General features: G+C 44.1%; 47 protein-coding genes, 1 tRNA gene, 2 pseudogenes and 1 riboswitch (1 of these 51 only partly in view). Of the genes and pseudogenes, 27 read left to right on the plus strand and 23 right to left on the minus strand.

Annotated features, from left to right (window positions below; all coding sequences use genetic code 11):
• The 4 genes from ACZ5O6_RS00810 to ACZ5O6_RS00825 all read left to right on the plus strand — a co-directional run.
• A protein-coding gene (locus tag ACZ5O6_RS00810; protein ID WP_447092010.1) for a chemotaxis protein CheW crosses the window boundary here: on the plus strand, window positions 1–116 show its 3' end. It extends 388 nt beyond the left edge of the window; 116 of the gene's 504 nt are visible here — the last part of the coding sequence; the start codon falls outside the window, past its left edge; the stop codon is at window positions 114–116.
• A 249-nt stretch (window positions 117–365) separates the two neighbouring features.
• Window positions 366–773: a COG4315 family predicted lipoprotein gene (locus tag ACZ5O6_RS00815; protein ID WP_447092009.1), complete on the plus strand. Its 408-nt coding sequence runs from the start codon at window positions 366–368 to the stop codon at window positions 771–773.
• A gap of 122 nt (window positions 774–895) precedes the next feature.
• Window positions 896–1,435 (plus strand): RNA polymerase sigma factor, encoded by a 540-nt coding sequence (locus ACZ5O6_RS00820; protein ID WP_447092008.1) that lies wholly within the window; start codon window positions 896–898, stop codon window positions 1,433–1,435.
• Entirely contained in the window at window positions 1,420–2,205 is a 786-nt protein-coding gene (locus ACZ5O6_RS00825) for a hypothetical protein (RefSeq protein WP_447092007.1), read from the plus strand. The genes ACZ5O6_RS00820 and ACZ5O6_RS00825 overlap by 16 nt, the downstream gene beginning before the upstream one ends.
• On the opposite strand, the gene ACZ5O6_RS00830 is transcribed toward ACZ5O6_RS00825, so the two are convergent.
• Together ACZ5O6_RS00830 and ACZ5O6_RS00835 are read right to left on the minus strand one after the other, a co-directional pair.
• Window positions 2,202–2,528 (minus strand): DUF3301 domain-containing protein, encoded by a 327-nt coding sequence (locus tag ACZ5O6_RS00830; RefSeq protein ID WP_447092006.1) that lies wholly within the window; start codon window positions 2,526–2,528, stop codon window positions 2,202–2,204. The genes ACZ5O6_RS00825 and ACZ5O6_RS00830 overlap by 4 nt on opposite strands.
• A gap of 4 nt (window positions 2,529–2,532) precedes the next feature.
• Window positions 2,533–3,612: a nucleoid-associated protein gene (locus ACZ5O6_RS00835; protein ID WP_447092005.1), complete on the minus strand. Its 1,080-nt coding sequence runs from the start codon at window positions 3,610–3,612 to the stop codon at window positions 2,533–2,535.
• Window positions 3,613–3,856: 244 nt separating this feature from the next.
• Here ACZ5O6_RS00835 and ACZ5O6_RS00840 point away from each other — a divergent pair, with 244 nt between their 5' ends.
• On the plus strand, window positions 3,857–5,062 hold the full coding sequence (locus ACZ5O6_RS00840; protein WP_447092004.1) for a YjgN family protein: 1,206 nt from the start codon (window positions 3,857–3,859) through the stop codon (window positions 5,060–5,062).
• Window positions 5,063–5,119: 57 nt separating this feature from the next.
• On the plus strand, window positions 5,120–6,277 hold the full coding sequence (locus tag ACZ5O6_RS00845; protein ID WP_447092003.1) for a M48 family metallopeptidase: 1,158 nt from the start codon (window positions 5,120–5,122) through the stop codon (window positions 6,275–6,277).
• 9 nt (window positions 6,278–6,286) lie between these two features.
• On the opposite strand, the gene djlA is transcribed toward ACZ5O6_RS00845, so the two are convergent.
• Window positions 6,287–7,072, minus strand: coding sequence for a co-chaperone DjlA (djlA, locus tag ACZ5O6_RS00850; protein ID WP_447092002.1), 786 nt, complete (start codon window positions 7,070–7,072; stop codon window positions 6,287–6,289).
• Window positions 7,073–7,309: 237 nt separating this feature from the next.
• On the opposite strand from djlA, the gene ACZ5O6_RS00855 reads away from it, so the two are divergent.
• Window positions 7,310–7,747: a CBS domain-containing protein gene (locus ACZ5O6_RS00855; protein ID WP_447092001.1), complete on the plus strand. Its 438-nt coding sequence runs from the start codon at window positions 7,310–7,312 to the stop codon at window positions 7,745–7,747.
• Between the two features lie 87 nt (window positions 7,748–7,834).
• Window positions 7,835–8,653 (plus strand): CvfB family protein, encoded by an 819-nt coding sequence (locus tag ACZ5O6_RS00860; RefSeq protein ID WP_447092000.1) that lies wholly within the window; start codon window positions 7,835–7,837, stop codon window positions 8,651–8,653.
• A gap of 63 nt (window positions 8,654–8,716) precedes the next feature.
• Here the strand turns inward: ACZ5O6_RS00860 and ACZ5O6_RS00865 are convergent, their stop codons facing one another.
• Window positions 8,717–9,535 carry an exodeoxyribonuclease III gene (locus tag ACZ5O6_RS00865; RefSeq protein WP_447091999.1) on the minus strand — a complete coding sequence of 273 codons (819 nt, stop codon included), beginning with the start codon at window positions 9,533–9,535 and terminating at the stop codon, window positions 8,717–8,719.
• A 284-nt stretch (window positions 9,536–9,819) separates the two neighbouring features.
• Between ACZ5O6_RS00865 and ACZ5O6_RS00870 the strand changes: the two genes are divergently transcribed.
• Window positions 9,820–10,797, plus strand: coding sequence for a DMT family transporter (locus ACZ5O6_RS00870; RefSeq protein WP_447091998.1), 978 nt, complete (start codon window positions 9,820–9,822; stop codon window positions 10,795–10,797).
• Window positions 10,798–10,892: 95 nt separating this feature from the next.
• Here the strand turns inward: ACZ5O6_RS00870 and ACZ5O6_RS00875 are convergent, their stop codons facing one another.
• Entirely contained in the window at window positions 10,893–11,570 is a 678-nt protein-coding gene (locus ACZ5O6_RS00875; protein ID WP_447091997.1) for an energy-coupling factor ABC transporter permease, read from the minus strand.
• Window positions 11,571–11,608: 38 nt separating this feature from the next.
• A riboswitch (cobalamin riboswitch) is annotated at window positions 11,609–11,756 on the minus strand.
• A gap of 566 nt (window positions 11,757–12,322) precedes the next feature.
• Between ACZ5O6_RS00875 and ACZ5O6_RS00880 the strand changes: the two genes are divergently transcribed.
• Window positions 12,323–19,381: a putative Ig domain-containing protein gene (locus ACZ5O6_RS00880; RefSeq protein ID WP_447091996.1), complete on the plus strand. Its 7,059-nt coding sequence runs from the start codon at window positions 12,323–12,325 to the stop codon at window positions 19,379–19,381.
• Window positions 19,382–19,715: 334 nt separating this feature from the next.
• On the opposite strand, the gene ACZ5O6_RS00885 is transcribed toward ACZ5O6_RS00880, so the two are convergent.
• From ACZ5O6_RS00885 to mutY, 3 genes are all read right to left on the minus strand, one after another.
• A tRNA-Phe gene (locus ACZ5O6_RS00885) sits at window positions 19,716–19,791 on the minus strand.
• 138 nt (window positions 19,792–19,929) lie between these two features.
• Entirely contained in the window at window positions 19,930–20,202 is a 273-nt protein-coding gene (locus tag ACZ5O6_RS00890) for an oxidative damage protection protein (protein WP_447091995.1), read from the minus strand.
• Window positions 20,203–20,322: 120 nt separating this feature from the next.
• Window positions 20,323–21,405 carry an A/G-specific adenine glycosylase gene (gene mutY / locus ACZ5O6_RS00895; protein ID WP_447091994.1) on the minus strand — a complete coding sequence of 361 codons (1,083 nt, stop codon included), beginning with the start codon at window positions 21,403–21,405 and terminating at the stop codon, window positions 20,323–20,325.
• A gap of 228 nt (window positions 21,406–21,633) precedes the next feature.
• On the opposite strand from mutY, the gene ACZ5O6_RS00900 reads away from it, so the two are divergent.
• The 10 genes from ACZ5O6_RS00900 (at window position 21,634) to tatC (ending at window position 30,547) form a co-directional block, all read left to right on the plus strand.
• A complete protein-coding gene (locus ACZ5O6_RS00900; RefSeq protein ID WP_447091993.1) occupies window positions 21,634–23,058 on the plus strand; it encodes a DUF4856 domain-containing protein in 1,425 nt (474 codons plus the stop codon).
• A 76-nt stretch (window positions 23,059–23,134) separates the two neighbouring features.
• Entirely contained in the window at window positions 23,135–24,181 is a 1,047-nt protein-coding gene (locus ACZ5O6_RS00905) for a sterol desaturase family protein (protein ID WP_447091992.1), read from the plus strand.
• The gene (locus ACZ5O6_RS00910; protein ID WP_447091991.1) at window positions 24,178–25,236 is read left to right on the plus strand and encodes a Fe(3+) ABC transporter substrate-binding protein; all 1,059 of its coding nucleotides are present in this window, start codon (window positions 24,178–24,180) and stop codon (window positions 25,234–25,236) included. Before ACZ5O6_RS00905 ends, ACZ5O6_RS00910 begins: the two co-directional genes overlap by 4 nt.
• A gap of 214 nt (window positions 25,237–25,450) precedes the next feature.
• Window positions 25,451–27,112: an ABC transporter permease gene (locus ACZ5O6_RS00915; RefSeq protein ID WP_464283523.1), complete on the plus strand. Its 1,662-nt coding sequence runs from the start codon at window positions 25,451–25,453 to the stop codon at window positions 27,110–27,112.
• A gap of 27 nt (window positions 27,113–27,139) precedes the next feature.
• Window positions 27,140–28,216, plus strand: coding sequence for an ABC transporter ATP-binding protein (locus tag ACZ5O6_RS00920; protein WP_447091989.1), 1,077 nt, complete (start codon window positions 27,140–27,142; stop codon window positions 28,214–28,216).
• A gap of 28 nt (window positions 28,217–28,244) precedes the next feature.
• Entirely contained in the window at window positions 28,245–28,685 is a 441-nt protein-coding gene (gene dtd / locus ACZ5O6_RS00925; protein WP_447091988.1) for a D-aminoacyl-tRNA deacylase, read from the plus strand.
• A 157-nt stretch (window positions 28,686–28,842) separates the two neighbouring features.
• Window positions 28,843–29,196, plus strand: coding sequence for a phosphoribosyl-ATP diphosphatase (locus tag ACZ5O6_RS00930; RefSeq protein ID WP_447091987.1), 354 nt, complete (start codon window positions 28,843–28,845; stop codon window positions 29,194–29,196).
• Between the two features lie 39 nt (window positions 29,197–29,235).
• On the plus strand, window positions 29,236–29,463 hold the full coding sequence (gene tatA / locus ACZ5O6_RS00935; protein ID WP_447091986.1) for a Sec-independent protein translocase subunit TatA: 228 nt from the start codon (window positions 29,236–29,238) through the stop codon (window positions 29,461–29,463).
• 6 nt (window positions 29,464–29,469) lie between these two features.
• The gene (gene tatB / locus ACZ5O6_RS00940) at window positions 29,470–29,811 is read left to right on the plus strand and encodes a Sec-independent protein translocase protein TatB (RefSeq protein ID WP_447091985.1); all 342 of its coding nucleotides are present in this window, start codon (window positions 29,470–29,472) and stop codon (window positions 29,809–29,811) included.
• Between the two features lie 7 nt (window positions 29,812–29,818).
• Window positions 29,819–30,547: a twin-arginine translocase subunit TatC gene (gene tatC / locus ACZ5O6_RS00945; RefSeq protein ID WP_447091984.1), complete on the plus strand. Its 729-nt coding sequence runs from the start codon at window positions 29,819–29,821 to the stop codon at window positions 30,545–30,547.
• 30 nt (window positions 30,548–30,577) lie between these two features.
• Here tatC and ACZ5O6_RS00950 read toward each other — a convergent pair.
• The 11 genes and pseudogenes from ACZ5O6_RS00950 to ACZ5O6_RS01000 all read right to left on the minus strand — a co-directional run.
• Window positions 30,578–31,570: pseudogene (locus ACZ5O6_RS00950) on the minus strand (methyl-accepting chemotaxis protein); the annotation flags it as partial.
• A gap of 718 nt (window positions 31,571–32,288) precedes the next feature.
• Window positions 32,289–32,729, minus strand: a complete 441-nt coding sequence (locus ACZ5O6_RS00955) for a BLUF domain-containing protein (protein WP_447091982.1) — start codon at window positions 32,727–32,729, stop codon at window positions 32,289–32,291.
• A gap of 166 nt (window positions 32,730–32,895) precedes the next feature.
• The gene (locus ACZ5O6_RS00960; protein ID WP_447091981.1) at window positions 32,896–33,366 is read right to left on the minus strand and encodes a methyltransferase family protein; all 471 of its coding nucleotides are present in this window, start codon (window positions 33,364–33,366) and stop codon (window positions 32,896–32,898) included.
• A gap of 19 nt (window positions 33,367–33,385) precedes the next feature.
• The gene (ubiB, locus tag ACZ5O6_RS00965; protein WP_447091980.1) at window positions 33,386–35,005 is read right to left on the minus strand and encodes a ubiquinone biosynthesis regulatory protein kinase UbiB; all 1,620 of its coding nucleotides are present in this window, start codon (window positions 35,003–35,005) and stop codon (window positions 33,386–33,388) included.
• Window positions 35,002–35,631 carry a ubiquinone biosynthesis accessory factor UbiJ gene (locus ACZ5O6_RS00970; protein ID WP_447091979.1) on the minus strand — a complete coding sequence of 210 codons (630 nt, stop codon included), beginning with the start codon at window positions 35,629–35,631 and terminating at the stop codon, window positions 35,002–35,004. The genes ubiB and ACZ5O6_RS00970 overlap by 4 nt, the downstream gene beginning before the upstream one ends.
• Window positions 35,632–35,636: 5 nt before the next feature.
• Entirely contained in the window at window positions 35,637–36,386 is a 750-nt protein-coding gene (ubiE, locus tag ACZ5O6_RS00975; RefSeq protein WP_447091978.1) for a bifunctional demethylmenaquinone methyltransferase/2-methoxy-6-polyprenyl-1,4-benzoquinol methylase UbiE, read from the minus strand.
• Between the two features lie 20 nt (window positions 36,387–36,406).
• Window positions 36,407–36,775: a diacylglycerol kinase gene (locus ACZ5O6_RS00980; RefSeq protein WP_447091977.1), complete on the minus strand. Its 369-nt coding sequence runs from the start codon at window positions 36,773–36,775 to the stop codon at window positions 36,407–36,409.
• A gap of 169 nt (window positions 36,776–36,944) precedes the next feature.
• Complete coding sequence (locus ACZ5O6_RS00985; protein WP_447091976.1) at window positions 36,945–37,328, minus strand: gamma-butyrobetaine hydroxylase family protein; 384 nt, start codon at window positions 37,326–37,328, stop codon at window positions 36,945–36,947.
• Between the two features lie 433 nt (window positions 37,329–37,761).
• Complete coding sequence (gene hslU / locus ACZ5O6_RS00990; RefSeq protein WP_447091975.1) at window positions 37,762–39,099, minus strand: ATP-dependent protease ATPase subunit HslU; 1,338 nt, start codon at window positions 39,097–39,099, stop codon at window positions 37,762–37,764.
• Between the two features lie 2 nt (window positions 39,100–39,101).
• The gene (gene hslV / locus ACZ5O6_RS00995; RefSeq protein ID WP_447091974.1) at window positions 39,102–39,641 is read right to left on the minus strand and encodes an ATP-dependent protease subunit HslV; all 540 of its coding nucleotides are present in this window, start codon (window positions 39,639–39,641) and stop codon (window positions 39,102–39,104) included.
• Window positions 39,642–40,009: 368 nt separating this feature from the next.
• Window positions 40,010–40,444 (minus strand): hypothetical protein, encoded by a 435-nt coding sequence (locus ACZ5O6_RS01000; protein WP_447091973.1) that lies wholly within the window; start codon window positions 40,442–40,444, stop codon window positions 40,010–40,012.
• A 200-nt stretch (window positions 40,445–40,644) separates the two neighbouring features.
• Here ACZ5O6_RS01000 and ACZ5O6_RS01005 point away from each other — a divergent pair, with 200 nt between their 5' ends.
• Window positions 40,645–41,916, plus strand: coding sequence for an O-acetylhomoserine aminocarboxypropyltransferase/cysteine synthase family protein (locus tag ACZ5O6_RS01005; protein ID WP_447091972.1), 1,272 nt, complete (start codon window positions 40,645–40,647; stop codon window positions 41,914–41,916).
• A gap of 100 nt (window positions 41,917–42,016) precedes the next feature.
• Here ACZ5O6_RS01005 and ACZ5O6_RS01010 read toward each other — a convergent pair whose 3' ends face one another.
• Together ACZ5O6_RS01010 and argE are read right to left on the minus strand one after the other, a co-directional pair.
• The gene (locus tag ACZ5O6_RS01010) at window positions 42,017–42,289 is read right to left on the minus strand and encodes a DUF5665 domain-containing protein (RefSeq protein ID WP_447091971.1); all 273 of its coding nucleotides are present in this window, start codon (window positions 42,287–42,289) and stop codon (window positions 42,017–42,019) included.
• Window positions 42,290–42,301: 12 nt separating this feature from the next.
• Window positions 42,302–43,468 (minus strand): acetylornithine deacetylase, encoded by a 1,167-nt coding sequence (gene argE / locus ACZ5O6_RS01015; RefSeq protein WP_447091970.1) that lies wholly within the window; start codon window positions 43,466–43,468, stop codon window positions 42,302–42,304.
• A 186-nt stretch (window positions 43,469–43,654) separates the two neighbouring features.
• Between argE and tfpB the strand changes: the two genes are divergently transcribed.
• The 3 genes from tfpB to ACZ5O6_RS01030 all read left to right on the plus strand — a co-directional run bounded on the left by tfpB (window position 43,655) and on the right by ACZ5O6_RS01030 (window position 53,350).
• On the plus strand, window positions 43,655–45,430 hold the full coding sequence (tfpB, locus tag ACZ5O6_RS01020) for a type IV pilus assembly ATPase TfpB (protein ID WP_447092037.1): 1,776 nt from the start codon (window positions 43,655–43,657) through the stop codon (window positions 45,428–45,430).
• A gap of 265 nt (window positions 45,431–45,695) precedes the next feature.
• A complete protein-coding gene (locus tag ACZ5O6_RS01025) occupies window positions 45,696–46,178 on the plus strand; it encodes a hypothetical protein (RefSeq protein ID WP_447091969.1) in 483 nt (160 codons plus the stop codon).
• A gap of 230 nt (window positions 46,179–46,408) precedes the next feature.
• A complete protein-coding gene (locus tag ACZ5O6_RS01030; RefSeq protein WP_447091968.1) occupies window positions 46,409–53,350 on the plus strand; it encodes an RHS repeat-associated core domain-containing protein in 6,942 nt (2,313 codons plus the stop codon).
• Between the two features lie 561 nt (window positions 53,351–53,911).
• On the opposite strand, the gene ACZ5O6_RS01035 is transcribed toward ACZ5O6_RS01030, so the two are convergent.
• The gene (locus ACZ5O6_RS01035) at window positions 53,912–54,886 is read right to left on the minus strand and encodes a transposase (protein ID WP_447091967.1); all 975 of its coding nucleotides are present in this window, start codon (window positions 54,884–54,886) and stop codon (window positions 53,912–53,914) included.
• 66 nt (window positions 54,887–54,952) lie between these two features.
• On the opposite strand from ACZ5O6_RS01035, the gene ACZ5O6_RS01040 reads away from it, so the two are divergent.
• The 3 genes from ACZ5O6_RS01040 to ACZ5O6_RS01050 all read left to right on the plus strand — a co-directional run bounded on the left by ACZ5O6_RS01040 (window position 54,953) and on the right by ACZ5O6_RS01050 (window position 57,250).
• Window positions 54,953–55,993, plus strand: coding sequence for an RHS repeat domain-containing protein (locus ACZ5O6_RS01040; protein ID WP_447091966.1), 1,041 nt, complete (start codon window positions 54,953–54,955; stop codon window positions 55,991–55,993).
• Window positions 55,994–56,088: 95 nt separating this feature from the next.
• Window positions 56,089–56,775, plus strand: coding sequence for a hypothetical protein (locus ACZ5O6_RS01045; RefSeq protein ID WP_447091965.1), 687 nt, complete (start codon window positions 56,089–56,091; stop codon window positions 56,773–56,775).
• 106 nt (window positions 56,776–56,881) lie between these two features.
• Window positions 56,882–57,250: a hypothetical protein gene (locus tag ACZ5O6_RS01050; RefSeq protein WP_464283524.1), complete on the plus strand. Its 369-nt coding sequence runs from the start codon at window positions 56,882–56,884 to the stop codon at window positions 57,248–57,250.
• Between the two features lie 135 nt (window positions 57,251–57,385).
• Here ACZ5O6_RS01050 and ACZ5O6_RS01055 read toward each other — a convergent pair.
• A pseudogene (locus ACZ5O6_RS01055) lies at window positions 57,386–57,592 on the minus strand (transposase); the annotation flags it as partial.
• Between the last annotated feature and the right edge of the window lie 79 nt (window positions 57,593–57,671).

The following is a 57,671-nucleotide window of genomic DNA, read 5'->3' on the forward strand; positions in this document are numbered from 1 at the left end:
TCCAGAGCTCTACATTGGCTTTTGATCAAATGAATGTATTGGTCAATGATGAGTTAGTCTCTATTCCTGATGTGAGTAAAATTGAGCAGGCTTTAATTGATCTGCTGCACGAATAAAAAATTTAATATCTTGCATCCAAATCGATATCTTCATGCGTCTTAGTTAATAGTTATCTAAAACATACGGTAGTACACCTGAACGTTTTACTAATAACTACTCAGGAGCCTCTGATTAACCTCGAATGACTTCTGCGTGAGTCTACCATTCGTTTAGGCAAGGCAGACGTCTTGATCTCGGTAACGCCTAACAGCCAGAAGTTATCCGAGGTTAATTAGAGGCTCCTTAACATCATTATGGAGAAAATCATGAAAATATTATTTGCTACACTTGCGTTACTGGCTACTTTTACTGTTTCTGCTGCTCATCACGGTGAGGCGCTAACTAACAAGAAAGGCATGACCTTATATACCTTTGATAAGGATCAAAACGGTCAGTCTATTTGCTATGATGGTTGTGCGGCTAAATGGCCACCTTATATCGCATCAGCAAATGCAAAGGTGGTCGCTCCTTGGGGGCTGGTCGAGCGTAACGATGGGAAAATGCAGTGGACGTATGGTGGTCAGCCGCTCTATTTGTGGGTTGGCGATCAGAAGCAAGGTGATGTGACCGGTGACGGTGTTGGTGGTGTATGGCATATCGCTAAAAAATCGCATAAAAAAGCTGTGAAAAAAGCTCCGGTTAAACATTCAAGCACGGGTTATGGCGGTTATTAAGTGCGTAATGGCTTTAGGATATGGACACTGCCATGTGCCCATATCCTTTTGTGGCTAATATCAATAAATGGCAAATAGCCATAAGGTATATCAATAACGATGAGATCTAAGGGCAGTCTTTTATGTTAGACGAACAATGGTTCGCTGACACCGATGCATTGTTGTTCCGCATTCAGCGGCAAGACAGTCTCGCCCTAAAAACCTTATATGAGTTATCTGCAAAAAAAGTCGCTGCGCTGATTGTCTCTATTGTAAAAGATAGTCACGAAACGGAAGATGTTCTTCAAGAAGTGTTTGTGAGCATCTGGAAAAATGCCCAAAAATATTCCGGTAAGGGAAGCGCTTGGGGGTGGATATGTGTGCTTGCACGACATCGTGCTATCGATCGCCTTCGCCATTTATCTATTCGTCAGCACGAGTCAACAGATGCGAGCCCTGAGTTGCTTGATCAATTAAGCGAGGCGACCAACGCTATTGACGCCCACTGGATAGGTCAATGTTTGTCAACATTGCCGACAACAACTCAGAAAGCTATCTTGTTAAGCTACATTAATGGTTACAGTCATTCGGAACTCAGTCAGCAATTGTCGACTCCATTAGGTACAGTTAAGGCATGGATTCGTCGTGGTTTGCAGGAGTTGAAACTATGTCTACACCACTAAGATATCGACAGCCTGAAATATGTGATCATCTCGCCGGTCAGTATGTTGCTGGGCTGGTCACACCGCGTGTGCGGATACGAATAGAGCAATTAGCTGGCGTGACGCCGGAACTATCCAGAGCGATTGCACGCTGGTCAGACGCATTTGTTGAACTCCAGCAACCACTCAATGAATCACTAAAAAACAATCAAAAACTCGGCGTAATAGATTTTGATACCGTATGGCATAGCGTTAATAATAACGTCGAAGCAAAAAGTAGCGAAAAGAATCCGGTAAATTTATTGAAGAATGTAAAAAGTGCATTAACTACTTGGAAACTAATCGCTAGCGGTAGCGCATTAGCCTCTATTTTTATGGTCGGATTTTTATTGTTATCTTCACCACAGGTAACTTCCCCCGTAATGATAAATGCGAGTTACCTTGCTACCATGCAAATACATGGTTCTCAAAAAGAGACAACGCAGTTTGTTATTAGCGCATACGCAAAACAAGAAACATCACCTTCTCGTTTAGCTATTCAATGGGTTAACGGAAATGTTGAAACCGAACATTCCACACTTCATTTATGGGCGGAAGATCGAGAGAGTGGAGAATTAACCTATATTGGCCTGCAAGAATTAAGTAATCATTCAGTAGCGTTAAGCAAGCCTGAATGGCTTGCTATCTCAAACAGTCGACGCTTATTAATGACTAAAACTAAAAGTGTATCCAATGAAGATAACATCGTTTTTTCAGGTTTGTGTTTGTCATTGGCACAATGGCAGAGTTAATGTTTGCCTGCTGTTACTTTAAATGGCGCCAGTTCAATACTTTCAATATATCGCCCCTGCATTCTTATGGTTCCTTTATAGCGATAATCACCCACTGAAGAAAATTCAAATTGGTAGGTTCGCTGTAGAGCGATGAAAGAGCGCTTCGATTTTATAATACGTATTTTTCGCAATACTACGGTTTGGTCAAGTAGTTGAACGTCTTCTTTTTGGCAGCGATGCTTAGCTGCTTTATTCGCGCTTATGCTGATATTGTTATGTTGCCATATTAGCCAAATAATGAGTCCAATAATGCTAGTGGCGATTAACTGATAAATATCCAACGTATTAGTGCTCTTCTTGGGACAGTTTCACCAATCGCGCTTTTAGTCGAGCCGGTATGTCTTTAATGGTTAGGCTGTCAGTGCTGGGGTCATAGACGATACTATCGCCTAAACAGCTAGAGGCAAAGCTCATACTGAGCTGGTGGTTGCGACCGCTTAAACGTACAAATTGTCGTAACTTATTGGCATCCGGTATTAACTCGGGTTTTGCAGAAGGTTGTTGGCTGGAGACGAACTGAGAAAATTCAGGCAGTGAAATATCCGTATGTGAAGTGTTTGATGATTCAGTCGCGCCGACCTTTTCTATATGCTGTGGCGGGTTTTCTTTAAGTTGTGTCGAAAGCTCATCAATAACCACGGGCTTGCCCATCTTATTTTGTTCAAGGCAGTATTCAACGACTTGCTTATTGGTTTGGTGGGCAATGTCATCAGGTAATGTGTCAGTATAATTGGATACCGTCGCTAAAAAGGTATCTGTTTCTGCGCCAATATCAATTTTTTCTGCAAAGCCGATGAACTGAACAAACAGGTCAGATATGTCTTTTTCACCTCGCCACCGTAGTAATGTTAAAGAGGTTTCCGAGCGGTGTATATCATCGCTCTGCCAGTCGCTTATATTAATAGTTGCGGCTAAGCGCAAACCTTGAATGTCGAGATAGCGAGAGGTATCGATAGTGAGCTCGCCATTTATATATTGTCCTGTGGCATGCTGTACAAAAAAGATATGTAAGTGCTCTGTTGTGGCAAGTTTTTCATGAGCAAAAACTAAAAAACCCTCTAAAGGAATGACTGTGTCATCTAGCAAGGTTTTAAAATGCTGCATGGCCTTTTCTGTGAAGCGTTCTATGGGTATTGTGGAGCGGTGGTACTCTTGTAGCCAGCTTGATAATGGGTGTGCTGCCATATCAGTAGAAAATTGACCGTATTCTTTTCCTAACCGCTTAATCATGGTGAGTTTCAATTCGCGAAAGCACTCGTCGGTATAGCCGTTGTTGTCCCACGGTGTATCGCGTATATCCATCGACGAGAGTTGATCAGGGTTGTCGCGTGTTATCCGATGCGCAATGATATGAGAGAGTGCCATAAATCAACCTAGCTAAGCTAAAAGAGTGTGATAAGTGTCTAGTGGTTCGCCATAATATATAAAGTGTGAGCTAGGTGCATTTGAAAATTGCAATACTCGCTAATTGAGCGTTAGGGGATGGTATTGTTCTGCCATTTGGTTTTTGTGCTTTATGACACATGCACTTGCATTTTTAACGGGTTTGCCAAATACTAGATGATTAGTTTTACGCCAAAAATAATATTAAAAGAGGGAGATAATAATAATGAAACCATTAAGTTTTAACGGTAGCGGAAGTGAGTATTTTAAAATCTGGATTGTTAATATTTTACTCGTCATTGTGACTTTGGGGTTATATTACCCTTGGGCTAAAGTCCGTAATTACCGATATTTCTATGGAAATAGTTCCCTAAATGATAGAAGTTTTGACTATCACGCCACGGGTAGACAGTTGTTTATTGGTTATCTTATTGCGATGGCTTTATTTCTAGTCTATATCATCGTAGAGCAGCTCGTGCCCCTTGGTGCGCCAGTATTATTGTTGGTGCTATTTTTAGCGATTCCTTGGATTATTTGGCGAAGCCTGATGTTTACTATGCGTATGACGAGTTTTAGTAATGTACGCTTTAGTTTTGCGGGTAAGCTGGGTACTGCTTATATCAACTTCTTTTTACTTCCTCTCTTATTCTTCATATGTATTTATGCGCTTCCTGTTGGGGCAGCGGTTTTATTGCCGATGTATCAGGCGGCTGGTGGTGAAGTACCTGCTTATGTGGGGATATTACTATTTGTAGCGGCGGTACTGAGTATTCCTTTGGCTTTTTACTTTTTCGCATTAATGCAGAAAAAAAATACGAGTTATCTGATCAATGGTTCCCGTTATGGGCAGGGGGAGTTCTCGACAGAACTGAAAACATGGTCGTTTGCCAAAATAGCACTCAAAACCTTCGGTCTAAATATTTTGGTGTTTTTTGTTGTTATGTTTCTAATAGGGTTGGCTGTTGCTGCTGTTGGCATGGGGTTTGAGAATCTAGCTCAGCTCGGTAGCATGGATAATCCAGAAGAGATTATGATGCAGCTATTTGCGAGTAGTGGGGTTGTTATTGCCATTATCCTCGGCTACATCACCATGATTGCTGCTTTTTTCTTCATAATGGCATATATGCAAACGCGACAACGCGCTTACGTTTATGAAAATACCTTGCTCAATGAGCGTATCGCCTTTGCCTCGACCTTGCGTGCTAGGTCTCTCGCGTGGGTTATGATTTCTAACTTACTTTTGATTATTTGTACCGCAGGTTTGGCAGCGCCCTGGGCAAAAGTAAGGATCGCGCGTTTGATGTTAGAGAATACCTTTGTCGATGCAGAAGGTGGTTTCGATGAATATATTACTCAACAGCAAAAAGAACAGTCCTCGCTTGGTGAGCAAGTCGGTGATGCCTTTGATGTTGATGTAGGTATTGCGATTTAATGTTTGTTTACACTGACAGAGAATAACCCATAAATTTTGATAGATGAGAGTGCAACAATGATAGTGGGTCGCTGGTATGCTTTAGGCAGTGCAGAGTCTACCGAAGCGATTTTGCACTTCCCGGGTGGTAGCCTTGTGGAATTGCATGTGTCTGGGCAAGTTGTTCTCAGTTGCCATATCAATGATATTGCGGTGAGCGACCGTTTGGGTAACGTCGAACGTAAGCTCACATTTACGAATATAGGCATTTTTTCTACAGCAGACAACAATGCTGTTGATCAAGCGCTGGGCCATGTTCAGCCACTTAATCGTGTGATTCATTATTTAGAAACCCATATGCTAGCAGTGATTATTGCTATCGTGTTTACTATTGCTTTAGGTGTTGGATTTTTCAAATGGGGTGTGCCTTGGGCTAGCGAAACCATAGCGCATGCTTTGCCGCATAAAACAAATGAGTTAATTGCCAAGCAAACACTGACTTTTCTCGATGACTATTGGTTTGAAGAAAGTCAGTTAAGTGAAGAGAGAAAAAAGAGTATTCGTCAGCATTTTTATGATGAGCTCGTGCCTCTTGATGAACGAAATCAAAGTATTAATTACCAATTACACTTTCGTAGTTGGACGCAAGGCGATAAAGAAATTCCTAATGCTTTTGCACTCCCTTCTGGTGATATTATTCTTACGGATCAATTTGTTACTCTGACGGATAATCAAACAGAAGTGGATGCGGTTTTACTGCACGAGATAGGCCATGTTGTTGAGCGGCATAGCTTAGAAAGGCTAGTGCAAGGCACGTTGGTGACCACGCTGGTGATGTTGGTCAGCGGTGATAGTAGTGGTATTGCAGATTTGGGCTTGGGGCTGGGTGCCGTGCTGGTCAGTAGCCATTACTCAAGAGAGCACGAGCTTGAAGCGGATACCTATGCTTTTGAGCAAATGCTTAAAGCGCAAAAAGACCCCATTGCCTTTTCCAAAATTATGGGCCGAATGGAAGAATATGTTGCTGAGGTATTTTCTCATTCTAGTGTTGAGGATGATTCGGCAGAAGGTGTCGAGCAGGGCGCTCACCAAGATACAGAAGTGGTATCCGACGAGTTAGTTGACTATCTCTCTACACACCCGCCCACAGCAGAGCGCCAACAAAATGCAACGCGTTACAGCGAATGTTTTAGGCAAGGTTTGCTGCAATGTGACGTGGGTGAAGCGGCCGAATAATACAAGCGCTTACTTGCGCGACTTTTTAATAAGGTCATAGGCTGCTTGCACTTCTTGTGAGCGCTCAGTAGCTACCTTGACCATGTCATCGGGTACACCTTGGCCGATAAGCTTATCAGGATGGTACTCACTCATTAACTTTCTATACGCCTTTTTAACTTCAGCGTTACTGGCTTGCTTATCAACCCCTAGGGCGTCGTAAGCATTATCGATGTCAGTTTGCGTGTCGACTTGCCCTGATTGTTGATACCCGCCGCCAAAGGCACCTTGCCCTCGAATCATTCGTATTAAATGCTCAAACGCAGCATGAGAAAAGCGTAATCCTTCAGCAATATTGCGCAGAGCAGCTTCTTCTTTAGGATCGAAATCACCATCAGCCAGCGCAGTATTGACCAAGTAAACCATGAGCATTTGTGTGAGTTGTGGTCTGCGACCACACACTTCCTGAAAGTCGCGCAAGGTATCAGCAGGGTTAAAATCAGGGGCGGCGCCTATTTTGAAGAGCCTTATGGCTTCGCGCTTATGGTCAGCGGTTAAGCCCATTTTTCCCATTAATTGCTGTGTTTGGTCGATTTCTTCTTCAGAGACTCGTCCATCAGATTTTGCAAGGTAGCCAATAAGCGTAAAAGTCGTGCGGAAAAACGTTGTTTGGATTGCTTGCAGTGCTTCGGGTGATTCACTGTGAATAAAGCGCTTTTTAGCTTGATCGAACATGTGCCCAAAAAATAGACCAATGAGTGCGCCGATAAGCCCGCCGGTGAGTAAGCCAAGTAAACCGCCAATGACCTTTCCCATTATTGCCTCGTTATTGTTGTGGTAAAAGTGATATGACGCATAATATTGCGCCTCTGGTTGCTCATAATAAGGGGGTGTTAGTGTCGCGTCCAGATAAAGGCAATATTTATTGTGTCGGTTATCCTAGATGCTTGTGGATTTATGGGTAAGTTTGTTTATGCATCGTCTACAATTAAGGCAGCATCATTTACTTTAACCGCGCCCATGAAACATGCGTGCCTGATAGGAGGCTGAGCGATGAGTAAGCAAGGGATCACTGTTGATCGCCTAATGACATCAACCGTTGTTACCGTCGAGATGGATGATAGTTTGTCGGTTGTTAAAGATATTTTTGATAATACGTCTTTTCATCATTTGCTAGTTGTGAACGACAAGCGCTTATTAGGTGTTGTCTCTGATCGCGACTTATTAAAAGCGCTGAGCCCGCATTTAGGCACGGCTGCAGAAACGCTCCGAGACTTAAGGAGTCTTGACATCAAAGTGCATCAAGTGATGACAAGAGAAGCGATTATCTTACCTCCCCAAGCGAGTATTTATGATGCGGTCGAAGTGTTTAACCGCGAAAAAATCTCTTGCATTCCTATCGTAGATAGTAAAAAACATGTCGTTGGTATTCTTACGTGGCGAGACATTTTACGCGCACTTGAAAAAAAGCATAAGCGAGTTGAGTCGTAATAATAAAGGTTGGTGTTGTTTGTGATATTATCTTTTCCCTTCCTTTTTGTCTTTAATTTTTATCCATCAGCATTTTAGGTATCCCATATGCTAGATCAACAACACCTTCTCACCGTTGATAAAAAAGAGGCGGCTAGTATTTTTGTTAGCACGCGAGAGTGGGGCAGTGTGTACTTGCGGGAAGCGCCTGAAGGTGTTGCTGTAGGAGATAAGGTCAGTGCTTTTGTTTATCAAAATGCGACAGGCGATATTTGTGCAACAGCCGCCACACCCAAAGTGGCTCTGGGGCAGTGTGCTTATCTTCGTGTCGTTGCGATTAATGATGTAGGTGCTTTTTTAGATTGGGGCTTGCCAAAGGATTTATTATTGCCCTATGCCGAGCAGGCATATCCGGTACGCGAAGGCGCATCTTATGTAGTATATGCTTATCGTGATAATAGTGGTCGTACAGTGGCAAGTACACAGTTACATCATCACCTCGATGAAACACACGAAGGATTTTCTGTTGGTGACCAGGTCGATTTACTGATAGCGGGTAAGTCTGATTTGGGTTTTAAAGCCGTGGTCAATGGTAAAGCCTTAGGTTTGTTATATCATAGTGATTTATCGCAACCGCTGGCATTTGGTCATCGCACTAAAGGTTGGATAAAGCAGATTCGTCAGGATGGAAAAATTGATTTAACGATTAATGCGCTCGATCAGAAGACGAGAGATCAATTAGAGTTGCGCATTCTTAAGGCTTTGCAGCAAGCGGGCGGCCGTATTGAGCTGTCGGATAAAAGTACACCTGAGGTGATATTTTCTGTATTCAAAGTCAGTAAAAAGAATTTTAAGCGCGCCCTAGGCAGCTTGTATAAGCAGCGCTTAATTGCTATTTATTCATCGCATGTAGAGCTTACAAAATAATAAACCGAATAACGCCATTAGCGTCGTTAGTATGTTTCAATTTTCAATTAAAAACATCTCTACTTAGTCGATGTCATATTCTATTGTTAGTGGTGCATGATCGGAAAATCGTACTTCTTTGTAAATGTTATCCGATCCGGCTTTGACTTTACCTTTTAGACCTCGACTAACAATATGATAATCAATACGCCAGCCAGTATTGTTTAGCCATGCTTGGCCTCTATTCGACCACCAGGTGTATTCGTGTTCATTGTTGTTAATTTCACGAAAGGCATCAATGAATTGCAGCGGCTTTTCACGATGGTTGTCGGTATCGTTTAATAGCCAGTCCATCCATGCACGTTCTTCAGGTAGAAAACCCGAGTTTTTTTGATTGCCTCGCCAATTTTTAATATCAATTTTCTTATGGGCAATATTCCAGTCGCCACAAATAATATATTCACGTTTTTTACGTTGCATTGAGCGAAGTACATTTTCAAAGCGTGCCATCATGTCATATTTAAAGACTTGCCTTTCTTCTTTTGCTGATCCAGAAGGCATGTAAAGAGAGGCAACGCTAACGTCATCAAAGTCGACTTGAATATATCGACCCTCGCGGTCAACATCTTCCCAGTTTTGTTGATCAATAGAGCCTAAACCTAAATGAATAGCTTTCGGTTGTTTTTTACAATAAATGCCAACACCGCTATAGCCCTTTTTTTCAGCAGAATGAAAGTAGCTGTAATAGCCTTCGGGATGATAGAGCGCATCTTCAATTTGATCGGGTTGTGCCTTTAATTCTTGTAAGCAAATAACATCTGCATCTACTTTTTTTAACCAATCAAACATGCCTTTACGTGCGGCTGCTCGAATACCGTTTACATTGATAGAAATGACTTTCATTTTTTCTCTATACTTTTATTGAACATGTAAAAATTATTGTGTCGTTAAATTCAACTATAACATTTTATTTTCGTATTTTATTAAAATTATTATAAGAATATAAAGAGTATTGTTGATGGCTGTGGTATTTTCCCCGGCGGTTAATGATGACATCAATCATTTAGAAATTTCTAAATAAGTCTTCTGCTGTTGAAACCAAATAATAAAACGGTCTTTTTTGACGGTTATTCTACTAATAGCTGAACAAATAGTTCAGTTATTAATATTCAGCATAGGGATTATTTATGCCAGTTTGGTTTTATATATTTTTAGGTGTGGTGGTTAATTGTCTATGGGGAACGGCTTTTTTAATTCCTCATTATTTAAGCGATATCAATCCCATTGCTATTTCTATGGGACGCTATCTTGTCTATGGTTTGGTTTCCCTTTTTCTTGCTCTTTTTACGCTTAAAAAACTGCGGCAATTAACGGTTAGGCAGTGGCGTTATGCTTTTCTTTTTGCTTTTCTTGGTAATGTTGGATATTACCTTTGTATGGCGCTAAGTGTGCATTATGGTGGTATCACAACAGCCGCGTTGGTTGAAGGTGTAACTCCGTTAATGATGATTTTGGCGGGTTGCATTTTTGCCAAAAGTAACGATAAGGATTTTGGTTTTCAGTCACTGCTATTACCTTTTTTGATGGTGCTGACAGGCGTGGTATTGTTAAAACAATCGTATGTGCCTCAAGGTGTACATGCCGCCACTGATTATTCTTGGTATTTGGGTTTTTTCTTTGCGATTGCAGCGCTATTACTTTGGGTATGGTATGCGTTTTCTAACGCTGGTTTTATGAAGGAAAATCCAGAAGTTTCTGCAAGTACTTGGTCTGTCGCTATCGGTGTTGGATGTTTTTTTCAAGCAGTATTAGGAGCTACCGTATTTTCTTTACTTTCGGAAGGCTCACTTGTTCGCGTAGGAGCCTCTCTAGCTACGCCAATCATGAGTTTGGTAGCTGCTTGTTTATTTTTGGGCGTTATTGTTTCATGGTTAGCAACGGTATGGTGGAATCAAGTCTCACGGCATATACCCATCATGATCATCGGGCCGCTATGTGTATTCGAAACCTTGTCCAGTTTGTTTTATGGCTATTTGAATGATCAACGGCTGCCGGGCATGGGTGAAATATTGGCAATATTCTTAATGGTAGGCGGTGTGTTGTTGAGTATGTTAGTGATGTCGGGTAGCTTGAAAAAGCCAGCGCTTGTATTGCAGGAAGGGTAATTAAGGAATCCCTGAGAGATTTATTGATAGCGATATGTCTGGTGATCGTCGCGCTACAATATCGAGTACTTTAAAGTAGAGCGACGATAAAAGAATTACGCTGAATGGTATAAGCGTGAATTAACGCTGCGGCTATTGCTAAGTTGATTAATCGTTTTTGCGCCAGCCAACACTGCAAGGTCAACAATAGGCTCGATTAACACGACTAGCATGTATGCAGCGCCAAACGTACTAACAGCGACTAAGTTTTCAGCGCCAAAGCCTTGACCATAAAGCGCCCAAAATACAACCCACGCAACAATACCGCCTTGATACATTAGCGATAATTTAAGTACTTGGGAATAAGCTAAGTCTTTGTAGGCGACATTGCTTGGGATAATTTTTTTAGCAATCATCGACATGGCAAATAATGGCACTAGCAGTGTGGTGACATTAACGGTGTAGTTCGGCATATCGAAAGGAGCAAAAAATATACCTTGTGCGAGTAAACCTAATGCTAAGCCGATGGCGGCAGGTACCGCGCCAAATAAAAGAAATAAGGTTGATCCAAGGATAAGGTGTACTTCAGATACGCCCACTGGATGATGTGGTAGTACTTCAAAAAACATCAATACGGCAATACTTGCTAAGAATACTCTCGCGACTAAAGAAAATAGTCCTTGCTGCTTTACGGTATTCATTACTTGCGATGCGGTATATCCAAGAACAGCCGCTGCTGTTCCATAGCTTAATACCATTTTTGCGCCTTCAACAACGCCAACTTCAATATGCATAATAGTCATCCTCTACGTATTGCACCCACCGTGCAACTAGAAATAAAAAGCGTTAGGCCGGTCTCCAGACTCTTGTTTGTCGTTTAATTATTTGCGACTAACAATTACTGTTGCGGGGGCAGCAGTCGATTTGCACGACTTTCCCGTTTCATTTGCAGGGCAAACACCTAGCACCGTCGAAGCGGATTGTAGCATGTGAAATCGAATGAGGGAGCAATAAAGCCCATACATAATTGTTTGTTAAGCATGCGCTTGTCGATATGTTGCCTTTACTTTTTGAGGTGACGTAGCGTCATTAAGTTGGAAATAGGTTGGATAGGTATGTAATGAGAAATTATCAGATACAAAAGTCAGCTAACGGAGTCATGGTTGTATTGTTGAGGTGCTCATGTATCAGGCCTAAAATTTGTCGAAGCACGCTCATAAGCTTACGGTAGATAAAAATACAGGGTGAGTTAAATCAGAGGTTATTGTTCAAAACAGGCCCGTATCGCTATTTCAACCCCCATTTATCCTAATAGTAAAAGTTTCCTATCTTTGTTAAAGCCGTTACGCCAATGTATTTTTTCTTGGATGGTATAGGCGCTGGCTATGACGAAGAGGTATAAAGTTTGAGCTTGAGTCGCTGAAAATCTACTCGTTGTATTATGGTGGTGCTTTTGTAAAGGCTCGTTATATCCGTGTTGAAATTGTTTTACGATAATTTTATAGTGGTGAGATAAATAATAAACAAATAACGACAGGGATTAGCCATGCGCCATCAAATATTTGTCATATCATTCAGCTTTTTATGTCTTTTTATTTCTAATAACACTTTTTCTGCAGATTACCCACCTAATATTGACTACGGCTCTGCTGGCGATGTTTTAGCTAAGCGAGGCGGAGATCGTGGCCGCACTTCAATTTTAAGTATTTCAGGCCCCTTACTCATCAATAATCCGCAAGAATCTGGTTCATCATCTGTTGGTATTGTTCCTGATTTCACTGATTCAGCATGGGACTTATCTGATCTAACTAATCCCACGCTTGTTGCAGAGCACAATTGTTTTGAGGGTACTTGTTACAGGGGAGCTGGAGTTCATTCTCATGCACATTTTACCCGCTATGACAATGAAGCCGCTTATGTGTCTGTTGGCCGTAATTTCCGGTTTGGTACAGGTGGTTGGCTACGTTACAACTATCAAGGTGAAACGGTTGAAGATAGCTTGTCATTTGGTGAACCGCCATGGGGGTTGCCAAACTGGGCGTACAGCAATCTAACGTCTCCATATCATACAGAGGATTATTGGCAATATCTTTTTGCTCCTTCTGAGCAATATTCTATCCGAGAGCATGGCTGGAGTGATGCACAAGTGTACGCCGAATGGGATCATATTGGTCTTACTGGTACCACAGGCTTCCCTATTTTTTCTGGTAATTTTTTGATTTTTGCTTCAGATCAGCAACAGACAGGTATGTCTATTTATGATATTTCGGGTATGCATCAGGGGCAGCTGCCGCGACTGGTTAGTCACTATAACCCAGAGTTAGTTAACCCCAACGGTAACATAGAGCGTTTGGGCGGTTACTGGGTTGAACCTTATGGTGCGAATAAGATTGTATGGTCAGCTCGAATAAAAGGAGCTACTCCCCGTCGCGAATTTCCTTCATTATTTATGGTGGATTTTACCGATCCAGCTAACCCTTTTCTCAGTTGTGAAATTTACTTTGATCAAGATAAAAATGATCCGTCAGATGGTAATGCTCGCAGTAATCCGATGTATGTGAACTTTCAGGATCGCTATGCCTTTGTGGATCATTTTAAGGTGGATTTAGATGCTTGCGAGAATGCTTATCGTGACGATCAGCATATTGATCAGCAGGAGTTGGTTAATATTATTGATGTATTAGATGGTTTTAGCCACGCTTGTGATTCAAGCCAATATTTTCGTCCATTAGGTCAGGTGGGTGCATTTGGCGGTGCTGATCGTTTCGAGACCCAAATGATTATTGAATACACCGGTGGTACGATGATCGAAGGCGCTTGGCATCGTGTAGGCCGCGATGGTGAATATGGTTGGGGCTTTCATGTAGGGCGGACAGTTGATGAGGGTATTTCAGCGATATTTAATGTTGATATTCAGGTCGGTGATATTATCGAGTCTAACGGTAATGTTTATACTATTACGGATGTTTATATTGATGAGCGCGTTAATGAGCAGGGCATGTGCTTTATTGTCACCAGCGATGCTCCTGATACTATCCCACCGTATGTCTCTGGCCATCGCCCACTCGCCAATGAAGCGAATGTGCCAGTGGATACCTTTATTCACTTCCATATTCCTGAAACTCTACGTAGTGATACCTTAGCGGGTGCGGTAACGGTAACCAATACTCGTACGAATGAAACAATTACATTTGATATGCTTTCTAGCCACACGGGCACCGTCTCTATTTTTCCTGATAATGATTTAACTTTCGGTGATGAATATCGTGTTGATATCGCCGGTGTTGTTCAGGATTACATGGGCAACATGATGGAGCCTTATTCCTTTAGTTTCACCACGGGAGAAAGTCAATATCAAGCGATTGATATTAAACCGGTTGAGCCTGCACCTTCAACGGAGAATCCCTTTGTCGCTAATCATTCGGGCAATTTAGCTTGTGAAGCTAATGATGGTTTTGATTTAGCGTGGGCGGTGAACCCTCATAACGATACAGTAAGTATGCTGCGTGCCACGATTGATCCGAGTACTTTTACTGTAACGACAGAAACGTTTGACAGTGTGATTGTGCAGGCTGGTGGTAAGCCGTCATCGGTGACACGAACGGCTAACTGGTTGGCGGTAACTTACAGTGATTTAGATGTTATTCGTTTTTATCATGTTGATGATTCCGGCACTACCGCAAGCGAATCCTCTTGGGAAGTTGAGTTTGACTACGGAGCCAATCCGGTAGCTTCTGTCGCCCATGATGGCATGTTGTATGTGTCCCTTTATAACAGTGGCCAAATTGCGAAAATTGATATTGCTGAGCAACAGTTGATTTCGACGTTAACGGTAGGGGATAAGCCTAAGGCTATGGCTCTCACCAGTGATGGTTCGCGTTTGCTGGTAACCCGTTTTATTTCTGACAAAGAGTATGGTGAGGTTTACGATATTGCCACTGCAGGCAATATGGCATTTCGTGATCCTTTGCAGCCCGAGATTCGAGTGAATAAAGTATTAGTGCCAGATGACCTTGATCATGGCAGTGGAGTGCCTAATTACTTACGCAGTATCGTGATTAGCCCTGATGACCAAACGGCTTACATTTCGGCAAATAAGGCTAATGTTGAACGCGGTCAGTTTTTAAATAACCTATCACTCGATGATGACAATACCATTCGTCCAATGATTGCGATATTGGATTTGGTCAATCATCAGGATAGTAATATAGACCCAACAACTCAGGAGGGTACTATTGACTTAGATAATGCTGCAGACCCTTCTGGTATGACGATTCTTCCTGATGGAGTTACCCGAGTGCATGCATTGCAGGGGAATAATGTGATTGCATTTGTGAATCAAAATAATAACATTTATCGTGCAAGCACAGGCGCAGCTCCGCAGAGTCTTTGTGCCACGCCTCGTAATTTATACGTGAAAAATTTTACGGATCGTACTGTGACCCGCTTGGATATTGCGGATCATATGTACTACGGTACGCAACCGCGTGTTGAGGAAACATTAATCACCGTGCTTCCAGAAAATGATACGCTTGCTGCAGAAGAGTTGCGTGGTTTGCAAGTCTTCTATCATGCCCGCGTTCCTGATATTTCTCCTGAGGGTTATATGAGTTGTGCCTCTTGCCATGATGATGGTGGCCACGATGGTATGACATGGGACCTTACACATATGGGTGAAGGCTTGCGTAATACCATTTCTCTACGTGGTAGTAGTGGTACTCGTTTTGGTAATTTGCACTGGTCGTCTAACTTTGATGAAGTGCAAGATTTCGAAGCACAGCTTGAACATCTCAATCGTGCTGAGGGTTTGATTGAAGGTCTTACTTTTACTAATGATGTATCGCCATTGAGTGAAACTACAAGTGGTATTTCACCTGACCTAGATGCCTTGGCTGCTTATGTTAGCAGCTTACAAAAAGACAGCGTATTGCGTTCACCTTATAGTAGTAACGGTGCTTTACCCCCGTTAGTGAAGCAGGGTCGTGTATTGTTTGAAGAAAAGGGCTGTCGTGACTGTCACACGGGAGCGGCGTATCGTGATGGTTTAAATCATGATGTAGGGACAATTACGGCAGCATCAGGCCAGCGATTAGGTTTTGCTTTAACTGAAATTCGTACACCTACTTTAGTTGAACTGTGGGATAGTGCGCCGTATTTGCACGATGGTAGTGCCCCAACATTAGAGTCAGTACTGCAAAATACTTCTCACACTTCTACAACATTTACCGAATATGAAAGTGATGCGATAGTGGCTTTCCTGCGTAGTTTAGATCGCCGTTATTATATACACGACGAAGGTGAGCAAAATACTAGCCCTGTGCTTAATACTTCGTTGAGTGATCATAGCGTTGAGGAAAGTAAACCTATTCATATTGCTTTACCTGACAATCTATTTAGTGATGCGGATAATGATCCATTATTGATTACCGCCAGTTTAGTCGGTGGTAGCGAGTTACCTTCATGGTTATCATTTGACGTCGCTAATAATGTCTTTATCGGTGAGCCTCTGGCGTCTTCGGTTGGTTCGTATGATATTACTGTGTCGGCTCGTGACGGTCAGGGCGCGCAGGTCAGCGATGATTTTACGCTTGTTGTTGCGACAGATTGGATATTCTGTGCCAACGAGGGAGGAACATGCACGGTACCTGCTGAGGCTACGGTGCGTTATGGTGCGAGCGATAGTTACTCTTACCAGCATTATGTGCAGAGCGAAGTGGGTTGTAATAATCTTGTATTTGGTGACCCTAAAAAATGGACGTTCAAACACTGTGAATATAAGCCAACATCTTCTACTGAGGGCAATGTGCCCCCGGTAATAAACCTGAATATAAGTAGTCAGGTGATGGATGCTAATCAGTCGTTTGAATTGGTGTTGCCCGCTAATACGTTTGTCGATGCGGATAATGACCCTCTATCTATTAGCGCATCATTAGTTGATGGGGAGAATTTGCCAGGCTGGTTGACCTTTGATAAAGCCGATAGTCGTCTTAGTGGTACTCCATTGGTAGGGGATGCCGGTGATTTAACTGTGCGACTAACAGCAGATGATGGTCGTGGCGGAGTAGTAAATGGTGATTTTCTATTGAGAGTTACTGACTGGGTGTTCTGTGCTTATGAGGGACAAACTTGTGAGGTACCTGCTACAGCGACGGTTCGTTATGGTATCGCCGGTTTCTATAACACACTAACTGCTGTTGATAATTCTGTAGCCTGTCGTAATGATACATTCGGCGACCCAATTTTTGGGCAGCCTAAGCAGTGCCATTACCGTTTGGCTACAGAAGGTAATAGTTCCCCAGTCTTGAATGCTTTGATTTCGGATCAAGCGACATTGGTCAAGACGGCGTTTGAATTCGTATTGGCTACTGATACATTCGTTGATAGTGATAATGACCCTTTGTCACTAATGGCAACACTTGCAGGTGGTGTCGATTTACCCTCTTGGCTTCGTTTTGATAGTGCTAATCGCCGTTTTATTGGCACGCCATCCGTAAATGATGTGGCGACGCTAAGTATTTGGATAACAGCGGATGATGGTAGGGGTGGCATTGTAAGTGATGAGTTCGTACTAGAGGTTGTTGTGCCATCTAGTGATTGGGTTTTCTGCGCAAATGAGGGGCAAAGCTGTGTGGTTCCAGAAACAGCGACTGTCCGCTATGGTGCGGCTGATTCGTACAACACGTTGACTAGTATTGAAGGTTCTTTAAATTGCAATAATAGTGTATTCGGTGACCCGATTTTCGGAGTGTATAAACAATGTCAATATCGCTTGGCTTTTGGAAATAATGCGCCAACGTTGAATGCCCCAGTTGCAGACCAAATCACTTCAGTCGATTCAGTATTTGAATTTGTGTTAGCTGCAGACACTTTTGTAGATAGTGATAATGACCCACTATTATTAAGTGCGGCACTGGTAAATGGTTCAGGCTTGCCAGAGTGGTTGACCTTTGATAGTGCTAATCGTCGCTTTAGTGGTACTCCAGCAGTAAATGATATAGCGACTTTGGTGGTGCGTGTAACGGCGGATGATAGTCTTGGCGGGATTGTCAGTGATGAGTTTGTTTTGGAGGTAGAAAAAAATACATCGACAATGTATGTGATGATCTTTAAAGAATCGGACTCTGATAACCCTAATGATGCGTATCTCCATTTAGCGGAAGTTGAAGCTTATGATGCATCGAATAACCCGCTAGTATTTACGAATGCTACGATGATCAATGACTATGGTGCCGAGTATTCAGCGGATAAAGCCATTGATGGGAATACCCGTGGTAACCTGAGTGGTCAAGGTGACCCTATTGCTCATACAGGTACCGGTAATGGTAATGTGTGGTGGCAGGGTGAATTGGAATTAGCGCCAGAGCAAACGATTGAGGCTGTCAAATTATATAATCGCAGTGATAATAATTTAGCGCGAACAAAGGAGCTGCATATATTAATTTTAGAGGAAGACTTAAGTGGCGTAGCTGATTTGACCTTGGTGCAGGCACAAGAGGTAGCTATATCCCAAATTTATGTGGAAACTCCAGTGACGGCGGGTAGCTTAGGTGGTTCAACTTATGCCATCCCATCAAGCACTGTTGAAGATGAAAATGTTTTCCATGTCATGGTTTTTAAAGAGTCAGATTCTGATAACCCTAATGATGCGTATCTTCATTTAGCAGAAGTTGAAGCTTATGACGCATCGAATAACCAACTTAAATTTACTGATGCAAAGATGGTTAATCAGTTTGGCGATGAGTATTCCGCGGATAAGGCGATTGATGGGAACACTCGTGGTGATTTGAATGGTCAGGGTGACCCCATTGCTCATACAGGTACAGGTAATGGTAATGTGTGGTGGCAAGCTCAATTGGAGTTGGAGCCAGGGCAAATGATCGATACCGTCAAATTATATAATCGCAGTGATAACAGTTTGAGACGAACGAAAGAACTCCATATCTTAATTTTACAGGAAGATTTAAGTGGTGTAGCTGATTTAACCTTGGCGCAAGCGCAAGCGAGTGCTGTATCTCAGGTTTATGTTGAAAGTCCAGTGGTGGCGGGTAATTTAGGTGGTTCAACTTATGCTATGTCGTCAGATGCTATGGAAGATGAAAACATTTTCCATGTCATGGTTTTTAAGGAATCAGACTCTGTTAACCCCAACGATGCGTATCTTCATCTGGCTGAAGTTGAGGCTTATGATGTGTTAAATAATCAGCTCGTATTTACTCATGCAACGATGATTAATCATTTTGGTATTGAGTATTCGGCAGAAAAAGCGATTGATGGTAATACGCGTGGTGATCTGAATGGTCAAGGTGACCCTATTGCTCATACAGGTACCGGTAATGGTAATGTGTGGTGGCAGGGTGAATTGAAGTTGGAGTCGGGGCAAGCGATCGATACTGTCAAATTATATAATCGCAGCGATAACAGCTTGGGGCGAACAAAAGAACTTCATATTTTAATTTTAAAAGAAGATTTAAGTATTGTGGCGGATTTAACCTTGGCTCAGGCGCAAGCGAACGCTATATCTCAGGTTTATGTCGAAGACCCAGTAGTCGCTGGTAGCTTAGGTGGTTCAAGTTATACCATACCATTACATACCGTTGTGGATTAACATACTTTTCATGTCATGTTTCTTAAGGTATTAAATTCTAATAACTCTAGCGATGTGTCTCTTAACTTGAGGGAAGTCGAAGCGCATGACGCTTCGACTAGTTAGCCGGTTAATCCCAAGCAGTAACTGGGCGCTCAAATATCAGGTGAATTTCCAAAACATATTTATCTTAGCGAATCGAGTATTGGCCGGTTAAAAAGTGATGTGTTGGAGTGGCTGGAAAAGAGAAAATCGTAACGGCTACCAAAATGAGAAACTAGCACCAAAACTGACACCAAATCATATTTTTCATTATTGGGATTTTATGAAAACAGGCTGGAGGCCTTATGATGAATGGTGCCCGGACTCGGAATCGAACCAAGGACACGAGGATTTTCAATCCTCTGCTCTACCAACTGAGCTATCCGGGCTTCGCTGCAACAGAAGGCTCCAAAGGGTGGATGCCGTTGCTTAGAAAGGCGCGTATTAAACCTGCTCTTGCGCGTTGAGTCAAGGGAAAAACCACGAGTGGCGATGATTTTATTTTGAGTTTGCTTTTGGTAGCGGCATCAGTCGCTTGGCGGGACATATCCTTCTGCTTGCTCGTAGTCTTCGTTATTGAAAAACTTCTCACGTTGCTCTGCAAGGTAAGTGCGTGCACCCATATCCATCATGTTGAGCTGCTTCTCATTAATGAGCATTGTTTGATGTTGCATCCATTCGCCCCATGCTTGTTGGGATATATTATCAAACACGTCCTGCCCTACCTTGCCCGGTAGTGGGGGAGTGGTTAAGCCCGGCAGTTCTTTTTGATACTTCTTGCAAATCACCATGCGAGACATTGAGAAAACCTCAGTAATTGATTGTGTTCTATGATGCAAAAACGAGCCGTCGTGCTATGGCTAGCTTCTTTAAGGCAGCAGTTTACCAAGCCCGCAGACTGGCGGATAGGCCAATTAAAGTTATTTAGCTTCCAGTGTTAATTGGGGGATAAGTTTAGCGACTGGCGCAGGTAAACCGATGCTACCTAGTTGTTCTTGGGTGAACCAGCTGCGTTGGTTGTCGCTGCGAACCCCTCGGCTTGATGGTGTTTGTGGTAAATCAACTAATATGGGGTGAATGTCTAAATGATAATGGCTAAAGGTATGACGAAATACCGACAAAGGCTCTATTTTTGCCGTTGGCGGATAGTGGGTTTTAACCGAGCAGGCTTTAATAGAGGCGCTTTCGTTTCCGGATAAGCTTTCAGGGTCGACCGTTATTTCTGGAAAACTCCATAAGCCCCCCCAAATACCTTGCTGTGGCCGTTGTTCCAAGCATAATTGCCCATCAGGGCTTCGCTCAATAATCCATCGTACTTGTTTTACGGGAAGCGCTTTTTTTGGTTTCTTATGAGGAAACATTGTTTCCTGTTGCGCTTTGTGGGCGAGGCAATGTGTTTGTAATGGGCATATATCGCATTTTGGTTGGCTGCGGGTGCAAAGCGTTGCTCCCAAATCCATCATTGCTTGATTAAAGTCGTCACATCGTACATCGGGGGTGTGTTCTTCTGCGTAGTTCCATAGTTTGTTCGCCGTAGCGGTTTTTCCGGGCCAGCCTTCCACAGCATGAAATCGAGCTAGTACCCGCTTAACATTGCCATCTAATATCACAGCTCGTGTTCCGGAGGATAGGCTGATAATAGCGCCTGCAGTAGAACGCCCAATCCCAGGCAGCTCAATTAAGCTATCGACAGTATTTGGGAAGGTTCCTTGATGTAAATCAACAATGGTCTGTGCGCACTTGTGTAAATTGCGCCCTCTGGCGTAATAGCCTAGTCCGGCCCAATGTTTGAGTACCTCGTCTTGTGAGGTCTTGGCGAGTGCAAATACATCAGGAAAACTCGTCATAAAGCGCTCATAGTAAGGGATGACCGTCGCTACTTGTGTTTGCTGCAACATAATCTCTGATACCCATACTCGGTATGCTGTTCGATTTTGCTGCCAAGGAAGGTGCTTGCGGCCATGCTGGTCAAACCAGAGCAAAACGGATTGAGAAAAGTGCATAAACAAGCCTCAGGGATAGTCATAGTATGGTTGCAGTGGTGAATAATGGAGTGTCGCAGTGTAAGTCCTTGCGTCAGTCTGCTCAAGGCGCTGGTGCTTTATAGAGCCATTGAATAATTCATTCGTAATACAAATGATAATGATTTTCACTTGTGTTATTTTTTCTGTAATGATAAATTGCCGCACAATAATTATTGACTACCCCTATATTGACTAAAAGGTCTACTTATGAAAAAGCAAATTCTCGTTTCTGCGTTGATGTTAGTTGGTGCAAGTTCAATGGCAATAGCGGCGGGCCATGGCGATCACTCAGAGCAAAAAGTCTATGCCGGCTTCCCTGTTACACTTAAAGGTTATACAGGCGATAAAAAAACATCAGAAGCCTATACCGGGCAGATAGCTCGTCATGTACTACATAACTCGCTTAAAAAGCTATCCGCTAAAGGCAATGGCTCAGAAAATGCTGAGTTAAAATCTCAGTTATTGTCTTATTATGAAGGTAAAGATAGCGATCGCGTGATTTTTGATCCTAAGACCAAAGGCGATTTTATTGTTAAGCAAACGACAATCGATGAAATTTCTAAGAAGAAAAATTTATCGGGAAAAACCTATAAAGGTGCGGTGCCGGGTTGGCCTGGAAATATGACAGGGCCTGAAGTGGTCACCTTTATGATTGATAAAGCCGCAGCGACCGATGGCGGTTATGATCCATTAACCGGCTATGACTATAAGCAGCTAATTTCTAAGTTTGTTATGGGTGCTGTGTTTTATAATCAAGCGGTAGATAATTATTTAGATGAAAAGCTAGATGCTGATAACAAGCCTAATAATAAGCCTTATAAAAAAGGTGCTTATTACACAGGTAAAGAACATTCATGGGATGAAGGTTTTGGCTATTTTGGTGCGCCAGCACATACGATGCAGTTAACCGCAAAAGACGTGTATAACATCACTAAGCAAAAAGCCGACGCTTTTGTAAAAGCTGATGCAAATAAAGATGGTGTGGTTGACCTGAAAAACGAAATGGCATTCGCGCACGCTTATTATGCTGCGGGTTTTGATAAAGGCGGTAAAACAAAATATTTGCATACTATCATGCAAGCGTTTTTAGATGGTCGTCAACTTATTGCCGATGCAAAAGGCGAAGCGCTCAGTGATAAAGAGCGTCAGCAATTAAAAGGCTACGCACAAACAATCGAAACTCAGTGGGAAAAAGTCATTGCTGAAGCCGTCTTTAAATATGCAGGTTCAACGTATAAAGATTTGCAAAAATTAAAAGCAACCGTTGAAGCGAATGGCGATGCCAGCAAAATATTCCGTAAGTATGCTAAACACTGGGGAGAGCTAAAAGGATTTTCTTTGGCGCTACAAACAGGTAAAAGTAACTTGGGTGAAACAGCAGTAAAACTCAATCGTATGATTGGTTTTAGTCCTGTGTTGCTAGGTAACACGCAAGTATCTGGTGTTGATGCAAGTGGTAACTATACACAAGAAACATCTGAGACATTAGAAGAGTACATGCTGCATATGCTTAAAGTACAAAAGCTGATGGTAGACAAGTTCGATGTGCAGGAAAAAAATAATGATGCGCTTGCCAGCATTGGTGATTTGGCGAAAAAAATTGGTTCAGGTAGTAGTGTAGAGAATGACTAAAGCGGAATGATTAGTCGTATTTTTGTAAAAATACCACCTAGGGTTAGCGGCTATTGCCGCTAGCCTTTTTTTATTTATGATTATGCTTATTGAATATTATCAACAATTTATCGATGGTTTTCTAAATCCCCAGAAGCGTTTATTTGTGGGCTGTTTAGCATTCTCGCTCATTGCTGCATTTGTGTGGTTGTTATGGGTTAAGCGTTTTAATGCCTTTGTTGTCATAAAAGCACTTTTTTCAAAAGCTATCTGGTGGTCACCTTCAGCAAGAATTGATTATCAGTTGATGTTGTTGAACCGCTTATTGATGTTATTTTTATCGCCTTATTTGTTAGCTCAGCTTAGTTTTTCAGGTGCTATTTTTTACACCTTTTATGAACTGTTTCCTGCAAGGCCGTTATTTTTAACATCATGGTCTGACACCTCTATTGCGCTATTGTTTAGTTTGTTGTATTTCGTTGTTGATGATTTCTTTCGATTTTTTACGCATTTTTTAATGCATCGTGTTCCGCTATTGTGGGTTTTTCATAAAGTGCATCATAGTGCAGAAACACTGAATCCTTTTACGGTGCTGAGAACACACCCTGTTGAAGGTATTATTTTTACGGGTCGTACCGTTCTGGTGCAATCAATTATGATTGCGTCAGCCGTATTCTTTTTGGGGGATAGAGTAAGCTTGTTTACCGTGTTAGGTGCCAATATATTTGTGGTGGTGTTTAATACGCTGGGCGCTAATTTACGGCATTCGCATATAGCCTTGAATTATCCGCGCTGGTTAGAACGATTTTTTTTATCGCCAGCGCAACATCATATTCATCATTCGGTAGCGCAGCGTCATCGGGATAAAAATTTTGGTGTGGCATTGGCATGTTGGGATCGTTGGTTTTTCTGCTTTCACTATTCCGAAAATACTCGGCCGCTTACCTTTGGCCTAAGTCAGTCCGAGCGTATGCCTCAAACACTAAGGGCTATATATTTTTCGCCTTTAGTAGAAAGTGTTGAGCTATTAAAAAATTATTCATCGTTTATAGTTCGCTACCGTTGTAAAGTTGGCCGTTTATTGATGGGCTATCGTAAAGTTAAAAAATATTATTCTTCGTCATTACAAGAGACATCCTTATGAAAAAAGTCATAAATTTCTTTGCCGGAAGTGTATTGTTCGGCAATGCATTATTGGCGACAACCACATTGATGGTATTGTCGCCCATGCAAGCGTTCGCAGAAAAAAAAGAAGTTTTTGTTTATTCTGCTCGCAAAGAAGCGTTGATTAAGCCCATATTAACGACCTTTACCGAAAAGACCGGGATAAAAGTAAACCTTGTGACGGGTAAAGCGGATGCATTGTTAACGCGATTGCGCCTTGAGGGAAAAGCCTCTCCTGCCGATGTTTTTATTACTGTCGATGCCGGGCGTTTACAGCGCGCGAAAGCGGCTAAGGTGTTGCAAGCAATTGATAGTCAGGTATTAATGGATAATATACCTAGCGCATTGCGCGATAAAGACAATATGTGGTTTGGTTTGTCTCAGCGGGCACGGCCTATTTTTTATTCAAAAGCAAAGGTTGATCCAGCCGAATTATCAACCTATGAAGCGCTTGCTGATCCTAAGTGGAAAGGCCGCCTCTGTTTTCGCTCGTCTAACAGCGTGTATAACCAATCTCAAGTTGCGTCTATGATGGAGGCGACCGGTGTTGAAGCAACAGAGCAATGGGTTAAAGATGCCGTGGCAAATTTTTCCCGTTCACCCGTGGGAGGTGATACCGATCAGCTTAAAGCGGTCGCTGTGGGAGTCTGTGATATTACGATTGCCAATACCTATTACTATGGCCGCCTTGCAAATAGCGATAAAGAAAGTGACCGTAAAGTCGTTCAGCAAGTCGGGTTGTTTTGGCCTAATCAAAACGATCGAGGAACACATGTTAATGTGAGTGGTGCTGGCGTGACTCAATATGCGCGCAATAAAGACAATGCCATTGCCTTGATTGAATTTTTAGCTTCCGATAAAGCGCAGCAATGGTATGCCGCAGTCAATAATGAGTTTCCTGTCGTGGAGTCTGCAGAATTATCAGATACGCTGCGTTCGTGGGGCGACTTTACACAGGATAGTGTTAATCTCAGCCGTTTAGGCGAATTAAACCGCCAAGCGGTAGAGTTAATGGATCGAGGTGGCTGGAAGTAATCGTTATTCTTTGTGGTGCATAATGCATGTATTGTATCGATATAGTTGTCCGTATAGAGGGCATTAGAGCAAAGAAGATTCACAGCCACTAATGTATTAAGCTAAGATAGGGATTATTATTTTTATGGCGTCATCACCGACGTCGATATTGACTCGCTGTAACATTTCCGTGTTATGGCGTTTTTTTGTTTATGCTGTTGAGTACTGCGATTTCATGTTCGCCAAGCCCCCTCTAAGACGTTCTCAGTTAAGAGCGCCCCTCAAAAAGTTATTACCTGCTAATTCCTTGGGTTGGTGTGCATTGCTCGTTGCCTTATTGCTTGCACTTCCTATTGTCGCGATTGTGACTTATGTTTTCACTGGCTCGTTTCAATTATGGCAACACTTGTGGCAAACCGTTTTAGTGGATTACGTCAGCCATTCATTGCTACTTATGTTGGGTGTTAGTGCGGGAGTGCTTTTGCTGGGCGTACCTACGGCTTGGCTGACCAGTATGTATCGCTTCCCTGGGAGTCGTTGCTTAAGTTGGGCGCTTTTGCTGCCACTGGCCTTTCCTGCCTATATCATCGCTTACACTTATACAGGGCTATTAGATCCTGCGGGTTCTGTGCAGCAAACACTCCGTGATGTGATGGGGTGGGAATATGGTGATTACTCCTTTATTAATATTCGCTCCTTACCGGGAGCGATTATTATGCTATCGCTGGTGTTATACCCTTATGTTTACCTATTATCACGTACCGCGTTTCTTGAGCAATCGGCGAGCTTGCTGAATGCCGGGCGCAGTCTCGGCGGTCACCGCAAGCGCTTGTTTTTTACGTTGGTACTGCCGATGGCTCGCCCAGCCATTATTGCGGGCTTAACCTTAGCATTAATGGAAACTTTGGCCGACTTTGGTACCGTGCAATACTTTGGCGTGAATACGTTTACTACCGGTATTTTTCGTGCATTTTACGGCTTTGGTGATACCGCAGCGGCGGCTCAATTAGCGTCTGTCTTACTATCGTTTGTCGTGTTGTTAATTTTATTGGAGCGTTATGCGCGCCGCAAAGTACGCTATCATTCCAAAAAAACCGACAGCCCGGAAAAAATCACTCTCAAGGGATCGAAAGCATTGGCTGCTTTGGCTTGTTGTTTGTTGCCATTATTGCTGGGCTTTATTATTCCCGCGAGCGTGCTTGTTTATTGGACATTCACCGAAGCGGTCATTGATGACGGTTTTGGCTTGCTCGCTTGGCATTCTTTTTATCTCGCCGGTTTAGCCGCGCTGATTGCTTTGGTTTTTACGCTAATACTTGCCTATGCCAAACGGAGTAACCAGCGTGTATTAATTACCTCGTCGGTCAACTTCGCTAGCATGGGCTATGCTCTGCCGGGAACCATTATTGCTATCGGTGTGATTATTCCATTTGCTTGGCTGGATCACGCCATCATTGCCTTGGCGAAACAGTGGTTTGGTGTTGACCTTGGCTTGTTGTTATCAGGAACGTTGGTGGCGCTATTATTTGCTTATACCGTTCGTTTTTTGGCGGTTTCACTGGGGGCAATCGATAGCGGTTTGCAACAGATAAAGCCAAATCTCGATAATGCGGCTAGGTTATCGGGCAGAAAACCACTAGCAGTGTTGCGTGATGTGCATTTACCTCTTATGCGTACATCGGTATTGACGGCATTACTCATTGTGTTTGTTGATGTGCTTAAAGAACTGCCCGCAACATTGATCCTACGCCCTTTTAATTTTAATACCTTGGCGGTGCGCGCATACGAACTGGCCTCGGATGAACGTTTAATTGATGCTGCGCCCGCATCGTTATGTATTGTGTTGGTGGGGCTGCTACCAGTTGTCTTACTGAGTCGCTCTATTAATAAGCCATAAACGACGTTTCTAAAGGTGTATATTTAGATGGTAAAAACATGTGTTGAATTAGCTTATGTTTCGGTCGAAGGCGTTACGGTCGGTTATGACGGTGTCGCGATTGTTCATGATGCGTCGCTAACCATCGGTAATGGTCAAATTGCTTGCCTGTTAGGGCCAAGTGGCTGTGGTAAATCGACATTACTACGGGCGATTGCCGGTTTTGAGCCAGTGATGAGTGGTTCGATCACAATGGATGAGCAGGCCCTATCGTCTCTTAGTTATTGCGTGCCACCAGAAGAGCGTTCTGTGGGCATGGTATTCCAAGATTTAGCGTTGTTTCCTCATCTCACTATCGCCGACAATATTGCCTTTGGTTTACAGGGTAGTACGCGTGGTGAGCGCATTGCCCGTGTCGCTGAGTTGTTAAACCTTGTTGGGCTGAGCGGCATGGAAGCGCGCTATCCACACGAATTGTCGGGAGGTCAGCAGCAGCGAATTGCATTAGCTCGTGCTATGGCACCTAAGCCTAAATTGTTGTTGCTGGATGAACCTTTTTCGGGGCTTGATAGCTCAATGCGAGAGAGATTGGTTCCTGAAGTAAGAGACATTCTATTGCATGAGGGTATGAGCGCATTACTCGTCACTCATGACCAGAACGAAGCCTTTGCGATGGCCGACAAAGTGGCGGTTATCAATCAAGGGCGCATCTTACAAAGCGATACGGCGTATTCCGTTTATCATTCACCAACGAGTCGGTTCGTGGCCGACTTTGTGGGCGAAGGTGAGTTTTTGCATGGCATTATTCAAGAAGGGAATGCGGTTGAGTCGCCATTAGGCCTATTAGCAATAGACGATACACATGCTTATGCGGTGGGGCAGGCGGTTGATATTTTGGTTCGCCCAGATGATCTATTGCATGACGATGATAGTAACGTTACCGCTCAAATCGTGAGTAAAAAATTTAGAGGGTCCCATTTTTTGTATCGTGTGCAATTGCCCTCTCGGCAAGAATTGTACTGTTTTGCGTCATCACACCATGATCATGCGATAGGTGAGCATATCGGCATCCATTTGGATCTTGACCATTTAGTGATGTTTCCAGCCAGCGAAGTAAAAGGCTAGCAGTGCGTCGGCTAGGAGGAAGAATATAATGCGTGGTTTAATTCAGCGAGTTAGTAGTGCGTCGGTCTCTATTGATGGCCACATCGTTGGGGCTATCAATCAAGGCTTATTGTTACTATTGGGCGTGCAGCACGGTGATACACAAGCACAGGCTGATAAGCTGTTGCAAAAGATTGTGCGTTACCGAGTGTTTGCCGATGCCGAAGATAAGATGAACTTGAGTGTTAGCGATATAGCGGGTGGCCTTCTGATCGTCTCTCAATTTACTTTGGCTGCAGATACCCAAAAGGGTTTGCGTCCGGGTTTTTCATCGGCGGCGGCTCCTGAGCTTGCCAAGCAGCGATATGACTATTTTGTTGAGCAGGCGAAAGCGATCAATACTCTTTCTGTGGCAACCGGCGTATTTGCTGCTGATATGCAAGTCGCTCTAGTCAATGATGGGCCGGTGACCTTTTTACTTGAAAGTTGATAGTTGTCCGTTAGCGCGGATCACCGATGGGTCTGGCAGTGGCTTTAGTGTTATTATGCCGGTATAACGTCAACCCGTTTCCGAGTTAAGGTGTATTCAATAAGCGTCATCATCGATACGTTAATTGAATCTATGACGGAATGAATAGGATAAAAACATGAGTGAAATTTTAGCATCGCTTAGCCAAGTATTGGCAACGCGAAAACAGCAAGCCGATGCAGACGGCTCTTATGTGGCTCAACTCCATGCTAAAGGTTTGAATAAAATCTTAGAAAAAGTGGGTGAAGAAGCAACCGAAGTTATTTTGGCGGCCAAAGATGCTGATGCCGCCCCTTCACCTAGTACGCAGCATGATGTTATCGCTGAAACCGCCGACTTATGGTTTCACTCGATGGTGATGCTGTCGCACTTAGGTCTTGACCAGCAAGCCGTGCAAGATGAGCTGGCGCGTCGTTTTGGTTTGTCGGGCATTGATGAAAAAGCGGCTCGAAATAACAAGGGCTCAAAATAATAAAGGTTCATAATAAGCAGAACCGTTTAGGAGATAATTATGGGTTTCGGTGGTATTAGTATTTGGCAGTTGTTAATTATTTTGGTCATCGTTGTATTGCTCTTTGGTACTAAGCGATTAAAAGGGATGGGTGCGGATATTGGCGGTGCGGTAAAAGGTTTTAAAAAAGCCCTCAATAACGACGACGAGCAGAAAGCAAACGCAGAAAATAGTGAAGCGAGTGAACAGAATAAAGAATCTGTTGCTCACGACAGCGAAAAAAAATAAAACGCCATGGGCTTGTTTGAAATATTGTTGATCGCCGTCGTCACTTTATTAGTGGTTGGGCCTGAGCGTATGCCCGAAGCAGTGCGCTCTACGGCGCTCACCATTGGTCGCGTTAAGCGTATGCTAAGCCAAGCAAAAGAAGATATTGAAAAACAAGTAGGAGCGGATGATATTCGCCAACAACTACACAACGAAGCGGTTATGGATGCGATTGCACGCTCTGAAGCCTACGGCCAAGATGAATTTGATGCATCATTAACGGCTAGTGCCTCCCAGTCGACAGCGAAGCACACACCGGCAAAAAATTCAGAGCCCGAAGAAAACTCTATACTGAATAAAGGCCAATAAAAACAGCATGGCCAACTCTCTTCATTCAACCAATGCCCCATTAGTTCAGCACCTTATCGAATTGCGTAATCGATTGCTCTATTGTCTGGCATCGGTCGCGCTTATTTTTTTACTGCTATTTGCTTTCGCCAATGATATTTATACCTTTGTCGCCACACCTTTACAGGTGTTCTTGCCTGACAATAGCTCCATGATTGCCACAGAAGTGGCGGCGCCCTTTTTAACGCCTTTTAAGCTCACATTCTTTGTTTCTTTTCTTATTGCCATGCCGTTTATCTTGTATCAGGTGTGGGGGTTTTTAGCGCCAGGATTATATGAAAATGAGAAGGGGTTAATACTGCCGTTAATGGCATCGAGTGTGTTGCTATTTTATGCGGGCATTGCCTTTGCTTACTACGTGGTTTTTCCACTGGTGTTTGGATTTTTTACCTCGGCAGCGCCCGATAATGTAACCGTAATGACCGATATCGGCAGCTATTTAGACTTTGTATTGAAGTTATTTTTTGCCTTTGGTGTGGCGTTTGAAATTCCCGTTGTCACTATTGTGCTGATTCGTTCCGGCGCAATAAGCGCCGATAGCTTAGCCAAAAAGCGTCCGTATATTATCGTGGGTTGTTTTATTGTGGGTATGTTACTTACACCACCCGATGTTATTTCTCAGGTACTGCTTGCTGTTCCTATGTGGATGCTATTTGAATGCGGCGTATTTTTTGGGCGGCGTGTTGAGCGCCGCTGAGAGCTTGTAATTACTTACCATTCTCTTTGCTTACACCTGAAACTGGTTAAGACTAGTATGCAAATTGATCAAATTTTTTGCGATGTTATCGTTAGCAGCTGCCGTTTCTGAAGCGCCTTGAGAGGTCTCTTTCGCAATATCCGAAATGTTACCTACATTAAGGCTTATCTGTTCTGCCGATGCTGATTGTTCTTCAGCAGTTGATGCAATCTGTACATTTAAATCAGAAATGGCATTCACGGCTTGGCTAGCATCTTCCAGTGCGGCGGCGGTTTCATTACTTTTCTTTAAGCATTTTTCGGCACTGTCGGCACCTTGCTTCATGCTTGATACGGCATTTTTGGCCTCGCTTTGTAGGCTCTCCACTAATTTTTGAATATCGCCGGTTGAGCTTTGCGTACGTTGTGCCAAAGAACGTACTTCGTCAGCAACAACGGCAAAGCCTCGACCGGTATCACCCGCACGAGCGGCTTCAATGGCCGCATTAAGTGCAAGTAAATTTGTTTGTTCAGCAATACCTCTAATCGCCTCAAGAACAGTACCAATATTATCGGTTTCCGCAGCTAATGATTCGATGACCGAAGACGCGCCGGATACTTCGTTGGCAAGCTGTTTAATAATATGTTGTGTTGCTTCAGCAGAGGTTTTGCCGTCATGTACACGCTGTTTTGCACCTTCAGCGACATTGGCTGCCTCGGACGTATTCTCGGCCACATGTTGTGTGGCGCTGCGCATTTCCCCCATAGCGTTAGATACCATTGATGTTTCATCACGTTGGCTTTCAACATTGGTGAGTGTTTTATTCATAATATGAATGGCGCGCTCCGATGATTTTCCCAATTCTTCTGCAGAGTTATTGACGTGTTTAATCGTGGTTGAAAGTTTATCCATAAACGTATTAAAAGAAATTGCCGCTTCAGTGGTTTCATCTCTGCCTTTAGCGTCTAGGCGTAAAGTTAAGTCGCCATCACCGTGAGCAACTTCGTGTAAACGCTTGTTTAATTGTACGATTGGCTGAGTGATAGAGCGACCAATAATAAAGGGGATGGTTGCTGCGATAATACAAGAAATAACCAATACTATAGTGATGAGCTTGACGGCTTTTTTCTCATCGGCTTCAGCTTGTTGAGCCGCGCTTAAGGTAAAGCCTTGTACTTCATTTAATAGTTCGACTAGGTGATTGTTGAGTGCTTCTTCGTGCTTCTCTACGAGGTGTGCATCTTTAAGTCCCTTGTCGAGATCGCCTTTTTCTATGGTCGATAAGACAAGGTGCACCTCTTCTTCAAGTGCAATATATTTTTTTTCTATTTCTTTGAGTTCATTCAGTATATGCCGAAATTCTTCTTTGGCCTCTTCAGAGTGCAAATGCAGGATAGCTTTTTCAACAAACACCTCGGTATCTTTGATTTCATGCTCGACTTTTTTAGCGAGAGCCTCCGCTTTTTTAGATTTTTCGGCAAAGGCTTCTTTGGCACCAGGATAATTTTGTGCCATTAGTACGCCTTCTAATACCGATTGCTCAAAAAGGATAGATTGCTGAAATTGATGTTCGGTTAATAAGGTGAGTGCATTACTCAGTGGAATATCGTCTTCGGTAATATCAATGATCTCGTTACCAATTTTTGCCATTTGACTGAGGCTGATAAACCCGACAATCAACGTTAATATAAACATGGTAATGCCCATGAGAAGTATTTTTTGAGAAATTTTCAAAGAAGATAGCATGGGGCAGCTCCGCGTTTTATAGCAATATTTCTTGAGAGGTGTTTTTGAAGTGCTTGAGCATCGTATTAGCGAAACTAGCATTTTCAGATAAGTAGCTTGTGGCATCACTCGCTTGCATAAAGTTCGAAAAGCCTTCTATGTTGAGCAATGGGGTTTTCGATAAATTTCGAAAACCCATTTTCCAATCGGGAAAGTCTCTTTTCTCGATAGCCTTTTTTAAAATACAATTAACACGATGATGCCGTTTGTCTGTGCTAATGCGCAGGTATAGCTGTTCGACGATGTCTTGCTCGCCTTCAAGTACTTGTAAAAAAGTACTCGCACCATTGTAGAGTAATAAGCCGCTGATATTGTGCTGGCTATTGTGGGCATGACAATGTTCAAGCAGTGCTAATAATTCATCGTCACTAAAGCGGTGCTTGGCACAGCTAATATAAGATAGAGTGATGGTAGACATAAGTAAGTACTTTAAGTGTTGAATACCCAAAGTATAGAACTGCTTGATGAGGGTGCAAATAATCAGGAAAAATAGATTTTCTTATACGTTTTTTGATGAGTTTGTGATTTTTTTATTGCTCTAACGTCTAGATAGGTGCTGATGGATCAACAAAAGGGGGCTGTATTTAGAGCCAGCGTTTTGTTTGTTGGCAATAATGCTTGAAAGACTCATTAAAGCGTTTGTTCAGCGCACGCTCTTCAAACGGTATTTGATGACGATCTAAGTGCCAATAGACGAGCACGACACCCAATAAAGTGATTATATTACTAAGCCAAAAACTCCACCCAATCAGTAACAGTAAAAAACTGAGATACATGGGGTTGCGTGAGTAGCGGTAAATACCATAGGTGACCAATGTTGATGTGTTTTGAGGGCTTGTTGGGTTAACCGTGGTCTTTGTGTGTATTAAAAGGCCGATGGCATTGATAACAGGTATGCTGCCGAATAGAAAAAAGAGACCTGCAATAATTGATGTCGTCATATTGGGAAAGCTGAGCCAAGGGGTTAGCCATGCCATTGCTTTCATGGCAGTTGCTATAAGTATAACTAGCGCTAGCGGTGGCAAATATTTTTTAGCCAGTAAGACTTTTTTCATGGCTGGATCTGTCCTTATGTCATCGTGCCAACCAACAAGCAATGGCGATAGCTATTAGGCCAAGAGTGATGGGTGATGATTCATAAATGGAATGTTGTAATGTCGGTGAGCTACTAATAATGGCCGCTCCTGCTAGCGCTATGGCACTATAAAATAATATTTTTTTCTTTTTTTGCTGCTGTTTATTTTTCTGATAGTCTTCTGCTGCTTGTTGAATGTGCGGCGCTATGGCACGGACTTCTTCGATGGCATCAAGATTATTAAATAGGGTGGATGGCACTTGGGGCAGTTTTTCCATCCATTCGGGTGCGTAGCGTTTGAACTCTTTTAGGAGTGTTTTAGGGTGGAAACGTTGTTTTAACCAGCGTTCTAGATAGGGGTGTGCAGTTTCCCATAAGTCGAGCGCTGGGTATAACTGCCGTCCTAAGCCTTCGATGTTGAGTAGTGTTTTTTGTAACAAAACGAGCTGCGGCTGCACTTCCATATTAAAGCGTTGCGCGGTTTGAAATAAGCTGATGAGTACATGCCCGAACGAAATCTCTTCTAGTGGTTTTTGAAAAATAGGCTCGCAGACGGTGCGCACGGCGGCTTCAAATTCATCAACACGTGTGCTGCTAGGCACCCAGCCACTTTGTATATGTAGTTCGGCTACTTGTCGATAGTCGCGACGAAACATTGCTAGAATGTTGCGCGCTAAATAAAATTGATCTTCTCGACTTAGTGAACCTACGATAGCCATATCCACGGCAATATACTGTGGTGTTTTAGGGTTTTTGCGCGAGACAAAAATGTTGCCGGGGTGCATGTCGGCATGAAAAAAGTTGTGCTCGAATACCTGCGTGAAAAATATTTCAACACCACGTTCGGCTAGTTTTTTCATGTCGGTTGCTTGCGCATTAAGCTCATCAATATTAGCGATGGGTATGCCATAAATACGTTCCATCACTAATATTTTATTACTGCTGTATTCCCAAATAATTTCAGGTACATAAAGCAGCGGCGAATGCTCAAAGTTGCGTCTTAATTGCGAGGCGTTGGCGGCTTCACGTTGTAAATCGAGCTCGTCAAATATTGTGCGGCTGTAATCTTCCACTATCTCTACTGGGCGCAAACGTTTTCCATCGGGTAACCACTGCTCTACACGTTTAGCTATCCATAAGAGCAGTGAAATATCTTTTTCTATAACGGTTTTTATGTTGGGGCGAATCACTTTGACGACGACTTCGCGCCCATCCTTTAAGACTGCTGTATGTACTTGTGCAATCGAGGCAGAAGCCAGTGGTTCGCTGCTAAAATCTTTGAATACGGAATTAACAGGTTCTTCGAGAGATTGTTCAACAATATGTTTAAAGTTGTTAGAGTCAAACGGCGGTACGTTATCTTGTAAGTGGTTAAGTTCAGAGACAATATCGTAAGGGATAAGATCGGGGCGTGTTGATAGTAGTTGTCCGAACTTAATAAAAATTGGCCCTAAGTCTTCGCAGGCTAGTCGTAGGCGCTCTCCTCGTGTGTGATTTTTTTTAGGAAAAAAGGCGCACAAGCAGCGTAACAATATAGGGAGTTTTTTGTCGCTGAGCTGGTCAAGGCGGTAGCGTAAAAAAACAAAAACGATAGTAAAAAATCGGAAAAAGGCAGTCATAGTGAATGTTTTATTGGTGTGTGTATCGCTTGTGAAAGCCGTTCGGTACGAGCGCTGATACGATCCATTTGTAAGCGTAGCGCAGCGACATTATCAGAAAATTGACCTACTTCGGCCTTGCTCGGTACCAGTTGTCGTTCTTCGGATAAATACTCGGTGATTAAACGTTCCTGTTCACTCGCTTGGGTGTGTAACCATTGTGCGGATTGATGCAGAGCTTGGTTGACCGCAGGGCCTGCAATATCGCCCAGTACTTTGCTGAGGGCATCTTCCCAATCAATATCGAGCGTTTCAATAATAGCTTGCCATTGTTGTAATAACTGTGGGCTGCCTGTCAGTGACACATCGCTGGCCGTGAATGCTTCTGGGTGTTGCAATAAACGGATGAAAGCCGACGTTGAACCGGTGAGTGTCGTGGTGGGTGCCGGTTCGTAGTAGCTGAGGGCGGCAAGCCCTTCAGTTTGCCCGCAAAGATAAATAGTGCAGGTGACCGGGGCAGTGATTTTGACGGCTAAAACATCACGGATGGCCGATATTTTATTTTTGGTGGCGGGGTCATACGCTAATGCGCCATTAACTATTTTTTCTACGCTGGCGGTAATGGCTTGTTGAAAGGTCTTATCCATACCGTTTAGGGTTTGATTCCTTTATGCAGAGCGACAATGCCGCCTGTCATATTGTGGTATTCCACTTGCTCAAAACCTGCTGTCGACATCATGCCTTTTAATGTTTCTTGATCTGGGTGCATGCGGATGGACTCAGCTAGATATTGGTAGCTGTCGGCATCGTTCGTAATGAGCTTCCCCATCATTGGTAGTAAACGAAAAGAATACTGATCGTAGACTTTTTCTAAGAGTGTATTTTTAGGTTTGGAAAACTCGAGTACCAGTAAGCGGCCACCGGGTTTGAGTACACGCAGCATAGAGCGTAATGCGAGCTCTTTGTCGGTCACGTTGCGTAAGCCAAATGAAATGGTGATGCAATCAAAACTATTGTCTTCAAAGGGAATGTGTTGTGCGTCTAGCTGTACATATTGCACATTGTTATTCACTCCGCGATCTATGAGACGGTCGCGTCCTACATTGAGCATTGAAGAATTAATATCGGATAAAATCACTTGGCCGGTATCGCCCACCAATTTAGAAAACTTATAGGCTAAATCACCGGTACCGCCAGCAATATCGAGTACTTTATGGCCTGGGCGTACCGCTGACATTTCAATGGTAAAGCGTTTCCAAAGCCGATGAACACCACCCGACATTAAGTCATTCATCACATCGTATTTACCCGCGACGGAATGGAACACATCTGCGACTCGATGGGCTTTTTCATCAACGGGGACTTCTTGGAAACCAAAGTGTGTGGTATTTTTTTGATTCATAGTGTCAGTAACACGTCCAATTATAAAAAGAGAATGGCGAGCCAAGTAAATAAAGAAAGGAAGACGCTCATCATGACGGCTGCTGAGCCAATGTCTTTTGCGCGTCCTGAAAGCTCATGCTTTTCTGCGCCAATGCGATCAACGGTTGCTTCGATGGCGCTATTAAACAATTCAATAATCATCACCATGACCCAGCTTCCAATCATTAATACGAGCTCGACCGGTGTTTCGGCCAGCATAATGGCAAGAGGAATTAAGATGAATGATAAATATACCTCTAAGCGAAAGGCTTGCTCATACTTATAGGTAGACTGTAACCCTGCCAGCGAATAGCCCAAGGCTTTATAAAGGCGCACAAAGTGGTTGGGTGTTTGATTGTAAGCGGACATACGGTCGACTCTATTGTGCTCTATATAACGCTGATGTTGCAGGCCGATATGGTAGGCCTGAAAATGCACTAATCATACCTTATGGGGTGATGGGTTAATAGTCGAGCTATCAATATTGTCGGTGAATGAGGGTGTTTTAAAAGGTCGTCATAGAATGCGTGATTTGCGTTTAAGAGGGCGGTAAAAATTGAACAACGGTTGTGTTTGGATCGCGCTGTTTGCCGGCCTGCTCTAGGCGCTCTATATAGGTTTGCCATAGAGTGTTTTGCGTTTGCCCAAGCTCTTGTAGGTATGTCCACGAAAAAATACCCGAATTGTGGCCGTCGTCAAAATCAATATGTAAGCCATAGTTTCCAGCAGGAGCAATCGAGCGAATGCCGACGTCTATTTTGCCGTAAACCAGTACTTCTTGCCCTATACCGTGCCCGCGCACTTCTGCTGAAGGCGAGTGAACCCGTAAAAATTCTGCGGGCAGCACATAGCTTTGGCCGGCAAATACGACTTCTACTGTTTTTGATTGTTTATGCAGATGTATCTTATTGGGCTTTATCATGACTATTGATATGAAAGATTCTCTTTTATTATAGCGATGCTAGTACAAGCCTCACAACTTTCTGAAACATCCCGTAATTGTCGGAATAACATCTCAGCCGTCATACCTGCGAAGGCAGGTATCTCTAATTGCAATTGGCTGATTGTGCTACATGATATAAAAACCGCTATTTTATGGGTATTTCTCAGTTCTTGACTCAGTCACGCTACTATTCAGCGGGATTTTAGATACCTGCTTTCGCAGGTATGACGATCGTTTAAATATTAGGTGTCTATTCAGCAATAATCCGCGTTTTATCGACTATTGCAGCATTAATTGTCATTTTTGTCATTTTATTCCGGACAGTAATGTGCATACGCAGGTATGGCGATAGTTAGTAGGTATAACAGTAGGTATGACAAAGGGTGATCAATCAGATCACCCCTATTGTTTCCTACAGTATGAATCGGCTGAGGTCTTCGTCTTTGACGAGTTCGCCCAAGCTACTTTCAACATAATCAGCATTAATAGTGATGGCTTGCTCACCATTGGAGCCGCTGTCGAATGAGATATCTTCGAGCAGGCGTTCCATCACCGTATGCAAACGGCGTGCGCCAATATTTTCGGTACGCTCGTTCACTTCCCATGCAGTCTCGGCGATACGACGAATACCGTCATCAGTGAATTGAATGGTGACGCCTTCCGTACCCAGTAGTGCTTGTTGCTGCTCGGTTAACGATGCGTTCGGTTCTACCAATATGCGCTCAAAGTCTTCGGGTGATAAGGCTTCGAGTTCGACCCGAATAGGTAAGCGACCTTGTAGCTCCGGAATTAAATCGGATGGTTTAGTTAAATGAAACGCACCTGAAGTAATAAACAAAATATGATCGGTTTTGATCATGCCATGCTTGGTGCTAACGGTGCAGCCTTCTATTAACGGTAATAAATCTCGCTGTACGCCTTCACGTGATACGTCGCCGCCACTGGTGTCGCCACGCTTGGCGACTTTATCGATTTCATCAATAAACACAATGCCGTTTTGTTCAGCGGCTTCGATGGCATCGCTTTTAAGTTCGTCATGGTTGACGAGTTTGGCGGCTTCGTCGTCTACGAGTTGCTTAAAGGCTTGTTTGATAGGCAGCTTAACCGTTTTTGTTTTATCCGATGACATGGACGAAAACATATCTTGTAGCTGATTGGTCATGTCTTCCATACCAGGTGGTGCCATGATCTCAACACCGACTTTGGTAGCTGGTACATCAATATCAATTTCTTTATCGTCTAAATCGCCTTCGCGTAGCTTTTTACGGAATAGTTGGCGAGTGCTAGAGTCACCTTCGTCGGCGCTTTTGTCATCGTCATTGTTGCTGTCTCGCGCTGGACGTAGCAGAGCATCCAAAATGCGCTCTTCGGCCATTTCTTCCGCGCGATGGCGCACTTTTTTCATCGCTTGTTCGCGATGTAGTTTAATTGACATGTCGACAAGATCGCGAATAATCGTGTCTACTTCGCGTCCAACATAGCCCACTTCGGTGAATTTAGTGGCTTCTACCTTAATGAATGGTGCATTAGCGAGTTTAGCAAGGCGACGAGCAATCTCGGTTTTACCCACACCGGTTGGCCCAATCATGAGAATGTTTTTTGGTGTGATTTCGGGGCGCAGATTTTCATTGACCTGCATTCTGCGCCAGCGGTTACGCAAGGCAATAGCGACAGCGCGCTTGGCTTTCGCTTGTCCAACAATATGTTTGTCGAGTTCGTGAACAATTTCTTTTGGTGTCATATTCGACATGCTTAACACTCCAGTACTTCAATGGTGTGGTGGTGATTGGTGTATACGCAAATATCACCGGCGATAGTGAGTGCTTTTTTAGTGATGTCTTCGGCGCTCAACTCAGTGTTTTCTAACAACGCACGTGCCGCTGATTGTGCAAATGGCCCACCCGAACCAATGGCGATAAGATCATCTTCTGGCTGAATAACATCACCATTTCCGGTAATAATAAGCGATGCTTCTGCATTGGCAACGGCAAGCAAGGCCTCCAGTTTGCGCAGCGCGCGATCACTACGCCATTCTTTCGCTAGCTCTACCGCCGCACGCGTTAATTGGCCGTTATAGGCTTGTAGCTTGGCTTCAAAACGTTCAAACAGCGTAAAGGCATCCGCCGTACCACCGGCAAAGCCCGCGATGACTTGATCATTATGCAAGCGACGTACTTTTCGAGCATTGCCCTTCATTACGGTATTTCCCATCGATACTTGACCGTCACCGCCAATCACGACCTTGCCGTTTCGACGTGCCGAAACGATGGTTGTTCCTCTATATTGTTCCACTAAATAATCCTCATATTGAGCTGTCTGTATAGGCTTGTACAGACAGCATTGCGCGCTTGGCTGAGAGCCGATTGAGTAAGTATATAAGGGAAGCTATTTGGGGGCTGGCAAGTGAAAATGCAATGTTTGTGGGTGATTTTCAGAGAGTATTTTAAAGATTAACTTAAGGGTGAAAGCGTTGGTTGATAACACTTTTGTGTTTGTCCGGATATGACTATGTTGATCGATTATCTTGTCTATTCAATATAATTCGTTTCTAGTTGTGCCTAAATCGCGAGTAAATATTTAGGTTGTGCTCAGCTTATTTTTTCCTTGTAATTAATGATTGGCCTTCTCTTTTGAAGGCAGTATTTCTCTTGAGCTCTCAGCTATTTAATGCAAGTGCAGTTAATCACTGTGAACTTCGCCTTATATTCAATATGGTTATCTATGGTGACAACTAATTCGTTGCTTTCTAATGCATCAAGAGGGATGACATGCGTATAGTTTTTGAAGTTCGCTATCCTCGCTTTGGGCACATAAAGATCTAGTCGTTTTAACCCATCATTGGCTTTAAGATAAACCCACTCGCCTTTTAGGTGGATCGACAGGGCTGCGTTTGGTGTTACTTGATAACTAAATGTTTTTGGCGTTTCCGCGGGGCAAAATTTTGCGAGTAAGTCTTCGGTAAAAAAGTACTTGTCAACGGTGGTTGTATTGTCGGTAATAAATTTAGGTGATGGACACTGATTAAAAGATGGGATGCTTTCGCAGCCGCCAATGAGTATTAGCAACGATAGGCAGATGGATTTTTTATATATCATAGTTTAGTACTCATCACTATTTATTAGTGTTAACCGATCTTAGTATAGACCTATATTCGATGTGAGAACGATGATGTTGCGATTTTATTGAGTGAGGAATAAGAAAGGCTGAACGGTGTGGTATTACTCTCTAAATAATATGTGTGGCATACTCGACAATCAATTACGCATCACACCACTTATCGTATAAAGGCGCAATCATGAAACTAGAATCTCTCGCATTACATCACGGCTATACATCAGAAAGCACGACAAAAGCCGCTGCGGTTCCTATCTATCAAACCACATCATTTACTTTTGATAATACCCAGCACGGTGCTGATTTATTTGACTTAAAAGTCCCAGGCAATATTTATACGCGCATTATGAATCCCACAACAGATGTATTAGAGCAACGCATAGCGGCAATGGAAGGGGGGATTGGTGCTTTAGCGGTTGCGTCAGGCATGTCAGCGATCACTTATGCGATTCAGTGTTTATGCCAAGCGGGAGATAATATTATTAGTACGAGTCAATTGTACGGTGGAACATATAATTTATTTGCGCACACATTTCCAAAGCAGGGAATTGATGTGCGTATGCTTTCGCATGATGACTTTGATGGATTTGAACAAGCGATTGATGAAAACACCCGGGCGATTTTTTGTGAGTCGATCGGCAACCCTGCGGGTAATGTTGTTGATATTGCTAGACTTGCTGACATCGCGCATAGGCAGGGCGTACCATTAATTGTCGATAATACTGTGGCGACGCCGTTTTTGTGTCGTCCTTTCGAACTGGGTGCCGATATTGTAGTGCATTCATTGACCAAATATATTGGTGGTCATGGTACATCCATCGGTGGTGTTATTGTTGATTCGGGTCAGTTTGATTGGGTAAAAAACAAGGCGCGTTTTCCTGTGCTGAATGAGCCTGATCCCTCTTATCACGGTGTGGTATATACCGAAGCACTGGCCGAAGCTGCCTATATCGGTCGTTGCCGTGTTGTACCATTGCGCAATACTGGCGCTGCTATTTCTCCAATGAATGCGTTTCAGATCATGCAGGGTTTAGAAACTTTAGGTTTGCGTATGGAGCGCCATTGTGAGAATGCAGAAAAGTTAGCCCAGTATTTATCGAACCACGAAAAAGTATCGTGGGTTAATTATGCTGCGTTGCCGGATAGCCCTTATTATGAGGTGTGCCAAAAAATAACGAGTGGTAAAGCATCGGGTATTTTGAGTTTTGGTGTTAAGGGTGGTATCGAAGCGGGTGGTCGTTTTATTGATGGGCTACAAATGATCCTACGTTTAGTCAATATTGGTGATGCAAAATCGTTGGCGTGTCATCCTGCATCGACAACTCATCGTCAACTAAATGAAGAAGAGCTAGCCGCAGCGGGAGTCAGTGCTGATCTAGTGAGAATTTCGGTGGGCATTGAAAATATTGATGACATTATTGCGGATGTGGCACAAGCGTTAGAGCAGGTATAACCTTGTTGAAAGATTCCGGAAAGTATTTTTGCTTATCCGGAATCTGCCACTTTTTTGGGGTGGGTATTTTTGCAATGCATGCTCAAGGATGTCGATGTTTCTATCGCTGATCTTTGGGCGTAATTTCTGCAATAATTTCGTTCGCCCATTCACCAATAATAGGAATAAATTCCACCTGTGCTAGCAAAGAAATCATGAGCGACACCACAAGCGTCGCCCCGATAACACTACCTAAGCCAAAGGCCACGCCACGTAAAAATTGGAATCCAATCATGCGTGCAGTTGAGTTTTGTAGGCGTACAAATTTATGTTTGTTCAGTGTTTCAAGTTCTTTACGGATGTGCTGTAAGTCGCTTTTTCTTTCTTCGTTCATGCTCTCTATTCCTTAAATACAAAACTGCTTAATAAGCCCCTGCAGCACCGTGATTGCCGTAGGTACTTGTGCTAAATCAATATATTCATCGGGTTGGTGGGCTTGGTCAATTGAGCCGGGGCCCATAACGACGACATCCATGCCCATTTGTTGTAAAAAGGGTGCTTCGGTAGCAAAAGCGACGCTATCTGCATGGCTTTTTGTCAGGCGTTCCACGGCTTTGACGAGTGCAGAATCGGGTGCTTGCTCAAAAGCATCGACACCGGTAAATAAGGCTTCACGCTCAATCTCAATATTATGCTTATCCGCCATCATATTAAGCATGTGGTCAATGTCGGCGCGCAGGTCATCCAATTTCATCCCCGGTAGGGTACGCAGATCGAGAGCGAGTTCGCATTGCCCGCAAATGCGATTAGGGTTGTCGCCACCATGAATACAGCCTAGATTGAGCGTAGGCGTCTCGATGGTAAAACCTGCGTTTTGGTATTGCTGCGCCAATTGCGCACGAAATGCTTTAAGTTCGGTAATCACGTCGTGCATCACATCTAGCGCATTATTACCTAAGCTGGGGTTGGAAGAATGCCCTGATTGACCGCGTATTTTAATCGATTCCATACCAATGCCTTTATGCATACGAATGGGCTTCATCCCTGTAGGTTCGCCCACTACGCCGTAGCGTGCTTTCGGCACGGGATGATTCAGCAACTCACGTGCGCCGGACATCGATGTTTCTTCGTCGGCTGTTGCCAAAATAATAATCGGCTCGCGTAATGGTTGGTTTAAAAACGGTTGTACCGCGGCCAATACCGTTGGGAAAAACCCTTTCATATCGGTTGCGCCAAGCCCAAAGGCGCGGTCATTCTCAATGTGCAAGGTGAATGGATCATGCGACCATCGCTTATCATCATAAGGTACCGTATCGGCATGGCCAGAAAAAACTAAGCCACCTTGGCTGTTAGTTGCGTTTGCTGTACCCAGTGTGGCAATTAAATTGGCCTTGTCAGGGTTGTTATCAACCACCTGAATATCAATGGCAAAACCCATGTCGCCTAGCCAGTTAGCGAGTAAATCAATCACTTGGCGATTGCCCATATCTAATGCCGGGTTAGTACAGCTCACGGATGGGGTCGCAACGAGCTGTGCTAATTGTTCACTAAATAGCTTTTCATTGAATGTCATGGTATTCATTCTCTATTTTACGGGTGCAAACCGTGACTAATAATAGCGACTATAGTAAGTTTGCAGTTTATGCCCATTGCCTTTCAGTATTTGAAGGATGGGCTGTCGCGATAAGACTTGCTACATTTATATCGGTAGTGTTTAACAAAATAATAACAGGAACATCTAGTGATCGCTGAAAAACTGATGGATTTACGTCGCTGTGTTGATGATTTAATCGCCGATGGGCGCCTAAGTCAGCAAGACGCCAACATTGTTACGAGTAGAACACGCACGCGTGAGCAGTCGGCAATGCACCCTATTAATTATATCGCGTCGTTAAAACTCACCGATCAAAAGCCTGATGTGCTGGGTGGTAGCTCCTCAGCTCAGACAGCCATACTCGATGATTTAGTGCTATCGGACTGGCTCAGCAACAAAAGTGGTTTGCCGCTCTTCCATATTGATCCATTAAAAATCAATGTGACCGAGGTGACCGAAGTCATGTCATTTGCCTTTGCGCAGCGCCATCAAATCTTATGTGTTGGGATTAACCTTAATGAGATTCTCGTCGCCACCGCTCAGCCCTTTATGACCGGTTGGGAAGAGCAGCTTTCACATATCGCTAATAAACCCGTTAAACGCGTTTTTGCTAATCCTGCTGATATTGCCCGCTATACGATCGAATTTTATGCCTTGGCGCGTTCAGTATTTGGTGCAACCGGTATTGCCGGTAAGCGCAGTGGCGCGACCAATTTTGAACAATTGCTGGAGTTGGGCGAACTCAAAGACCCCGAAGCCAACGATCAGCACGTCGTTAATATTGTGGATTGGTTGCTGCAATATGCTTTTGATCAGCGCGCCAGCGATATTCATATCGAGCCCCGCCGTGAGACTTGTCGCTTACGCTTTCGCATCGACGGCGTATTGCATCAAGTGTATGAGTTGCCCGTTACAGTATCTATTGCCGTCGTCTCGCGCTTAAAGATTTTGGGGCGTATGAATGTCGCCGAAAAACGTAAGCCTCAAGATGGCCGTATTAAAACCAAGCGTACCGACGGCAGCGAGGTCGAACTGCGCTTATCCACATTACCCACCGCATTCGGTGAAAAAATGGTATTGCGGATTTTTGATCCCGACGTACTGCTAAAAAGTTTTGAAGAGCTCGGTTTGCTCGGCGATGATCAAGCCCGCTGGAATGCGATGACATCCAAGCCCCACGGCATTATCTTAGTCACCGGGCCGACAGGCTCCGGTAAAACCACCACCTTGTATTCTTCGCTTAAATTATTGGCCACCCATGAGGTGAATGTCAGCACCATCGAAGACCCCATTGAGATGGTCGAAGAGAGCTTCAACCAAACCCAAGTGCAAGCCTCGATAGGCCTTGATTTTGCGGCGGGTGTGCGCACCTTATTGCGCCAAGATCCAGATATTATTATGGTGGGTGAAATTCGCGATAACGAAACGGGTCAAATGGCCGTGCAGGCCGCGCTTACCGGCCATTTGGTTTTATCGACGTTACACACCAACGATGCGCCAACCGCCATTAGTCGTATGCTCGATCTGGGTTTGCCCAGTTTTTTAATTCGTTCAACCGTGCTGGGGGTGATGGCGCAACGCCTTATTCGCACCCTTTGTCCGCACTGTAAAACCGAGACCGATATTGATCAAAAAGAGTGGGACAACCTTGTCCGCCCTTGGAAGGCGCCTAAGCCGCCTAAAATTTACCAGCCCGTTGGCTGCTTAGAATGCCGAAATACGGGGTATTTGGGTCGCCAAGGCATTTATGAAGTCATGCCTATGAGTGATACGCTAAGCCAAATGATCGATGACCGCTGCGACCTTATTGCGTTGCGCAAATACGCATTCAAAGAAGGCATGCGTAGTTTACGTTTATCAGGCGCACAAAAAATTGCGCTGGGACTAACCACGATAGAAGAAGTGTTGCGTGTTGCTCCACCGGTCGATTTAGAAGGATAATCAAGAGTCTTGTCATAACAGGTTCGACAAGACTTCTCGTTGCAGCTTGTACCGTCGCAGTATTCCCCAGTCTTATCGCTGTATCCCCTCTCTTATTGCTGCACTCCCCCCGTCATTCCGGTGAAAACCGGAATCTCTTAGGATTTTGTTATTGTGTCAATAAACTCCCAAAAAAAATTTGTCATAACAAGTATGATCCGGTATCTTACTGGCGCATTAATCGACAACAATAATCAAAAGTAAAAAAAGCAAAAGGAACCGCGTCATGCTGAATACCCCTTTAGGTAAAACCATTGTTATCGCACTGTCCATCTGCTTAGCCGCTGTCGTGGGCATGTTTCTTTATACCGACAACTCATCGTCGAACGACGAGCCGCTCAATACGGTTGCCACGCCTAGCCAATCGGCTCCTAGTCAGGCGGCAGATAACGTCAGTACAACAAGCGATACAGCGAATGCCGAATCTACCATCGGCAATGACAAAAGCCTGCCTATTCCCGCACGCCAGCTTAAAAAACTCATTGCCGACACCCCAAAAGACGATGCGTTAGAACAACAAATAAAACAAGCGAATCAAGCCATTGCCGAACTTGAAGAATCACTCCCTGAAGAGCTTAAAGCCGCTAATGCTCAGGCAGACAGCAGCGATACGTCGGATGAAAGCGATCAACAAATACAAGAGATTCAAGAACGTCTAAAGCACTTGCGTGATCATATTGATAAAAAGAACAGCGAAACGACACAATAAAAACCATGCAATAAAACCGACACCATTGAATGCCGAATACTAATGACATAACCCATGCCATCGTCATGCCGCTGCTATATCGTCGCCATGCCGCTATCGATGTCTCGTCATGCCGGACCCCGATCCGGTATCGGCCCGTCATGCCCCAACGTCATGCCGGACTTGATCCGGTATCGATCCGGCACATAAACAAGAATTAACAAACAGTCACATACACAAGGATGCGCCCCATGCAATTTTCCGCACTGCTACCCACGCTTAACCCTCTAAAAAGCCTCTTATCTACAGTACTTATTTCCACAGTGATGATCAGCCATGCGAGCGCAGATACCGTTGTCGGCTCCATCCCCGCTGAATTTTCTGTGAATAGCGGCCAAGCGAGCTACTCCATCCCTATTCAAGTCGCCCCCGGTCGCGGTGGTATGCAACCTGATTTATCGATTAACTACACTGGCGGCGGTAATGGCGTATTAGGTGTGGGTTGGAGCTTGGGAGGCTTATCGAGTATTCACCGCTGTGCCGCTAATCTAGAGCAAGATGGCTTTGTTGCGGGTATTACCTTTTCGAGCAAAGATCGCTACTGCCTAGACGGCCAGCGTCTAGTACCCGTGGTGGGCGATAACGGCGCGATAGGCACCGAATACAAAACCGAAATCGATGGTTACTCTCAGATCAAATCTTACGGCGGCACGGTCAATAATCCAAGTTACTGGATAGCGAAGACCAAAGCAGGGCAAGTGATTACCTTCGGCGGTGGCTCAGGTAATGTTGGTAGTGCGTCGTTAAAATTTGCTCAGGGAGTCACTACTTGGAGTGTTAAAACAATTGGCGACACGACGAGCAATAATCGTGTTATTTACACGTACTTCATTGATCAATACACGCAATACCTTAGTCAAGTAAGTTACCCCGGCGGTAAGGTAGTGTTAACTTATGACTCTAGGGGTGATTCGCACTTACGCTTTTTCGCAGGAGCCGGTATTCGCGCCGCTCAGAGATTAAACGCTATAAGTAGCTATAGTAATAATACGAAAATAAAGACTTACAACACCACTTATCGACGACTAGACTCAACTAAGAGTAGCCACCTTTCCGGTATTACCGAGTGTAATAGCGATAATGAGTGTTATGCATCAATAGAACTTAACCACAGCTATAACCAACTTGGTGTGAGCAACGATGTTAATTATATATTACCTGAAATGGTGTTCGATTATGCCTATAGCGGCCGCTCAGTAAAGCTAGGGGAGTTAATTGATGTTAATGGCGATGGTTTGCTTGATTATGTTATAGCCTACCGTAACCCTAGTTTCCAAGTTAGCCGTCGCACGTATATTAATAATGGAAGTCGTTGGGTTTTGGATTCTAATTATGCGCTTCCAGAATTTGTACGCGACTATGCAGTTAGTGCATCAAAGTCACCGCTTACCTTCGGTCAATTACAAGATGTCAATGGGGACGGCTTAGTTGACCTTGTCATTTCATATCGTAGCGCCAATCGTATAGAGAATAGGCGTACTTACATAAACACAGGTAGTGGTTGGAGCCAAAATGTTTCCTATGCTTTGCCTGAAACTATATATGATTATGCGCTATATCACTTAAATATTGAAATGACAAAGGGGCTATTCATTGATGTTAATAACGATGGGCTTAATGATTATGTAATAACGTATCGGGATACAAGCCGTATTTACCACCAACGTACCTATATCAATACAGGTAATGGGTGGAAAGCAGGTGAAGCTAAATATAAAGTTCCTGCGGTGCTTAATGATTACGCATTGGCTACTATTGTGGGTCTTGTCACTACCGGGCAATTTCAAGATGTCAATGGCGATGGTTTAGTAGATCAAATCGTGGCTTACCGTGATACCAGCGGAGGCATGCACCAGCGTACCTATCTGAATTCCCCTACAGGCTGGGTTGATGCTCCAGATTATGCTCCACCGGCAGTGTTGTATGATTATCGGCTTGCTATCAATGTTGGAGTTTTGCAGACTGGTGATTTTTTAGATGTCAATGGTGACGGGTTGGTAGACTATGTTATGTCTTACCGTAACACCAGTGGTCAAATAAATAAAAGAACATACCTAAATAATGGCAATGGCTGGCGTAGCCCTAATTATAGTCCGCAATATAATGCGCCTGAAATAATGTATGACTATAGATTAGTCAGTGCAGGAAAAGGCAGAATGCAGGCCGCACAATTTGCTGATATGAACGCGGATGGCTTGCCAGATTACGTAATAGCTTATCGTAATAGTAGCGGTGTTATTCATCGTAGAACCTATCTTAATACGGGAAGTGGTTGGCTCAGCTGGAGCCTCGGTCTTGAGTACCTGATGCCTGAGATGATGCATGATTATGCTTACTCTGGCTCTATAGAAGTTCAGTATGGCTTATTAGCCGACGTTAACGGCGATGGGCGTACAGACTATGTTATGTCTTATCGTAACCCGAGCCGGCAGATGGGCGCACGTTCATATCTTAGTAAAGCGAGTAGTCCAAAACTATCCTCCATTAATCAAGCGAATACCTTTACCGAGCTAGAATACAAACCCCTAACCGACCCCACGGTCTACACCAAAGGCTCCGGCGCCCAATACCCAGTCGTTGATCTTATCCACCCACAATACGTCGTCAGTTCTGTTAAAACCAACGACGGCGTAGGCGGTACGAGTACGGTCAATTACCACTACGAAGGCTTAAAATCGCATGTGCGTGGTCGCGGCTCTTACGGTTATGCCAAAATCACCGAATCTTATCCTGAGACAGGTAAATCTCAAGAAACCTATTTTAATCAAACGGCTTTCCCGCTAACGGGTAATGTTGATCGCGTGGTCGAAAAGCTTAACGGTCAAGTGATTAACGAATCGACAAAAACCTATGCCGTTGCTAGTCATAACGGTGTGTACCAACTTAACCTCGATCAATCCATCGATAACAGCTATGAACTCAACGGCGACCTTGTGACCACGGTCACCACTCGCCATCGCGATATCGATGCCTACGGCAATATCGGCACCGTTGAGGTGAGTACCTCGGCGAACGGCGCCAATGGTGCTAATCAAACCTTTAGCAAAATCACTCACAGCCAATATACCAACGATACGACCAACTGGTATCTCGGCCGCTTAAGTGACACCACCGTCACGCATAAAGCCCCAAGCCAAGCCGATCAACAGCGCCGTTCACGGTTTACCTACGACAGCAATACCGGCTTATTAACCAGCGAAGCCGTGGTTAGTACCGTCACTGGCTTACCCTTAACCACGACAAGTTATCAATACGATGCCTACGGCCATAAAACCCAAGTGACGGTGTCGGCCAATAACGAGAGTGAGAGCGACCGCACCAGCACCACCGTCTACAACAACGACGGCAAACCCACGCAAAGCTGTAATCAACTTAACCAATGCGAAACCTATACCTATACCCCCGAAGGTTGGCTCGCCAGCACCACCGGCCCTAATGGCATTACCACCACATGGGCATACGATGGTTTCGGTCGCAAAACCCAAGAAACCCGTGCCGATGGCACCCAAACGACCATCGCGCATCATTTTGCGAGTAGTGGCCATTGTGGTGTGCTGGCTACCCATGCCTACACCTGTAGCATCAGTCAAACCACCGGCAGCCAACCCGCTATCGTCCAGTACGATCGTTTAGGGCGCGAGCGACGCAAAATCGTCACCGGCTTCGATGGTCGCCTTGTCTATAGCGATACTGAATATAATGGTTTAGCCCAAGTCACCCGCGTGAGCCGCAACTACTTTATGGGTGATCACATTTATTGGGCCAATAGCCAATATGATCTTTTAGGTCGCGTCACCCAAATGGACGAGCCTGCGCCTCACGGTACGCGCAATATCATCAAAACCACCTATAACGGCCTACTCACCACCGTGACCTCTGGCCCCGAACAACGCCAGAAAACCACCCAAACCAATGCCATCGGCCAAGTGATCCATCGCGGTGAAGAAGAAGGCAGTTATGTCGAATACACCTATACCGCCGATGGCAACTTAAAAACCACCACCGTTGCCGGTGACAACAGCACCACCATTACCCTGTTCTACGACGAGTTTGGTCGCAAGATCGGTATGGATGACCCCGATATGGGGCAGTGGAGTTACACCTATAACGCCTTCGGCCAACTCGTGAGCCAAACCGATGCCAAAGGCCAAATCACCACCATGGAATACGATGTCCTCGGTCGTATGGTCAGCCGTACCGATGCCCACGGCACCGCACAAGCACAAATCAGCACCTGGACTTACGGCGATGCGAACGCCCCCCAAGGCAGTATCGGCAAACTCCTCAGCGAAAGCATTACCCATCCCGACGGTAACGGCAATCGCAAAGACTACTACTACGATAGTCTGGGTCGCCCCGAAGAAGCGACCACCATTATTGATCCCAACACACCGATCGAGCAGAGTTTTAGCACGCAAACCCTCTATGACACTATCGGTCGCGTCAGTCGCACGATCTACCCCGGTAGCGATAACTTCTATACCGAAAATCTTTACAACGCCAATGGTTTTTTAGAGAAGGTCAGAGGCTTACGTTCTAATAGTGAACAGTACGACCTCAGCCAACTCACGCCATTAGTGAGTGAAGCGATAGATCTGGCGAGTGACTACCATAGCCAAGCTGCTACCTTACGGGCTATTGGCAATCTCTATCAAGCCAAAATCGACCAGTACCAAACCCTCATTGAGGCCGGTACTACATCAGGTAGCACCGATACGGCGCTCAACACACGTTTGACGGATCATGAATCCGTCTTGAGCAGCACGATCAATACGGCACAAACCGATGCGGGCAGCTTCTACGGCCATCTCAACAATACCGTCATTGAGCTACAAACCGTTACCGACATTATCAACACCCAAATTCAGCAATACGACGAGTTGGTTGAACAGCTCACCGTTCTCGCCGAGCAAACCCTTGCGGCTGCGGATAACAGCTTCCAGTACGAGCGTACACTGGTTCGCGGCAGTGAGGTCTACACCCAACTGGTCAATGACAACGATTACACGAACTATTGGCAAGCCATCGATGTTGATGCGTCGGGGCGTATCAGTGCCGAAGTGTATGGTAACGGTATCGTCAACGACTACACCTACAACCAAGCTACCGGCCAGCTACAACATATCCACAGTAGCTTGCTCAGCATCGACCCTATTCGTCATCTCGAATACCAATACGATGCCTACCAAAACGTCACCAGCCGTGAAGATCACGCCAACGACATTCGCGAAACCTACGAATACGACCGCCTCGATCGTCTCACCCGTACCGACATCACCAGTAATACTTATATCAGCAGTGAGTTTAACGGTAGCCAAACCCAAAGCTACGATGTCTTCGGTAACATCACTTATAAAAGCGATGTGGGCAATTACACCTACGGCACTGGTATCGCCAACGGCGCGGGTATTCATGCGGTTATTGCTACGACCCCCACGGATGGGGGAAGTGCTGGAAACGCAGGACGCAGTTTTCAGTATGATGCCAACGGCAATATGATCAGTGGCGATGGCCGCACCGTACAATGGAGCAGCTTTAACAAACCCACACTGATCACCAAAGGCGGCAAATCCGCAGAATTTCAATACGATGCGAGCCGTTCACGCTATAAAAAGACCAACCACAAGGGCGATACCATCCGCTACGTGGGCAAGCTCTACGAACATGTGAGCAAAGTAGGGGATGCCAGCAACAACATTCCCGCCAGCGTCGATGAAAAGCACTACATCTACGCCAACGGGCAACTGGTCGCCGAGCATATTGTCTCTACGACTGCCGGTGTGCAAACCCGTTATCTGCACAAAGATGCGCTCGGTAGCGTCGACCTTATCACCGACGCCCACGCCAATGTGGTTGACAGAAGAAGTTTCGATGCTTGGGGTAAACTCAGAAACCTTACTTGGAAAGACAGCGAAGGCATTAACAACCCGCTCTACCTCACCCAGCTGCCGTTTACCAACAAAGGCTACACCGGACATGAGCATATCCAAGAAGTGGATCTCATCCACATGAATGGACGGGTGTATGATGCGACACTGGCAAGGTTTATGAGTGCCGATCCGCATATTCAAGAAGGGGCGTTAACACAGAGTTATAACCGTTATAGTTATGTGATGAATAATCCGTTGAAGTATACGGATCCTAGTGGGTACTTTTTTAAGAAGTTGTTTAGGGCGGTTAAGAAGTTTGTTAAGAAAGTCGTTAAGGTGGTTAAGAAGGTGGTTAAGGCGGTTAAGCCGTTTGTGGGGGTTATTGTTGGGGCTGCCGTAGGCATTTTTTGTCAAGTATGCGGCGGTGCTATTATGAAGGCGGCGTTGGCCGGTGCAGCAGCCGGTGCGGCTGGAGCCGCTGTCAATGGCGGTAATATACTTAAAGCGGCCATTACTGGGTTCGTGACAGGTGCGCTCACAGCCGGAGCTTCAAAATGGATTGGTAATGCGGATAATGTCTTTGGTGCTAGAGGCGCTTTTGATGTTGGCCGCTCGATAGCTCATGGCGTTGTCGGCGGCACAATGAATGTCATTAGAGGGGGTAAGTTTGGTGTTGGCTTTGTCAGTTCTGCGTTTACTAAATTTGTTTCTGATCCGATACAGGGCTTTGCTGAAAAAATATCGACAGCGACAGGTATTGCGTCTGAGGTTGTGGGTGCTGCTGGTGCTGCTTTAGTGGGGGGTACGGCTTCTGTTTTGGGCGGTGGTAAGTTTGCTAATGGGGCGGCTACGGCGGCTATACAGTATTTGTTTAATCAGGCATACCTTGCTTGGGGACAAGCGCAAGCAGCTAGGGCACGACATTATCAACCATTAGATATTTCTGCTCCTAAGCTTTCTGGGAATGCTAAAAGAATAATCCACTCAGCTCCCGACGTTGTGAACCATGTGGTTTCTTCACCTGTATTAGATGTAGTCTCTGTTGTAGCCCCTCAGGTTAAAAGTGTTACGGTATTAACGCTAACAGCTGATATCGTTAACGCCTATCTTGACAAGTCTCTTGTTCCAATCGTCGGACGTTTGGTGGGTGGTAGTGTAGCCAGAACACTTAATGCACATAAAACAGCAGGTAGAGTTTCCACAGTTACTATTGATCGAGTAGGGGCTACGGTTGATGTCGCAGTCGATAAAACCCTTGAATAAGCCTACGCTGTTAGTATGTAGGAAAGTGTATTATTTATTAGTATGTTTTTTTATTTTTATTTGTATAGTTTGGTTGTTTGAAGTTGTGAGTGTTAAGCCGATATTGTATAGCTTAGCTGCCTATTATATGGGGGTTAATGCGCTATATGATCTTTTTAAAGGTAGAGTTGTTAGATTTGGTTGGATGTCTATTAAAAATCCACGTAATAAAATAGAGCGAGTATTCGTTATGATTATAGCTCTTTGTATCGTTGCTATTTCCATCGTGGCTCTTGCTTATAATTGGCATTTACAATAATAATTAACAGTGAATTACAGAGCGCATCAAAGGGTCAGATTACTTGAAGCAAATCAAACGGAAAAATTAACAGGGACAGGCACTCTTGAAAAAGAAGTTTAATCGTGAGTGCTTTGCTATTTGTTTATCTGAATCTATGGTTATATTTTTTCAAGAAGGCTGCTAATTACTATGATTAGTGGCTTTTTCTGTTTTTGTAGGTGATGTTGTTGGCACTGTCGATAAGATTCGATAGTGGTGTTCGCATTTTTGACGGTCGATGTTTAAGCAGTGGCGATATTTCTCTGTCGTCGTTTTTGAAATTGTCGTTGGTAACGTGTTTCAAATTGCGTGCTGTTGTTAAGCCATTGTTTTTGGTCAATAGATAAGCGCTCAAGGATGGGTGGTAGTGAATTAGGGATAAAACCTCGTTTGTCTTCTCGTATAATACGGCCAGTCCAGTCTACTAAAGTAAGGTAATCTTCTAGTGAAAAAGGAATGCCATATTGTTCTTCTGCAAGGGTATTGCCATCGAAATGCAGTAACGATTTTAGTGAAACAGTGATTTTAGACAAAGGTTGCTCTTCATTCGTCATACTTTGTAGCGCCTTATCCATACTAAATGTCGGTGTGATACGCTCCTTAATACTGGTGTAATCTGAAGTTTCAGGAGTATCGGCCATTTTTGCCCTTACCGGATTTAAATCCACATAGGCCATGCAGCTTAATAGCGCTTCTTCCGTTAGCAATGCTTGTGATTTGTAGCGCGACTCCCAAAAGTGCCCTGTGCAGTTATCTTCTCTATTCGCTTCCCTTGCAATCGGCTCGTTTAAGCACTTCATAAACCATGCGACATCACATAAACGTTGTCGCCATATTTCAACAATATCATTTACCGTTTGTTGCTCGGCCGGTGATAGAGAATAGCCCTTTTTCTGCCGCTGTATTAATAATGGCCCCTTAAATAAAGTTGTCCAGCGCTCAATAACCTCGTGTGTACTGAGGGCTTCAATTGGTGACGGGGTCAGTTTAATTACGAGGTGATAATGATTACTCATCACCGCATAAGCGCAAACATCAACGCCAAAAAGAGAAGAGAGTAAGCGAATACGGTTTTCTATCCACTCTCGTCGATGCTCGTAGTCTTTTTGAGTGGTGTGATCGAAACCGCAAAGAAACGCGCGTCGAACACAGCGAGAGACAATATGGTAATACGGCGTATCTGAAATTGAGATGAGTTCCTTTCTAGGGCGGGTCATTGTTTAGTCCTTTAAACATGTAGTGTAATTATTTTAAATTGATATGTTGTGATGAGTCAATGAGTTGTGCCTGTCCTTGCCCTATTAGCCATCACCTACTGGCGCGCCGTCGATGTGGATGCTTCGGGTCGTGTCAGTGCCGAGGTCTATGGCAACGGTATCGTGAACGACTATGTGTATAGTCAAGCGACAGGGCAGCTAGAAAGTATCCACAGTAGTCTGCTGGCGATTGATGCGATTCGTCATCTCGAATACCAATACGATGCGCACAACAACGTGACACTGCGTCAGGATTGGGTTAACGATATTCGCGAAACTTACGACTACGATCGACTTGATCGCCTAACGGCTAGTCATGTGAGCAGTGGTCTTTATAACAGCCCTACCTTCAACGGCAGTCAAACACTGCAGTACGATGGCATGGGTAACATCACCTATAAGTCGGATGTGGGTGATTACACTTATGGTCAAAATGGTGCCGGCCCTCATGCCGTAACACAAGCAGGAGATAATGCTTACCAATATGATGCTAACGGTAATATGCGAAGTGGTGCAGGTCGTCGTATTCGCTATAGCAGTTTTAACAAGCCCATTCGTATCACCCAAGACGGTCGCTCGGCGAGCTTTTTTTACGGTGCAGATCGTGCACGTTATAAAAAGATCAATCACCAAAACGATGTCACGTACTACTACGGGAGTTACGAAAAGCACAGCAAGACCAACGGCACGATAGAGCATAAATATTATATTCAGGCGGCTGGTCAATTAGTGGCAGAGCATATCGTCTCGAGCACCGAAGGCACACAAACACGTTATCTCCACAAAGACTCGCAAGGCAGCGTGGACTTAGTGACCGATGCCTTCGCCAACGTGGTTGATCGAAGAAGCTTCGATGCCTGGGGTAAACTCAGAAACCTCCCATGGCAAGCCCAAGCGAGCTGGGAAGACCCGTTGTACCTCACGCAGCTACCGTATATCAACAAAGGCTACACCGGTCACGAAATGGTACAAGAAGTGGATCTCATTCACATGAATGGTCGCATGTACGATGCCACCTTAGCGCGATTCATTAGTGCTGATCTGATTATTCAAGAGCCTAGAGCCTAGAGCCTAGAGCCAGCCAGAGTTATAACCGTTACAGTTATGTGTGGAATAACCCGATGCGGTATACCGATCCGAGTGGGTATGTAGCGATAGTTGATGTGTTCAAATCAGCACTGGACAGTGTGGTCAATGCACTGGTAAGTACAGCAAAAAGCTTATCGAATATGGGGAATGCAACGAGATCTAATGTAACTTTAGATAGCAACAAAAAACGCGATCCTGACACTGAAAAAGACTCTAACCCCGCGAATGCTCAGCTTTTAAATTTAGGTGATGCACCTCGTATTACGGATGAAGTGGTCAATGCTGAAGAGAGAAGAAAGGTTTTTGAAAAGGCAAAAAACTACTTTCCCGATGAAGATAATATTATATTTGATGATAGATATGTTATTACTGTCAATCATACTCAAGGAATGATGGGAGTATTTTATGCAGACACTGAGTTAGAAGTTGACGAAATATTTAGGGAATATAGTGATGCTCGAATGAGGTATGCACGTTACGACCAATCAATTGATAGAGTGACATTATTTAGAGCCACTACATTAAAGTTCGAAGGTAGTGAAGTTATTAATTATGACGATAATGGTAATGTATTTGTAACAGGGAAAAATTCTGTCCGTACAGATTTACAATTGACCCCTTTAGAAAATGCGATTTTTTCAATAGGTCATGAAGTCGCTCATCGTCATGGTATTGATATGAATATATTTGCTGGAGCTGATCATGGAGGTGGTAATGCAGCTGGTATGATTGCGTGTCAAAATGCTGGTATGTGTCAATAATCAAAGAGCCAGATTTCTTGATTAGAATATGGGTTACTATAGCGCAATGGTTTTTAGTAATCCGTATCCACTTTATGGCATTGCCTTTCACAAAGCGCTGCGTAATATGATCAAAAAAGCTTTCTTAATGGTATGGCAATATAAACGACCACTTCTTATTTGTTTGTGTCCCTCAATGCTATTTGGCGTTTTTCTGATGGGAGCGCCGGGTTTTGCTGTGATGGAATTTGGCGAGCGTATAATATTACCTTATCTGTTTAATCAGCCCTATGACATGCATCGTTTGTCTGCCGATTCTGCTTGGCCGACGGCGATAATACTAAGTTTTATTATGCCCTGGGTGATGTATGTTGTGCTTGTTTTTCTGCGTCGTGCGATACCAATACTATACAAAAGCGTGTGCTTTACTGTTTCTCTGTTGATTGCCATCCTTCTGGCATGTAGCGCTTATTTACTATTTTTCCCGCCGTTGTAGTTGTTTACTTGTTATCTTGAAAGACTGCACATACATCAATCGTGTTGTGCGTGCCATTATATCGTCTGTGTTGTTTTGCTGTTGCAATATACTGATTTGATCAATCAATGAGTTGTGCCTGTCCTTGTCCTATTAGTTCATCACCGCATAAGCACAGATATCAACGCCAAAAAGAGAAGAGAGTAAGCGAATACGGTTTTCTATCCACTCTCGTCGATGTTCGTAGTCTTTTTGCGTGGTGTGATCGAAACCGCAAAGAAACGCGCGTCGAACACAGCGAGAGACAATATGGTAATACGGCGTATCGGAGATAGAGATGAGTTCCTTTCTAGGGCGGGTCATTGTTTAGTCCTTTAAACATGTAGTGGAATTATTTTAAATTGATATGTTGTGATGAGTCAATGAGCTGTGCCTGTCGGTG

This window comes from Eionea flava, from assembly GCF_055393785.1.

What these genes read in the sequence shown, in the direction of transcription:
- ACZ5O6_RS00815 (WP_447092009.1), top strand. Translation starts at nt 366, where the DNA reads ATGAAAATATTATTTGCTACACTTGCGTTACTGGCTACTTTTACTGTT.
- ACZ5O6_RS00820 (WP_447092008.1), top strand. Translation starts at nt 896, where the DNA reads ATGTTAGACGAACAATGGTTCGCTGACACCGATGCATTGTTGTTCCGC.
- ACZ5O6_RS00825 (WP_447092007.1), top strand. Translation starts at nt 1,420, where the DNA reads ATGTCTACACCACTAAGATATCGACAGCCTGAAATATGTGATCATCTC.
- ACZ5O6_RS00835 (WP_447092005.1), bottom strand. Translation starts at nt 3,612, where the DNA reads ATGGCACTCTCTCATATCATTGCGCATCGGATAACACGCGACAACCCT.
- ACZ5O6_RS00840 (WP_447092004.1), top strand. Translation starts at nt 3,857, where the DNA reads ATGAAACCATTAAGTTTTAACGGTAGCGGAAGTGAGTATTTTAAAATC.
- ACZ5O6_RS00845 (WP_447092003.1), top strand. Translation starts at nt 5,120, where the DNA reads ATGATAGTGGGTCGCTGGTATGCTTTAGGCAGTGCAGAGTCTACCGAA.
- djlA (WP_447092002.1), bottom strand. Translation starts at nt 7,072, where the DNA reads ATGGGAAAGGTCATTGGCGGTTTACTTGGCTTACTCACCGGCGGGCTT.
- ACZ5O6_RS00855 (WP_447092001.1), top strand. Translation starts at nt 7,310, where the DNA reads ATGAGTAAGCAAGGGATCACTGTTGATCGCCTAATGACATCAACCGTT.
- ACZ5O6_RS00860 (WP_447092000.1), top strand. Translation starts at nt 7,835, where the DNA reads ATGCTAGATCAACAACACCTTCTCACCGTTGATAAAAAAGAGGCGGCT.
- ACZ5O6_RS00865 (WP_447091999.1), bottom strand. Translation starts at nt 9,535, where the DNA reads ATGAAAGTCATTTCTATCAATGTAAACGGTATTCGAGCAGCCGCACGT.
- ACZ5O6_RS00870 (WP_447091998.1), top strand. Translation starts at nt 9,820, where the DNA reads ATGCCAGTTTGGTTTTATATATTTTTAGGTGTGGTGGTTAATTGTCTA.
- ACZ5O6_RS00875 (WP_447091997.1), bottom strand. Translation starts at nt 11,570, where the DNA reads ATGCATATTGAAGTTGGCGTTGTTGAAGGCGCAAAAATGGTATTAAGC.
- ACZ5O6_RS00880 (WP_447091996.1), top strand. Translation starts at nt 12,323, where the DNA reads ATGCGCCATCAAATATTTGTCATATCATTCAGCTTTTTATGTCTTTTT.
- ACZ5O6_RS00890 (WP_447091995.1), bottom strand. Translation starts at nt 20,202, where the DNA reads ATGTCTCGCATGGTGATTTGCAAGAAGTATCAAAAAGAACTGCCGGGC.
- mutY (WP_447091994.1), bottom strand. Translation starts at nt 21,405, where the DNA reads ATGCACTTTTCTCAATCCGTTTTGCTCTGGTTTGACCAGCATGGCCGC.
- ACZ5O6_RS00900 (WP_447091993.1), top strand. Translation starts at nt 21,634, where the DNA reads ATGAAAAAGCAAATTCTCGTTTCTGCGTTGATGTTAGTTGGTGCAAGT.
- ACZ5O6_RS00905 (WP_447091992.1), top strand. Translation starts at nt 23,135, where the DNA reads ATGATTATGCTTATTGAATATTATCAACAATTTATCGATGGTTTTCTA.
- ACZ5O6_RS00910 (WP_447091991.1), top strand. Translation starts at nt 24,178, where the DNA reads ATGAAAAAAGTCATAAATTTCTTTGCCGGAAGTGTATTGTTCGGCAAT.
- ACZ5O6_RS00915 (WP_464283523.1), top strand. Translation starts at nt 25,451, where the DNA reads ATGTTCGCCAAGCCCCCTCTAAGACGTTCTCAGTTAAGAGCGCCCCTC.
- ACZ5O6_RS00920 (WP_447091989.1), top strand. Translation starts at nt 27,140, where the DNA reads ATGGTAAAAACATGTGTTGAATTAGCTTATGTTTCGGTCGAAGGCGTT.
- dtd (WP_447091988.1), top strand. Translation starts at nt 28,245, where the DNA reads ATGCGTGGTTTAATTCAGCGAGTTAGTAGTGCGTCGGTCTCTATTGAT.
- ACZ5O6_RS00930 (WP_447091987.1), top strand. Translation starts at nt 28,843, where the DNA reads ATGAGTGAAATTTTAGCATCGCTTAGCCAAGTATTGGCAACGCGAAAA.
- tatA (WP_447091986.1), top strand. Translation starts at nt 29,236, where the DNA reads ATGGGTTTCGGTGGTATTAGTATTTGGCAGTTGTTAATTATTTTGGTC.
- tatB (WP_447091985.1), top strand. Translation starts at nt 29,470, where the DNA reads ATGGGCTTGTTTGAAATATTGTTGATCGCCGTCGTCACTTTATTAGTG.
- tatC (WP_447091984.1), top strand. Translation starts at nt 29,819, where the DNA reads ATGGCCAACTCTCTTCATTCAACCAATGCCCCATTAGTTCAGCACCTT.
- ACZ5O6_RS00955 (WP_447091982.1), bottom strand. Translation starts at nt 32,729, where the DNA reads ATGTCTACCATCACTCTATCTTATATTAGCTGTGCCAAGCACCGCTTT.
- ACZ5O6_RS00960 (WP_447091981.1), bottom strand. Translation starts at nt 33,366, where the DNA reads ATGAAAAAAGTCTTACTGGCTAAAAAATATTTGCCACCGCTAGCGCTA.
- ubiB (WP_447091980.1), bottom strand. Translation starts at nt 35,005, where the DNA reads ATGACTGCCTTTTTCCGATTTTTTACTATCGTTTTTGTTTTTTTACGC.
- ACZ5O6_RS00970 (WP_447091979.1), bottom strand. Translation starts at nt 35,631, where the DNA reads ATGGATAAGACCTTTCAACAAGCCATTACCGCCAGCGTAGAAAAAATA.
- ubiE (WP_447091978.1), bottom strand. Translation starts at nt 36,386, where the DNA reads ATGAATCAAAAAAATACCACACACTTTGGTTTCCAAGAAGTCCCCGTT.
- ACZ5O6_RS00980 (WP_447091977.1), bottom strand. Translation starts at nt 36,775, where the DNA reads ATGTCCGCTTACAATCAAACACCCAACCACTTTGTGCGCCTTTATAAA.
- ACZ5O6_RS00985 (WP_447091976.1), bottom strand. Translation starts at nt 37,328, where the DNA reads ATGATAAAGCCCAATAAGATACATCTGCATAAACAATCAAAAACAGTA.
- hslU (WP_447091975.1), bottom strand. Translation starts at nt 39,099, where the DNA reads ATGTCGAATATGACACCAAAAGAAATTGTTCACGAACTCGACAAACAT.
- ACZ5O6_RS01000 (WP_447091973.1), bottom strand. Translation starts at nt 40,444, where the DNA reads ATGATATATAAAAAATCCATCTGCCTATCGTTGCTAATACTCATTGGC.
- ACZ5O6_RS01005 (WP_447091972.1), top strand. Translation starts at nt 40,645, where the DNA reads ATGAAACTAGAATCTCTCGCATTACATCACGGCTATACATCAGAAAGC.
- ACZ5O6_RS01010 (WP_447091971.1), bottom strand. Translation starts at nt 42,289, where the DNA reads ATGAACGAAGAAAGAAAAAGCGACTTACAGCACATCCGTAAAGAACTT.
- argE (WP_447091970.1), bottom strand. Translation starts at nt 43,468, where the DNA reads ATGACATTCAATGAAAAGCTATTTAGTGAACAATTAGCACAGCTCGTT.
- tfpB (WP_447092037.1), top strand. Translation starts at nt 43,655, where the DNA reads ATGGATTTACGTCGCTGTGTTGATGATTTAATCGCCGATGGGCGCCTA.
- ACZ5O6_RS01025 (WP_447091969.1), top strand. Translation starts at nt 45,696, where the DNA reads ATGCTGAATACCCCTTTAGGTAAAACCATTGTTATCGCACTGTCCATC.
- ACZ5O6_RS01030 (WP_447091968.1), top strand. Translation starts at nt 46,409, where the DNA reads ATGCAATTTTCCGCACTGCTACCCACGCTTAACCCTCTAAAAAGCCTC.
- ACZ5O6_RS01035 (WP_447091967.1), bottom strand. Translation starts at nt 54,886, where the DNA reads ATGACCCGCCCTAGAAAGGAACTCATCTCAATTTCAGATACGCCGTAT.
- ACZ5O6_RS01050 (WP_464283524.1), top strand. Translation starts at nt 56,882, where the DNA reads ATGATCAAAAAAGCTTTCTTAATGGTATGGCAATATAAACGACCACTT.